Raw genomic sequence first — 57,671 nt, 5'->3', positions numbered from 1 at the left:
GGCTTTTTCGCCCGATAAGTTTTCCCTATCATTCCTTATCACGCCTTTACTATCAAGCATGACCATATTTTCACGTTTCGCTCCACAAGCTTGATATAAACGAGAACACGAAATGGCCGCAGCCCCAGCACCACTGATGACGATTTTTACATCTTCAATTTTCTTTTTTGTGATTTCCAAAGCATTTATTAAAGCGGCTGCCGATATAATAGCCGTACCATGTTGGTCATCGTGCATGACTGGAATATCCAATTCTTCTTTTAAACGCCTTTCTATCTCAAAGGCTTCAGGGGCTTTAATATCTTCTAAATTGATGCCTCCAAATGTAGGAGCAATCATTTTTACGGTTTGAATGAATTCTTCAACATTCTCTGTGTTTACTTCTATATCGAATACATCTATGTCTGCAAATATTTTAAAAAGCAACCCCTTTCCTTCCATAACAGGTTTTGATGCTTCTGGACCGATATTCCCTAAACCCAAAACGGCTGTTCCGTTTGAAATAACTGCAACCAAATTCCCTTTGGCTGTATATTTGTAAACATTTTTTACATTTTTTGCTATTTCCAAACAAGGTTCGGCAACACCTGGTGAATATGCCAAAGACAAATCTCTTTGAGTGGCGTATTTTTTTGTTGGTACAACTTGAATTTTTCCTGGAGTTGGTTTTGCGTGGTATATAAGCGCTTCTCTGCGTTTACTTTCTTTGCTCATAGGGCTTTATAGTTTAGTGGTTGTCAAAATTGAGAAACTAGGCTGTTAAACAATCCTTGAGTGTATATACTACAAGGATATCGTTTAAGTGACAAATATAATAATCCTATACTTTAAACCGCTATTCTTTTAAGAAATTGATATTTCTTTCTGAGTTTCTTTGTTAAGGTTTATTTAAATATTAAACAAAGCCTATAATTGTGTGGAAATCTCATATTTATTAAACACTTTAATTCTAAAAATGTAGCATCACTAACTAAATAATTATATTTGATTTTTTTTGAGACACCCTTAATTTATTTAATAAATGAATTTAAAAAAAATCTTTCTCACGGTTGCTTTATGCCTACTTAGCAATGCAATTATGGCTCAAAGACAAACATCTGGAAATGATTCAACGGAAGTATATAAAAAAATTGAGGATTATTCCAAACGGCGTAAATTTACAAAAGCCATTCATGGATTAATTTTTAGGTCGGCCAACGAAAACACACAAAACAAACGAAAAAAAATTACTACACAATCCTATAAGCCCTTTCATGGAAAACCTATTAGAAATATCGTTATAGAAACTATGGATCCTTTTGGCTATTCAGTAGACAATCCCAATAAAACGTCTCAAAGTTGGCTTGGTACAACGGGCAACCACCTCCACCTCAAATCTAAGGATTATGCTATTCGGAATTTATTACTTTTTAATCAAGGCGCATTGCTCGACACATTCAAAATTTCTGAATCAAAACGTTTATTGCGCTCTCAAAAGTTTATAAGAAGTGTAAAAATAGATATAGATAAAGTAGGAAATAAAACGGACTCGGTCGATGTTACCGTGCGCGTGCTGGACTCTTGGAGTTTGATTCCAAAAGGATCAATTTCACAGTCTAAAATGAATATAGGATTAGAGGAACGCAATTTTTTTGGCATTGGCCATGAATTTAATAATAGATTTGATAAGAAATTCGAAGATAAAAGTACAGCACACAGCATAGAATATGTCATTTCAAACATAAAAAACACCTACATTAATACCAGATTAATTTATATAGAATCTTTAGAGGGTGATTTAAGAAAAAGCTTGAGCATCGATAGAGGCTTCATTTCCCCATTAACACGATGGGCTGGTGGTATTTATTTAGACAAGCAAGTTAAATTAGATTCACTAGCAGATTCCCGAAATTATTTCCAAACTAAAACATTTAAGTTTCAAACACAAGATTTCTGGATAGGGCACGCTTTTAAAATTTTTTCAAATAATTCACTTGAAGAACGTACCACAAACCTCATCACCTCGGTTCGATTTGCCAATGTCGCTTACAAAGAATCGCCCGAAATGGCGTTTGATTCCATCAACTACTTTTCAAAAGAAAAGTTTTATTTAGGAGCTATTGGATTGGCATCAAGGCAATTTGTTGAAGATCATTTTATATTTAGAGATGGTATTATTGAAGATGTTCCCATTGGTTTTGCTATTTCATTTACCCCTGGGTATCAAATAAAAAATGATGTAAATCGCTATTATGTTGGAGGCAATATAGCATTTGCCGATTATTTAAAATGGGGCTACTTTAATGCTAATATAGGCTACGGAACTTTTATAAACGGTAATAAAAAGGAACAAACGGCTTTGTCTGTGGAGCTAAATTATTTTACAAACCTTATTTCATTAGGAAGTAAATGGAAAATGAGACAATTTATAAAGCCCCAAATACTTTTAGGTTATAATCGAAAAAATACAATTGCAGATCGCCTGAATTTAAATGAAAACTACTATGCCTATGGCTATGACCGAAATGAATTTAAAAACCATACAAGATCTGGCATTCCTGGCTTCAATGCCAATATTTATGGCACTCAAAAAGCCATTTTGTCATTTCAAGCTCAATTCTATTCTCCTTGGGATATTTTAGGTTTTAGATTAAATCCGTATGTAAATATTACTGGAGGAATTTTAGGGGACGCCGACGAATCTCTTTTTGATAGCAAGCTTTACTCTTCGTTTGGAGTTGGATTTATTATTAGAAATGATTATTTGGTTTTTAGTTCTTTTCAACTATCTCTATCCTATTACCCAGTAACCCCTAACAGCAGTGGCAGTGTATTCAAGACCAATGCTTTCGAAAGTAATGATTTTGGCTTTCAACAAATAGATGTGGGAAAACCAAGCACTCTCTGGTATAGATAAAATGATTTTTCAACAAAATTGATATTTCTTTTTAATACCTGAAGTTTTTGAATATTTAATGAAGATATTTAGTTTTTCTATAATACCAAAAAAAAAAACCATTATAAATTATTTTAATAACTCTATACTTTATATGGATTTATAAATGCATCGATATCTGACTTTATCAACACAGGGTTAGCTCCTTCATTTTGGGCTACCATAGCCCCAACGGCACAAGCAAAATCTATGGCCTCTTGGGGATTTATCTTGTTAAGAAGATGACTTATTAAAGCACCTAAAAAAGAATCGCCAGCACCAACAGTATCAATTACTTTTATTAAAAAACCACTATTGTAATAAAGTTTATCATTGTATAACAATACAGCTCCGTGGTGTCCTTTAGTGACACAAATATGCTTCGTATTTGTTTTGTTTGCAATGTACATTAAGTTTTGCTCCAATGAATTAAACTTAGACCCCATTGCCTTGCTCACTTCATAAAGTTCATCATCATTAAATTTTATAAAATCGGCTTTGTTCATTAAATGTATTAAAACCTCCTTGGTATAATACGGTGGCCTTAAATTAAGGTCAAAAATTTTATAATTGGCAAGTTCAATAAGTTTGAACAATGTGCTTCTAGAACTATCGTCCCTTGCTGCAAGGCTTCCAAAAACAAAAGCATCCGAATTTTTAACAACCCCTTTGTTTATTTCCGTTAACCTTATTTTGTCCCAGGCCCTTGGGTATTTAATATCATATGAGGCTGATCCTTTTTCGTTCAGCATCACTTTTACTTTTCCTGTTTTGTACTCATTATGCACTTGAATACAACTGGCATCAATGCCAACATCTTTAATATATTGTAGCAATTCAGCGCCACTTTTACCTTCACCTATAGCGCTAATCATCGTTACATCATGATTAAATGATCGTAACCTACTAGCAACATTTAAAGGGGCTCCTCCAATTTTCTTTTGGGTAGGGAATACATCCCATAAGACTTCTCCGAAACATGTTATTTTAGACATATTATTTCATCTGTTTTTATTTATTGTTTTTAATTGTCAGATGGAACACCCTTAACAATCATCCTCGTATATGTAAATACTATTCTCATGGGTGCTTCATTTAAAAGTTTAAGAGGGTGTTTAATTAAACACCCTCTTAATTTAAAAAAACTAACTTAAAAAACTAAACAATTTTATGATTAAAATTAATATCCAGGATTTTGATCATATAGACCTCCTGTAAAATCAATCTCTCTTTGTGGTATTGGATAATACTCATCGCGTCCCGCAGTAAACTGAGCATTAGCAAGAAAATCTTTCCTTGTTTTTTCAACCGCCAAATAAGCATTCAATACTGGTTCTGCCATGCCCCATCTTACTAAATCAAAGAATCTTGGTCCTTCCATACCAAACTCCAACCTTCTTTCAAACATTAACGCTTTAAACGCATCTGCCTTAGACATTCCCATTGGGTACATGCCAACATTATAAACGTTTGAAGCCCCAGCGTCAATTTGTCTTTGAGTACTTGCTGCTGCACGTGTTCTAATTTGATTAATAATTGTCACGCCTCCATCAACTTGATTTAATTGAATTAATGCTTCAGCTTTAAATAATAACACATCGGCGTAACGTATAAAATCAACATTTTTAGACGTTCCTACAAATGGCCCTTCTTTCACATAACATGAACAATCTGGTGCCTGTTGTTCTTTCATATTACCAAAATAACCATATACACCTGGGTCTCTTGCCCAACTAAAATTATATACCATATCACCAGTCGTATTAACTGTATTGCGATATTTAAATGGGCGACCAGGTATTCCAACCGTATGGTCAATTCTCGGATCTAAAGTGACGCCTGCTGCCAATGGTGTTTCTCCGTTGCCATCAACAACATTAAAAATATTACTGTTATTAAACGTATCTAATAAAGGCAACCCAGTAATAATATCGGTTTTAAATGCATTTACCATATTATGACTTGCCAAATGGAATCCGCAACACCCATACAACCCAGTTCCGTGAGGCGAATTCAATCCTGTAACAAAACTTACCCTACTTACTACTGTTCCGTCGTTTATTGAAAATTGAGCTGCCCAAATAGATTCTAAACCGTTATCAAATCCATCTAAAAAATTATTACCATAATCTGCTTCCAAAGCTCCCGTAACATCGTCCGCATAATCAATCACTTCTTGTAATCTGGTTGCATTGATATTGGTCACCTGATGGGTGTCGTTTTGCTCATAAGCTTGATACAAACGTAACTTAGCTAAATAAGCCGCCGCCGCATTTTTATCGGCTCTACCAACTTGGTCTTGAGTTTGTGGTAAATTGTTGTATGCAAATAAGAAATCATCAGCAATGGTATTCCATAAAGCATCATTCTCAACATCATTCGAAATTTGCAAAAGTTCTTCTTGAGACAAACCCTCTGTGATGTAAGGTATTTTTTTGAACAATAATTTAAGTATGAAATGAGAATGTGCTCTTAAAAAGCGTAGTTCAGCTTGTCTTAAAGTTTTGTCTGCATAATCTGTATCAGGAATGTCATTGATTACCGACAATGCAAAATTAGCTCTTGATATGGCTTTATAATAGTTTGTCCAAGTTCTTGGCCCCATCCAGTCTGATGGATCGTCTGCAGTAGTTAAGTTGTATTGTTCGTAGCGATCAATAATATCAACGTCTCCACGGCCACCACCACCTTTATAGGCATCATCAGATCGTACACTACCAAATACCCACATATGCGTTAATGGCCCAACCATTTCATCATTAGCGATACCTGCATAAGCAGCTACCACTAGAGCTTCAGCATTTTCTGCAGTTGCGACGTTTTCATTAGATAATACCCCTTCTGGTTCGTATTCTAAAAAATCTTTGGAACAACCTACAACAACTATTGTTGCTATAATTCCAAATAAAAATGTTTTTATATTTTTCATGTTTTTCAATTTTTAAAAGTTTATGTTTAACCCTAGTGAAAGTGTGGTTGGAACGGGAATGTTATCTACATTAGTTCGCTCTGGGTCTGCACCTATATAATCTTTTGGTGTAAACCAAAATAAGTTTTCACCTTGAAAGTAAAGTCTCAATCCTGTCATTCCGGCCCATTTGCTTATCATTTCTTCCGGGAACGAATAACCTAATTGTAAGTTTCTAACTTTGAAATAAGAATTTTTTCTGTATAAATAGTCGGAAGTTCTTAAATCATTAAACGCTAACGACAAAGATGGAATTGAAGACCCTGTATTATTAGGGGTCCATGCATCTAACACGCCAAGTCCAGCATTCTCTCTACCTTGTACAAAATTATTCCAGAATATGTAAGGGTCTTGTCCAATTCTTCCAGCTACACCTGACCCAAATACAGAAAGGTCAAAGTTCTTATAATTTAAATCGATACGAATACCATACTCTAAATCCGGCAAAGTTGTACCTAAGAAATCTCTATCTTCTACACCAATACTTCCATTGCCATCTAAATCTTGGAATTTTAACCCTCCAGGTCTAGCAGCAATTTGTGTGGGACTTGCATCAATATCTGCTTGACTTTGAAATAACCCTGCTGTTCTATAACCGAAAATTGAGAATTGAGAATGACCAATAATAGAATTATCTACAGTACCAGGATAAGAAGATACAACCTCTTCTGGTAATTGAGTAATCTCGTCTTTAAATGCACCGAAATTAGTAGATACCGTCATGGACAGACCGTTGTTAAAAGTTTTAGAATATCCTAAGGATAATTCCCAACCTTTGGTTTCTGTTGTAGCTCCATTTAATACTCTTTGTTGCCCTTCACCAACTACTGATGCAATTGGTGGCGTTGTTAAGATATCACTAGTTTCTCTTGTAAAATAATCAAAAGACCCTACCACATTATTGTTAAATAACGTAAAATCAACACCAAGATTCAATTCCTTTGTGGTTTCCCATTTTAATGCTGAATTTGCTGCCTGTATAGAAACAAACCCAGAAGGTAAGTTACCCGTATTGATACCAGACAAGTCATAAGCAGTTCCTACATTATAATAGATATTAAAAAAGTCTGGTACAAATTGATTTTGGTTTGGCCCATATCTAGATTCAAATAAACCAAAACGAGCCACATCTCCAATTGATTGGTTACCTACTTCTCCGTAACCCGCTCTTAATTTTAATGAGTTTACAATATCATTATCTTTCCAAAACTCTTCATTATCAATTCTCCAACCAACTGTAACCGCTGGAAAAACACCATATCTGTTATCCGCACCAAATCTTGATGACCCGTCTCTACGTAGTGTTAAAGATGCTAAATACCTGTCTTGAAATGCATAGTTTAATTTACCAAACTGTGACAACAATCTACTTCCTGTTGATGACCCACTATTTGTACGTGCCCCTGTTGCAGCATTTAACTGGAAAAAAGATTCTGTTTCAACTGCAAAAGTATTTGCCGAGGCATTGACACTTGCAAAATCATCTTTTATTGATTCTGCCCCTAATAAAACACCTATTTTATGGTCATCTCCAAGTTCTAATTGATAGTTCAATGTATTAGTAAATACAAAACTTGTAAATTTATTAGTGTTTTCTATAAGTCTATTATCTCCTCGTGTTATAAACCCATTGCTGACTCTTCGCTCAATATCTCTTTTTTTGTAATCACCGAAATCAAGACCTAAACTTGTTCTAAACGTTAAGTTTTTGATTATGTCAAATTCTGCATAAATATTACCGAAGATATTTGTTCTATCTGTATTATCCCATTGATTTAAATCCTGCATTAAAACTGGATTATTTCTATCAGAATAACCGGCTCCTAATGGCCCAGCATAATTTCCATTAGCGTCATATACTGGTAAAGTAGGCGCCAAAGTAATGCCTAGACCTGGGGTAAATGCACTACCAACATCTCGAGACGCTAAGGTTTCATCGGAAGTTGAAAATTGTGTATTAATACCTATACGCAATTTATTGTCAAACAAATTAAAATTAGAATTTAATTTTGCTGTAATCCTTTCATATCCTGTGAATTTTAAAATACCTGTATTTTTTAAATGCCCGATATTTAATAAGTGAAATGAATTATCGGTACCACCAGAAATTGAGATTTCATTATTAGAAACATAGCCTGTTTGATAAAGTTCATCTTGCCAATCGGTGTCTCCAGCAGGTACAGTTGAATCGCCACCCACAAAAGGTTGAACGGAAACACTATTTAAGACTGGATTATTAAAATCGCCATTCCAATCAAAATTATAAATCTCTCCATAACCCGCATTAGGATCTGCTCCATCGTTAACTGATGCTTGCCAAATGGCTTGTCCTCTTTGTTGTGCATTTAACATATCATAGCGCTGTTTTTTCTCTGATAGCATTGACACGTTGGAATTTATAGCGACATTAAATTTTTCTCCTCCTGCTGCTTTTGCACTATTTTTTGTAGTGACAATAATAACACCATTGCCTGCTCGTGCTCCATACAATGAGGAAGCAGAAGCATCTTTTAATACTTGAACAGATTCTATGGCACTAGGATTTATACTCGAAAAAACCTCTTGTCTTACAGTTGGTACGCCGTCTATTACATAAAGCGGATCGTTGTTACCCAAAGTTGTAGCTCCACGAATTAAAATTCGATTACTAGTTCCTGTTGGGTCTCCACTCTTCTCAATAAACAACCCTGGCACCCGACCCTGTAATCCTTGTATAGCACTACCTGAACTTAAAGTAGCACCTTCAGCTGGACCTAACTCTACAACCGTAATTGCCCCAGTTACGTCTACTTTTCTTTCTCTGGAATATCCAGTAACAATAATTTCGTCTAGTGCTGCAGCATCTACTAACATCACAACGTTTATTGCAGAACGTCCACTAATTTCTATTAGTTGCGTTTGGAAACCTACGTAGCTAAAAACCAATGTTGCATTTTCATCAACATTTTCCAGCATATAATTTCCATCAAAATCTGTAGCGGTACCTTGAGTTGTGCCCGATACAATTACCGACACACCAGGTAAAGGCATGCCATCTTCTTGGGAGGTAACAGTACCACTTACCTGTGCTTGTGCCCAAATGCTTGCAAAAGCAAATACGGGCAGAAATAAAAGTTTTTTTAATTTCATAATAAATTAATTTAGTTAAAATTTAGTTTGTGGATTTCAATATTGCCTAGAACGAATTCTTGGTCATTAGGTTCAATACTTAACTTATCGAATGGTGAGTTCGGGAAAAATATTTCTGTCATTACGGTTTCGCCATTATCAAAAAATAGCTCTATAGATGTTTTGTCCAGAATAATTGTAGCAGACAAATCTGGATTTAATGATGTTCTTTTGGCCTTAGAAACATGACTTGCAAACTTTTCTGAAAATGCTGTTTTACCAGATTTTCTTCTATCTACAAAAAAGTTTTTATCGCTACTATCATATCCAAACGCTAAGGTGTCACCTTGTTTATTGGTAAGTTTAAAAGTGAAGCTTTTATCTTTTAAATCTGGGATTATAAAATTGATTTCCGTACTAGATAAATCAACAACTTTGGAATCGGTAATTTTTGTATTACCTTTTATCTCTATTGATTCTTTTTTATACTTGGTGCTTCTATAGCTGGTTAGTTCTTTTACAGGCTTAAATAACAACCTGTAACTAGCATCCATTTTTTGAAGCTCAACTTCTCTTGCAACCGTCATGGCGCTTCTCCATGTTTCGGTAGGAACTTCTTGTCCATATTGCCAATTGGACATCCATCCCATGAATAATTTTCTACCATCAGTATCTGGTATATTTGCCCAGGTTACTCCCGCATAATTATCTCTTCCGTAATCAATCCATATCGATTTATGTTCAGAACTATTTAAATCCTTTTCAAATGATGGGTCAATTGTAAATTGTTTACCATCAAAATCGCCCACAAAATATTGTGTTGCAGAACCGCCATTTGGGCCACCTGGATTAATACTAACCAACAACACCCATTTTATTTCATCAGTTCCTTGAACTACCATTGGGAAAAAATCTGGACATTCCCAAACGCCACCATGTGCACCTATACCATCCCCAAAATCAGATTTCAATTTCCAATCTTTTAAGTTTGGTGAAGTGTAGAACATAATTTTTTGACCAGCCGCCAATACCATAAGCCATTCTTCGTGTATGGAATCCCAAACAATTTTTGGGTCTCTAAAATCTTTAATGTCTGGGTTTTTAATAACTGGATTACCCGAATATTTGGTAAAGGTTTGACCTTCATCTAACGAGTATGCTATGGCTTGCGATTGATAATTTGTTTTACCTGCTTTTTCTCCATCCATATCGTGGTACGTAAACATGGCAATTATAGGTTGTCCGCCACCTTTACCAAATCCTGAGGTATTGTTAACATCTACCACGGCACTTCCCGAAAAAATATAGCCTTTTTCATCTGGGAATATGGCTATGGGCATTTCTTTCCAAGTGACCATATCTGTGCTGATAGCATGCCCCCAATGCATGGGTCCCCAAACATTTCCATCAGGATAATGCTGAAAATATAAATGGTAATACCCATTATAGTAAAACATACCATTCGGATCGTTCATCCATGCCTCTTTAGGAGTAAAATGAAAATTTGGACGGTACAGTTCTTCTTCTGTATAGGATACATTTACAGGTTCATCAGTATTTTTACTGTTTTGGTCCTTATCTTTGCACCCAATAAGAAAGGACAAAGCCACAAGCATTAAAATCAGATTAGTTTTTCTTAAGGTTTTCATTTTATTTATCTTATTTAATTAGTTTTTTACTTAATTCTTCTAAGGATATTCCTTTGGTTTCTGGCATCATAAAAATCACAAATAACAATTGGAGCCCCATCATAAAGGCAAAGAATAGAAAAACCATGCCTGCACCTATTGTAGAAAATAGAACGGGGACTAAAGAAGGTACTATGGCGGCCAAGACCCAGTGGACCGAACTGCCAAATGATTGCCCAGAACCTCTTAAATGATTGGGGAATATTTCTGAAATAAACACCCAAATTACGGTACCTTGGCCAATGGCATGTGCCGCTATGAACATGAACAAGAATATGGGAACAGAATTACCTTCCCAATGAAAGAAAAATGCCATAGAGACTAACGATAAAGATATAATGTAACCAATAGAACAGATAAACATTAATTGTTTCCTTCCTAATCTATCTATTAAAAAAATACCTAAAAGTGTAAATATCAAGTTAGTAACCCCTACCCCTATACTGCTTAAAAGCGCTGAACTTTCTTCAAGACCCGCTTCCGTTAAAATCCTAGGGGCATAATATAGCAGTGCATTGATTCCGGACAACTGATTGAAAAAAGCCATTAAGAATGCCAGAATTAACGGAAACCTATACTTCTTTAAAAAAATGTTCTCATTTGGCACCGTATTTTCCATCTCATCCTTTATCTCTAACATGAGCTTTTCTGGATCTTGATCTGGATTGATGATTTGTAGTACGCTCTTTGCTTCACTATTTCTAAACTTAGTAAGCAACCATCTTGGGCTTTTCGGTATAGTTAATGCAAATATGGTATAAATAGCAGCAGGGAATGCTTCCACCCCTACCATCCAGCGCCAGGCGTTTTCCCCTATATTATTTAATAAGTAGTTAGAAAAAAATGCAACAAGAATACCAAATACAATATTGAACTGGTATAGACCTACTAGTTTACCTCGGTCCTTGGCGGGCGCTATTTCTGAGATGTATGCCGGTGCCGCAATGGTTGATGCACCTACGCCCAGTCCTCCAATAAACCTAAAGATCGCAAATGTTATGGGGTCATTGGCCAACGCAGATCCTATTGCGGATATGGTATATAATACGCCTATCCATATCAAGGTATTTTTACGCCCTATCCTATTGGTCGGGACCCCACCAAAAAAGGCCCCTACTACCGTGCCCCAAAGTGCCATGCCTATAACAACAATGCCATGGAACATATCGGATGAGCCCCATAATAACTGTAATTTTTTTTCGGCGCCCGATATAACTACAGTGTCAAAGCCAAATAAGAAACCTGCTAAGGCTGCAGTAATAGACCAGATTAGTATCTTTCTGTTCATTGCGTGGTGTATTTAGTTTAGTGTTCACAAGATACTTTTAAAGACTGATGTCATATTTCAGATATGTATCAAAACATTATGAAATTGTTAAAGAATCGTTAAAAATAACTCAAATATCTAATTACCAGCACATTATAAAAAATAATATTTTTATAAAAATTTTTGATGTTTAATATTGTTACATCATACTTTCAAAATTGTTTCACAGAATAAGCACTCTATTTATTGAATTGACAAAAAGAAAGCTATTTAATTACTTAACTAAGCAAAAATTAAGGATAAAATCAACTATTAAGTAAAAATTATAGCTAAAATTTACGAAAATGCTAATTAAAAAAGTGTTTTTAGGTTTAAATTTATTCCTCTCTAAAAGCTTTGGGCGATTTATTGAATTTCCCTTTAAAACTGGTAGAAAAGTAATTGGGGGATGAAAAGCCAGTAGCATAAGCTATTTCAGAAATTGTTAATTGCGAATCCTGCAACAAGATTTTAGCTTTTTCAAGTCGTATGTTTTGAATATAATCACTAACGTTTACATCCATAATGGCCTTCATTTTTCTATAAAGTTGAATTCTGGATATATTAAGCTTACTGGCTAAATTCTCAACAGAAAATTTAGAATTATCAAGATTATCATTAATTATTTTATTCACCTTCGAAATAAATTCTTGCTCCAAAGGCCCAAAATGGCTAGTATCTATATTATGTACATTGTTAACAAAATAATAGCGAAGCTTTTCTCTATTATAAATAAGCGTTTTAATGGATTGTGATAAAATGGCGAAACTAAATGGTTTGGTTAAATATAAATCGGCACCAGATTCTAGTCCTTTAATATAAGATTCTTTGTCATTTAAAGCCGTTAGTATAACGGTAGGGATGTGAGATGTTCTTAAATCTTTCTTTAAAATGTCACATATTTCAAAACCTGTTTTATCGGGAAGATTAACATCGCAAATTATAATATCTGGAATAAGCCCTAAAGCCATTTCTACACCGTTGCTGCCATCAGAAACATGCACACTGTACTCTTGTGTTAATTTGCCTTTTAAGTATTTAACCAAATCTGGATTGTCTTCAATAATTAAAATTGAATAGCGTTCATCATCATTTAAAACCGCATCTTGATTAAATATATCTTCCTCATAATCTACATTGAAACTCAACACAGCACTATCAACAACATCGGGCAGATAAATAATTTCGTCTGAATTTAAATGTGCATTTCCTTTATAAAGTGTTAAAACAAATTCTGCTCCATGTTTTGAAAATACCTCAATAGTACCTTTATGAAGGTCTATAAATTCTTTAGATAAATGCAATCCAATACCAGAACTAGATTTGTTGTTATTCGTGCCTTGGTAAAATGCTTTAAAAACATTATTTAGTTCTTGGTTTGGTATACCTATGCCAGAATCCTTAAAATGTATGGTTACATAATTACTTTCAAAATCATCTTTAATATCAATGGATATTGAACCATTATTAGGGGTAAACTTAAATGCATTTGACAATAGATTGAAATAAACTTTGTCCATTAAATTTCTATCTAAATAAACTTTTAAGCTTTTATTATTGCAATTAATAGAAAAACTAATGTTTCGTTTTTGTGCTTCTCTCTCAAAATCCTTAAAAACAGTGTTGGTAAAATCGAATAGATTGGTTTCAGAGGCTTTTAAAACAAACTTTCTGTCTTCTATTTTTCTAAAATCAAGTAACTGATTAATCAACCGTAATAACCGTTTCGAATTGTTATAGATTAAGCCTACTTCTTGAACTAATTTGTTGTCTCTAATTAATTTATTATCGGATAAAGATTCAACTGAGGAGAGAATTAGTGTAATAGGCGTTTTAAATTCGTGCGATAAGCCTGTGAAAAAATTTACCTTAGCTTCATTACTGATTTTAACTTTCTCGGCTATTTTTTTAATTTGATTTCTTTGGATCGTAATTTTTTTGTTTTGCAGTTCTAATGCGCGTTTTTGCTTTTTAATATTATACCCCGAATATATGCTGTAGGCTCCCAAAAGGATACTAGTAATTAATAGTCCTAAAAGCAACTTTAAGATGTTAGTTTGCGAACTATAAGTTTCCTCTTGTTTATCTATTGTGCTTTGTTGTTTTAAAATATCTTGCTGTTGTTGGTTTATTTTATTGAACTGATTCCACATAATATCAGCATTACGAAAATCTATAACTGTTGTTTCCAAAAGATTGTTTTTTGGAACACTTTCACCATTTAAAATTTTCATGGCTAATCTTATAGCTTCATCACCACCTGTAGGATATAATATGGTAGCCAACAACACATTATCTTGTACCAGCTTAATACCTCCATTTTCCCCGGGCAATCCATCAACTCCAACAAATCCTATTTTGTTGTGTAAGTTTTTTTCTTTAGCAACCTCCCATGCTCCAAGTACCATTCTATCATTGTGTGCAAATACATAATCTATATCTTTTATTTCATTTAACACTTTACTTAAACTATCTTTAATAGAATAACTTTCCCAGTTGCCTTCAATAGATTTAACAATTTCTAGATTATCATTTTTTTCTATGGTAGTCTTAAAGCCAATACTCCTTTCTAAAGCAGGTGAAGAACCAGATAAACCGCGAATTTCTACTACCTTTTTTCTTTCGTTTGATAGCGATGCCAAATAATTTGCAGCATCTACACCTACTTGGTAATTATCACCTCCTAAATATGCCGTATAATTTTGCCCCTCCGTTTTCCTGTCAACAATCAAAACAGGAATTCCCTTATTAAATGCCTTTTCAACAATTGGTGTTATTGGTTGTGATTTAACAGGAGAAACAATCAACACATCAACGTTTTTAGCTATTAATTCTTCAATGTCTTGTATTTGGTTTTCAATATTATCTTCGCCATCCAAAATAATAAGTTCAACATTTGAATACAGGGACGTTTGTATTTTCATAGATTGATTCATAGCTCTTCGCCACTCATCATTAACCCCTGTTTGAGCAAATCCGATAGTGTAATCTTTGGTTTCGGTCTTATTACACGAAAAAGAAAACAAAAGAATTGATATTGAAAAAAATCTGAAAAAAATATGGAAAGGTCTGGTCTTCATTAAAAAATACAATAGTCTTAATACTTTAAAAATAATTTTGAAGATAATGATTTCTCTAATAAAAATTTACTTAGTGCTTATTTAAATGTATTATCCTGTATTTATAATAAATTTACTATAAAAATATAGTAAAAAAAATATTTACAACTTTATAGTGTTATTTATTTCAAAAATTCAATATTCCTCTTTAAACCGGAAAATTTAGTTCTTTTTACTGCGGAATCTTTAAACACTTTATTAAAAACGTCTTCCGTGATATCCTCCCAATCCTTTTTGGTCATGGATAATAATTCTGGATGCGGATTAAATAATGGTTCGTTATGTGGTTTTGAAAATCGGTTCCATGGGCATACATCTTGGCACACATCGCAACCAAACATCCAATCATCCATTTTTCCTTTAAACTCGGTAGGGATATGCTCTTTTAATTCTATAGTAAAATAGGAAATACATTTACTACCATTAACTACATAAGGTTCTGTAATGGCTTGTGTGGGGCAAGCATCAATACAAGCAGTACACGTACCACAATGGTCGGTTGTTGGCAAATCGTATTCTAACTCCAAATCAACAATTAACTCGGCAATAAAATAAAATGAGCCAACTTGTTGGCTTAATAAATTACTGTGTTTTCCAATCCACCCTAAACCTGATTTAGCCGCCCAAGCTTTATCTAAAACAGGAGCGGAATCCACAAACGCGCGCCCATGAACATCGCCTATCTCTTCTTGAATAAAATTTAAAAGTGATTTTAATTTGTCTTTTATAACGAAGTGATAATCGGTTCCATAAGCGTATTTAGAAAGCTTGTAGCTATTGGCTGTTTGCTCTTGGCTAGGATAATAATTAAGTAATAATGAAATAACAGATTTTGAATCCTCAACCAGTTTCGTAGGGTCTAAGCGTTTATCAAAATGGTTTTCCATATACTGCATTTGCCCATGCATGTTTTTATTTAACCATTTTTCCAACCTTGGAGCTTCTTCTTCTAAAAAACCAGCTTTACTAATGCCACAAGACAAAAAACCGAGGCGTTTGGCTTCGGTTTTGATGAATTGGGTATGTTTTGTTTTAACGTTCAATTTTAATTGTTGAATGCTAAAATACGATTAAAAAGGGAATTTAAATTGCGATTCCTTTTTAGAAGATTTAGTGAGAAACTCAATAAAATTGAATTTTCATGTTAAGTTATCTTGGCTGATAATCCAAATCCAATCCCAATATACCTTTTGCAATGACTTCTCTCGTAATATAACTATTGGCAGGATGAATTTTACCCAGACGCGCATCGCGAAATAAGCGTTCAAAGCCAGAATTTCTTGAAAGGCCATAGCCACCCATAACATCCATTGCTTTATCCACAACACGCCATGAAGCTTCAACGGCGTGGCATTTTGCCGCAAATATTTTTATTCCCCAAGCTGTCCCGTACGCTTTGCCCTCGCTCCATTCTCTAGCTATTGTGTCGAGATGTGGCCCTATGGCCTCTAATTCCAAAATCATATCGGCTATATCGCTCTGAATTCCGGAATGATAAGCCATGGTAGGACGATCCAATGAAATGGATTTCTTCTTTTGCACAGTGGCTAGAACCATGTCTACAACCCGTTGCGCCAGAGCATAATAAACATTTCCGAAACCTATCAATGCCCATGCAAAAATCCCAAGGACAAAACCGTCAATGCCTTTAAAACCCGTTGGAACTTTTCTGACAATATATTTATCGGGGATAATTACACCACTCAAAATGGTGTCGTCTGAACGGGTGGCTCTCATTCCCAAAACATCATCCCAGGTTTTTTTGATCTCGTAATTTTTGGAATCCCTTGGCAAAAAGGCATGGATGATCATCGGATTGCTGGGATCGCTATTATCCTGTCCATGCAAACCCATGTAATCCCAGACTGGAGTTAGACTTCCAAACATTTTATGCCCTGTGAATTTGTAACCTCCCTCAACTTTCTCTGCTTTACAGGTTGAATACAAAACTGGGATATCATTACCCGATTCGCCGTGTCCTGCAGCAAATATTTTTCCCTTGCCTGCTTCTTGCAAGACCCATTCCATCGACTTGTCGCCGCTTCTCCATAAATCAGCAATCAAACCCGTCCAGTAAATGTGCATATTCAGTGCAAGTGCGGTAGGAGCTGCATGGTATGCCAATTTTCGGGTCATGGCCTCACATTCGTCCATTAACATTCCGTAACCTCCAAACTCAATGGGGACGGCAAGCAACAAATAGCCCGCTTCTTTCAACTCCTCAAAATCCTCTTGGAAAAATAGGTTGTTGGCATCGTAATGTGCCGCTCTTTTTTCACAATTTTCAAAAATCTGGTTCAGTTTTTCGGTCAATGCATTTGTTTTGTTTTCCATTACTGCTTCCATAGTTCTGTTGTTTTAGTTAATGATTTTTTAGCGTGCTTTTTGGTAAAAGGGATAAACATGGGTACGTTCTTTTGATATGCCTCGTATTCCTGCCCAATAAATTTCCGCAGATCCTTTTCTTCCAAATATTTAACTGCAACATAAATGTAAAGGGTTGTCATGATGGAGAACAGCATATGGCCTACCGTCATAACAGGTGTAGCCCAGAAGGCGATCAAAAACCCTAACATAATTGGGTGCCTCACCACGCCATAGAAAAAATTCACTTTAAAGATCATAGGCTTGGTAGTTTTGCTATTCAGATTATTGTATATCTGCTGTAAACCAAACAGTTCAAAATGATTAATCATAAAAGTTGAAAGTAGTACGATGAGCCATCCTATAACGAAAATACCCAATATAATAAGTACAAGGGTCGAATTTTCAACTTCCCAGACAATTGTATTTATGGGGCGCCATTGCCAATATAACAACAGCAAGGCAAAACTGGAAAAGAAAACGTAGGTGCTTCGTTCCATGGCTTTTGGTATAATACGTGTCCATTTTTCTTTAAATGCCGGTCGCGCCATAAGGCTATGTTGAATTGCAAATACACTCAATAAAATTGCATTTATAGCTAAAGCTTCCCAAAAAGGGTATTGAATCCCGGAATCTATTGTTTTCGGGACAAGAATGTTTCCCACAAAGCCTATGGCATATAAAAACGTAAAAAGAAATACGATATAGGCCATTGTTCCATAAATAAAGATTAACAACTTTTTCATATCAGAAAAATTTAAAAGGTTAGACCCTTCAAAATTATGCTGTTACCGTTCAAAATTGTAGCATTCCTAAACCCAATGTTTGTAAAATACAATCGCATTTAAACACCAATCTTAAGAAAAGCCAAAGGTTGGAGACCAAACCGGTTTTGAAAGCATTTCGTAAAATATGATGGACTGTTAAAACCGCATTCGAAAGAAGTTTCGGAAATATTCCTGGCTGTATTTAAGTACTCCAATGATTTGTTCAGCCTAAATTCCCGTAATAATTCATTTGGGGAAATGCCCGTTATGTCCAAACATTTTCTATAAAGCTGGGATTGGCTCATGCCCATAGCATTACAATAATCACTGACACCGAACTTTTGGTCCTGCCAATTGTCAAGCAATGTATTCATAAGGTGCTCCAATATATTTTCTTGGAAACTATCTATATTTACTATAAAAGAACTGCCTTCCATTCTGTTATGATCTTCTTTTGAAAGTTCATGGATTAATGAGGACATAATTATTTGTCCTCCTTTACCTATACCACATAAATAGTTTGCAAACTTCATGGTGTCGCCAAAGATCATATTATTGTTATCCACTGGAATTCCTGCATGAATCCCGATACGTAAATCAAGAAGTTCAGCCGCCAAATGTAGACTCTTTTGAACCGAAATAGCGTACTGAATGGCTTGTGACACCGATATAAAGGAAATCACACAACCAGGATCAGGTAATTCCACTTGTCGCCCTTCGTGTTTTTTTAATTGTTCCTGTATTGTCTGATTATAGAGGTTCACCAATTTTTGGGCTTTCTCCAATCCATACGTGTGCACCAAAAGTCTATGGTTGGATGTTTGGGTCTTCAATATGACGCGGAAAGCAGGGTCGTTAAAGACTTTTAAGTTTTCACCAGAAGACAGAGAATAGGATTCCGGATCGTGTATCCGACCCAGAAAAGCTTCCACTACATTGCTGTTTACCTGTATAATTTCGTAGGGCAATAGTCCATGGGCTTTTTCGTGCAGTTTAATAACAGCTTCTTCATTAGGGGCGTCAATTAAACAAAAGGCGCTTCCCCGAGCTTCATCCACCCAATAGGTCATACACCTGCAACCGTAAAGATCTTGGATCTTTAAATCTTCACGATGTGCTTCCGCAGCATGCTTTGCTTCAATTCCCGGAACAATATGGCGATCCATAAAAATAGGCATGTGAAAGAAATTTTGGTTAGTAAAAATCAGTCAGGAATAATCCGTAAATAATGTAAAATGGAAATTCCAATATCTAAAATACGAATTTTAAGTCAAAAAATAACACAAATCATTATTTATCACGAATTTGCAGATAAAATTGCGACCTGTCTTTAGAATCAAAACAACCCACCTTGGGTGCCGCTTTTAATTTTTCCCAAATGCTTATAGGCTAATTCGGTAACTTCCCGTCCTCGAGGAGTTCGCATGATGAAGCCTTGTTGAATTAAAAAAGGCTCATAAACTTCTTCAATGGTTTCGGTGCTTTCACTAACAGCTGTTGCAATGGTAGAAATACCAACTGGCCCGCCTTTAAACTTGTCAATGATAGTGGATAAAATTTTATTATCCATTTCATCCAAGCCAAAAGCATCCACGTTTAAAGCTTCCAAACCAAATCTAGCAATTTTAATATCGATGCTGCCGTTGCCTTTTATCTGTGCAAAATCACGAACTCGTCGCAACAGTGCATTGGCTATTCGGGGTGTTCCTCTACTTCTACCTGCAATTTCTATAGCAGCTTCCATAGAAATCGGCACATTTAAAATAGTGGCACTTCGTTGCACAATCGTGGTTAAAAGTTGTGTGTTGTAATATTGTAATCTACTTTGAATCCCAAACCGAGCACGCATGGGTGCTGTTAACAATCCGGAACGTGTTGTGGCACCAATCAACGTAAACGGATTCAGATTTATTTGAACCGATCTGGCATTTGGTCCAGATTCTATCATAATATCTATCTTGTAATCTTCCATCGCGGAATACAGGTATTCTTCAACTATGGGACTTAAGCGATGAATTTCATCAATAAATAATACATCGCGTTCTTCAAGATTGGTAAGTAATCCTGCTAAATCTCCTGGCTTATCTAAAACAGGGCCTGATGTTACTTTAATGCTAACATTCAATTCGTTTGCTAAAATATGTGCCAATGTGGTTTTTCCTAATCCTGGAGGTCCGTGAAACAACGTATGATCCAAAGCTTCACTACGTAAGTTTGCTGCTTGTACAAAAATTTGAAGATTTTCCAAGACTTGGTCTTGACCCGTAAAATCTTCAAAAGTTAGGGGTCTTAACTTTTTTTCTACATCAAGTTCTTCAGGAGAAAAATTATCGTTTGTTGGGTCTAGGTTTTCGTTCATAGCAACTTACTGCGGAGGCAGGAATCTATTTTATTGTGAAAATATTAAAATAGTGGATTCCTGCCTGCGCAGGAATGACATAAGCAAATATAAAGAAAAAAGACCTTTGCAAATGAAAATTTGATGCAAAGGTCTTTGATAATTCATCATGAGATTCCTTCCCGATAACTATCGGGATTCGCAGGAATTGGATTAATTTAAAATTTTGAACTCACAACGTCTGTTGACATCATATTCTTCGTCGGTACACATATTTGGTTCTGTACAATTATTTAGTGGCTGCATTTCGCCATAACCAATACTTTTCAATCGGGTTCTATCTATTCCTTTGTTTACTAAATATTCTAACGTAGAAGCAGCTCTTCGGTTAGATAATTCCAAATTATATTGATCATTCCCATGAGCATCTGTATGTGCAGACACTTCTATTTCCATGGAAGGATATTTTTTCATTAAATCTACCAATACGTTTAAGGTGGTTGCAGCATCAGTACGTATTTTAGAAGCATCAAAGTCGAAATAAATTTTATCCAACTCAACTTTCAACTCACCTTTTTCATCTTTTTTAACTCGTGCTTCAACATCAGAAAACGATTCTAATGATAAATAAATATTATGCTGAACCTTGCCTTCGCTATCAGTTGAAAACTCAACATCTTGAGGAATGTACGCCTTAAGTGTTCCTCTTACTTTGTACTTTTTGTTAGGTTCTATTTTGAATAAGTAGCCAGCTTTTTCACCAATTAGAGAATCTTGAATAACGTTTCCAGCTTCATCAAACAAGGTTACCAAAGCACCTGCCAATAATTCTTTACTGTTTTTATCTTGAACAACACCTTCTACTTGGTATTTGGTTAGAATGTTTTCTTCTCTTGTGAAAGCAAGCATTCTATCGAAACCTGATCTATTGGATGACACAAATCCCTTATTATCTTTTTCCTTTATAACATACGCAAAATCGTCTAAACCACTGTTTATGGTGCTTCCTAAATTAACAGGAGCATCAAAAGTCGCGTTTACCGTATTGCTTCTAAAAACATCCAAACCTCCAAAACCCTCATGACCAATGGATGAAAAATACAACACATCATAATCACTTATAAAAGGAAATTGTTCTCTTTGTTTGGTATTTATAGTTGCTCCTAAATTTTCAGGTTCGCCATAAGTACCATCCTCATTAATGGCGACTTTGTAGATATCAAAACTTCCATAAGTACTTGGCATATCACTAGCAAAATAAAGCGTTTTTTCATCTTTACTCAATGCTGGATGCTCTGTACTGTATGAATTAGACGTGAAAGGTAATGCTGTAACGTTTGTCCAATTCCCATCTACCAATTCGGCTTTGTAAATTTTAACATGCGCTATTTTATCTTCATCACCCTTTTTTCGGTTTGAATTTGTTCTATTAAAATACATGGTTTTACCATCTTTAGTAATAACCGCATTACTTTCATGGGAATCTGTATTAATCGCATCAGAAAAAGGCACCACATTTTCTAAATTACCATTATTTGATATTGTTGCTAAGTATAAATCTAAATAAGGCAAATCGTTCCATACATAGTTGGGACTTTCAGTATTTCTTGTTGAAGCAAAAGCCACTTTATCATCACCATAAAAAGACAATCCAAAATCGCTATAAGAGTTTTCAGTTTCAACTTGTTTAAGACTGAAATTATGCGGTGTTGTTTTGGTGTTTTTTTCAATAAAAGCCGCAGTGTTCAAATCTTTGTTATAGTAAGTCTTTAAATATTTATCTGCTTCATCATAATTTTGAATACCTTTTAAAGCCTGACCATATCTAAAATAATAGTCTAAATCCAAAGAATCTCCATAAGCAACAAATAGTTCTCTATACGTTTTCACGGCCTTTTGTAAATTGGCATTATAGTAATAACTATCGGCTAAATTTTGAAGTACTTGTTGCGTCCGTTCTTTTGTTTCATAAATTTCGGCTGCTTGGTTATAAGCTCTCATTTCAAAAAGCTTATCCACTCGTTTTAAATCACCTTTTTGTGCTAATGTAACTCCACTAACTAATAAAAGGCTTGCTAGTATGTATGTATTTGTTTTCATCTGTGGTGTCTTTAATTTTAGAAGAATCTAGGTGAACGATCATAACCGCCTTTAAGTCCGAATAAATCAATATCAAATAAAATAAATATTTCGTGTGACCCCGAATTATAGTTACTTAAGTTACTTGTTGTATAATCGTAAGCATAACCAATTCTAAGCTGTGGGGTTACTTTAAAATTAACCAATGCACTTACGGCATCGCCCAATCTATAACCTAAACCAGCTTCTAGCCGTTCTTGAATTAACACATTGGCTGTTAAATCCAGTGCAATCGGTGCACCGCTTACTCCTTTTGCCATGAAAGCAGGTTTAAATTTCAAGTTTTCATTAATATCAAACACATAACCTCCCGTTAAGAAATAATGAACACTTTCAACTCCGGTAGCTTTAATCCCATTTTCGTTTTCTAAATGTTTTGTTGACAACATATTTGGAGCGGACAAACCCAGATAATAATTATCGGTAAAGAAAAAAGCACCTATTCCTAAATTGGGGAATGTTCTGCTGATATTTTCGTTAAAGGCAATATCCGTTCCCGGACCACCCGATTGTAAATTAAATCCATTGAAATCAGTATCGAAAATGGTAAATCCAGCTTTTAAACCTAAGGACAATTTACTTTTTAAACCAACTGGCAATACATAAGCAAAATCTGCATAGATATTGTTTTCATTTACAATATCACCTATATTATCGTTTGTGAAAGATACCCCCAACTCAATTTTATTGTTTATTGGTGTATGGGCAAAAAAGGTTCCTGTTTTTGGAGCACCTTCAAAGCCTACCCATTGTGTTCTATATAATCCACCTAAGTTTAAAATACCTTCATCGGCCGTTGCATACGCTGGGTTAATGACACTCATATTGTACATATATTGAGTGAATTGTGGGTCTTGCTGTGCAAAGCTTTGTAGTGACAAGAATGCCAAACTTATTAGAGCAGCTATTTTATGATATATATTTAAATTTTTCATCGTTTCTAAATTTTTGATTTATCTAAAAATTATCTGCTTAAGTATAAGCGTCCTTGTTTTGGTTTATTTGTACCATCGTTGAAGTTGAATATGTAAAAATAAACACCTACCGGTAGTTGCTTCTTTCCTATACCACCCTGATTGGACGTCCCATCAAAACGCGGTGTACTCGTATTTCCTTTATAAACAACCGTTCCGTATCTATTGAAAATCTGGATTTCAAAATTGGGATGTAAAATATCGAGGTTGTTATAATCGAACGTGTCGTTAACACCATCTCCATTTGGTGAAAAACCATCCGGTAACACCAATTCGCCACACGAAGTTAAGTCTGTAGTATATGCTAAACGCACACTACTTTCGCAACCTGTTGATGCATCATATAATGTCGCATAATATGTTACGTCATTACTTAATGACACACCGCTAGAAAGTGGCGTCCCGCCTATTGCCGTATCATACCAATTCACATTATTTAGATTTGAATCGTACTCTGAAATATTTACTGTTAACTCCATAATAGTTGGGTCATCATTGATACATAATTCTAAATCAGAATCGATTAAAGTTGGGGTAGCAACATTATTAACTGTTGCCGTTATTTCAACACTTTGTGATGATTCACAACCGGAACCTGTGGTTTGTCTGGCAAAATAATTTTCACCATTCACCAAAGCATCTGTTGCATTTAAAGGCGTTGTTAAGGTGGCGTCTGCATACCAACTAATGGTTCCTGTTACCCTAATGGCAGCATCTAAATCTGAAACCGTTGGGTTATCAACCAAACAAAATTCTGGATTAGCATCTAAAACGATGGGGGCAGGACTATCACTAATCGTAACTGTTATTTGCGCACTGGAATCTGGAGAACACGGTGCAATTGCAGTAACCGTATATGTATAAACCCCTGCTGTATCTACTAATGGATCAAACGCTCCTGTGCCGCTTATTAAAGCTGGTGACCAAGTCCCTCCGGATTGTGCTGAACTTCCTAAGAATGTGAATAAATCTGTAACACCATCTATGACGCAAATATTAGCTGGGTTATCTGTTCCTGCATTTGGGGCTTGTGTTACGGTAACAACCACATCGCTCGAAACCGTTCCACAAGCATTAGTTAATGAATATGTATAGGTTCCAAGCGCATCAACTAATGGGTCGAATACACCTGTACTGCTAGCTAAAGCTGGCGACCAAGTACCTCCGACATCTGCACTACCTAAAAGTGTAAATAAATCTGTTGTTCCATTGTTGCTGCAAACATCTAAGACATTATCTGTTCCAGCACTTAACGGCGCTTCAATAGTTATTGTTATTGTAGTAAAATCATCCACACACGGAGCATTAGCTGTTACATAATAAGTGAATTGATAATTTCCAACAGAAAATCCTGTAACATCATAAGTAGTAGGACTAGCAACCACAGTTCCAGTATTATCTAAACCTTCATACCAAGTTCCACCAATATCTTGAGTACCATCTAAACCTGCATTTAAATCTATAGTTGTGTTATTACAACCAACAATTGGTGTAGCAGGGTTTCCAGCATTTGGAGATTGATATATGGTTGCAATTACTTGAGTTCTTACTGAAGATTCGCAACCTGTTGTTGCATCTGTTTGTGTAACAAAGTAATCTTCCCCATCTACTAAAGCATCTGTGCCTGCTAAAGGTGTTCCTCCTGTTGCATCAGCATACCATTGAATGGCTGTACCTGTAGCAACCAAATCGGCGACTGTTGCTGTATCGCAAAACTCTTGTGTTGCTGCTGCGGTTGGCGCTACTGTATCATTTATAATTATTGAAACAGTCACGTTTACATCGTCGCAAGTTCCAATAGCGGCTACATCATAAGTAAAGTCAAAAGTTCCTTGAGTTAAATCATCAAGCGCTACACTATTTCCAGTTAAGGCTCCTGTTGCATCATCGTCACTCCAAGTTCCTGTTTGGTCTTCATCTGTTAATAAATCAAATAAATTATAGGTTTGTCCTGTTGTTATATCAGCTAAACAAAATTCAACTGGCGTATTTGCTGTTCCAGATTCTGGTGCATCCTCAACAGTAACTGTTACCGTAGAACTATTGACGCAAGTATTCGCATTAGTAATAGTATATGTGAAATTGTAAGAACCTATAGTTAGCAAAGTTAAATCGACATCGCTTCCATTTATTATAGCTCCTGTTGTATCATCATCGATCCAAGTTCCTCCTGAGTCTTCACCTGTTAATTGTCCGAATAAATCCAAAGGCGAATTAGCAACTAAATCATTTTCACAAAATACGGCTGCAATTGGAGTGCCTGTGTTTGGTAATGGATTGATTGTGACTGAAACAGTGACCAAAGCATCATCACAAGTTCCAATGGCATCAACATCAAAAGTAAAATTATAGGTATTAGCCGTGTAAGTCGATAAGTCAACTGGATTAGAAATTGTGGCTCCTAAATTATCAGTTCCAACATACCAAGTACCTGTTTGATCTTCATTATCCAATAACGTAAACAAATCAAAACTTGCTGGTGCGCTTCCTTCACAATAGTCGGGGAAAGTTGCTACTGGTGTTCCAGAATCTGGAGCAGGTTGTATGGTTATTGTTATGGTTTCTGTATCTGAACACGTGCCATTATCAATCGTATAATTAAATGAATAGGGACTTCCAGCCACCGTAAGCGTTGTTAAATCTAAAGAATTAGAAATGGTTGCATTACTTGCATCTGTCCATGTACCACTGTTATTATCTTGAGAGCCATCTAAAGCATCAAATAAATCAAACGGCGAATTTGTAGCTAAATCATTTTCACAAAATGTTTGGTTTACTGCATTACCAGCATTTGGGTCAGGTAAAATAACTATTTGAACCGTTGTTGATTCTTCTGGACATGGTGTAGATAGATTCTGTGTATATGTGAAATTATATGTTGCAGGTGTTAATCCAGTAAAATTAGTAGTTGATGGATCTGGAACTATAGGATCTGAACTTAAAGTTCCTTGAGTCCATTGACCTCCAACATCTTCATTATCAAGAAGTGAAAATAAATCAAATGAAGCTGATGCAGTAGATTCACAAAACGTAGCTGGACTTGTTGGTGAAACCGTTCCCGAAGTGAGCGTTTCATATATTGTAATGGTTATATTGGCTGAGTCTTGTGGACAAGCACCATTACTCGGAACCGTATATATAAATGTGTGAATTCCAGCTGTAAGTGTTGAAATATCAACTGTACCTAGATTTCCGTTTGAGGTTGGCAAAGGACCTGACCAAGTTCCGTTTGTATCTGGTGTTCCGCCAAGCTCATCAAATAAATCAAAGGGAGCAGCTGGAATACTATCATCACAATATTCTAAAGTTGCTGAAGTTCCCGCATCAACAGGTTGATTAATATTGACTAATACAGAAACGGCATTACTCCTACAAAAGTCATCAACTATTACATAATAGGTATTTCCATTTACTAATGCGGTAGATGGTGACAAAGCTGGAAGAATTGGATTTCCAAACCCATCTAAACTTTGATACCACCTAAAAGATGATGTAGTTCCGGGATCTAAATTAGCTATGGTAGGATTTGTATCAGAGCAGAAAATTTGAGATCCAGAAGGCGTTGGATCGGCTGGGGAATCAACAACGATTGTATCTCCGAATTCAATTTGGCTTTTATTTCCCAAACTATCAACAAAAATTATGTAGTAAGTATAAAAGTCAGACAGGGGATCTGTAGAATTTGCTAAATCTGTTAATTCGTAATCATAATAGACCTCTATTGAACCACCAGATGGTATGTTTGGTTGCAAGACATCATCAATATAAGTTTGAACTGTTGGGTTTTCATTACTACAATAAATCCCATCTAATGGCTGACCCGATCTATTGACCTGAATATCAACAACAATAGCAGTTCTTGGACCACATGCTCCTGAATTATCATCAGCATAATATGTTCCTTCTGAAACTAGTTGTGTAGAACTAAAAAGAGTCCCTCCCGTTGAATTACTGTACCATGATATACCTCCACCATTATCAGTTACAAAGTCGGCACTTAAATCTGCAAAAGTGTATCCTGATGCATCTAGAATTGTTGGGGCTGGATCGTTAACAGTTGGACACTGGGCATTAACTTTTAAGGCAGCCCAAAGGAATACCATACTATAGATTGCAAAAAACTTTACATATCTAAATGAGTAGTTTTTTTTCATAACATTGGTCAGTTATAGATTTGAGTTAATAGACATTTACACTAAAAAGACTATAATTAATTTCTTTAAGAAATTCATATAAAATTCTTAATAGTAGTGCAATTTAACGCATTTTTTTGTATTTCAACGATATTAATTAAATTATTTTACGTTTCATCGAAAAAAAATGTAATTAAACAAAAAAACTCATCCTTTTGGGATGAGTTTTTTTGTTTAATTAAAATAAATTCTTAATGCTGAAGTTCTTCTTCGCCTTCTTTTAATGGAATATTTTGAGGTACAAAGTCGACATCATGTCCTGGCTTACTATAATCATATGCCCAACGATATACGTGAGGAATGTCACCTGGCCAGTTACCATGCATGTGTTCAACAGGTGTAGTCCACTCTAATGTAGTAGATTTCCATGGATTTTGAACGGTTTTCTTTCCAAAGAAAATACTACTAAAGAAATTATATAAATATAATATTTGTACTACGCCGCCAACTAAGGCGAATATGGTTATTATCACATTTACATTGGCCAAATCATCAAATAACGGAAAGTTACTATTGGTATAATATCTTCTTGGTAATCCTGCCATACCTATAAAATGCATGGGGAAGAAAACACCATAGGCACACACGGCTGTAATCCAGAAATGTATATAACCTAAATTTTTATTAAGCATCCTACCAAACATCTTCGGATACCAATGATAAATACCCGCAAACATGCCATACAGTGCAGAAATACCCATTACTAAATGGAAATGTGCTACTACAAAGTACGTATCATGTACATTAATATCTAAGGCACTATCTCCCAAAATTATTCCCGTTAAACCTCCAGTAATGAATGTAGACACAAAACCGATTGAGAATAACATCGCAGGGTTCATTTGTAAATTACCTTTCCAAAGTGTGGTAATCCAGTTGAAGGCTTTTACAGCTGATGGAATCGCAATTAATAAGGTTGTAAATGTAAAAACGGAACCAAGGAATGGATTCATACCAGAAATAAACATATGGTGACCCCATACAATGGTTGACAAAAACGCAATGGCCAGTATAGAGGCAATCATGGCGCGATAGCCAAAAATAGGTTTACGTGAGTTCGATGCCATAATTTCAGAAACGAGACCCATAGCAGGTAAAATAACGATATACACTTCTGGGTGGCCTAAGAACCAAAATAAATGTTCGAATAAAACGGGCGAACCACCTTGGTAATGTAATACTTCACCTTGAATAAAAATATCAGATAAAAAGAATGATGTTCCAAAACTCCTATCCATTATTAATAGTAACGCTGCAGATAACAATACTGGGAAAGAAATAACACCAATTACTGCAGTAATAAAAAATGCCCATATAGTTAAGGGAAGTCTTGTCATAGACATTCCTTTAGTGCGTAAGTTAATAACGGTTACTATATAGTTTAGGGATCCCATTAATGAAGAAGCAATAAAAATAGCCATAGATACCAACCATAAAGTCATGCCCATCCCTGAACCGCCTTGAGCCATTGGTAATGCGCTTAATGGTGGATAAATTGTCCAACCAGCCGCTGCAGGTCCCGCTTCAACGAATAAGGAAATAACCATAATAACACTTGACAAAAAGAATAGCCAATAAGAAATCATATTAAGGAATCCTGATGCCATATCCCTCGCACCAATTTGCAACGGAATAAGTAAATTACTGAATGTACCACTTAACCCGGCAGTTAATACGAAAAATACCATAATAGTACCATGAATTGTTACTAACGCTAAATAGATGTCTGCATCCATAACGCCTTCTGGCGCCCATTTACCCAATAATGCCTCAAACAAAACATTAGGTTCTTCTGGCCATGCAATTTGCATACGGAACATCATAGACATTAAAACGCCAATAACTCCCATTATTGTACCTGTAATTAGGTACTGTTTAGCAATCATTTTATGGTCTTGACTAAATATATATTTAGTTACAAATGTTTCTTTATGATGATGTCCGTGGTCGTCATGAGCTTCGTGGGCGTGATTATCTTCGTGTGCTGACATAATCTTATATCGTGTTTATCTTTTTAATTAGTTAATTTAGAGAATTTTTGAATGTAGTTTGTTCTTTAATCCAAGCATCATATTCTTCTTGGGTTTCGACAACTATTTTCATTTGCATGTTATAATGGGATTTACCACAAATCTTATTACATAATAATAAGTAATCAAACTCATAAGGTGATAAAGCTTCTTCTCCTTTAGCAACTAAATCTTTACTATTCTCCACCCTAATTTTATTAATGTTAGCAACTTTATCTACCATATCAGGAGTTTGTCTCATCTCAGCAGTTGTAACTGTTGGTGTAAAACCAAATTGAGTGATCATACCAGGCACACAGTTCATTTGTGCTCTAAAATGAGGCATGTAAGCAGAATGCAATACATCTTGAGAACGCATTTTAAACAATACAGGTTTCCCAACTGGTAAATGTAATTCCGTTGTAATAATATCATCTTGTGCATTAGGATCTCCTTCATCTATACCTAAGATATTGGCGCGATCTATATCTATCAATCTCACATTGGCTTTACCTAATGTATTATCTTCTCCACCATATCTAGCCTTCCAGTTAAATTGTTGCGCATACAATTCTACAATCAATGGATCTTCACTTTCATCTACTCCCATAATATTTATCCACGTATTCAAACCATATATAATCAATCCCGCCAAAACAATTACTGGGATGATGGTCCAAATAAATTCCAACTTGTTATTATCAGCAAAAAACAATGCTTTTTTACCTTTTTCACCTTTGTATTTATAAGCGAAATAGTGTAGTAAAAATTGGGTAACCGTTTGCACAAAAAAGATAAGTACCATAGAGATAATCATCAAATTATCTATTTGGGGCCCATGTTCTGAAGCTGAATTTGACATTAATGGCAAATCTCCCCATTTAACAAAACACACTATGGTAATTATGTAGATGAAAGCCAAAAAGCCCATCATTAAATATGCATTAATTGTATTATCCTTATCGGTTGCTACTTGAGAATTTTCATTTTTAGCTTGAGCCAAATCGAATATCTTCACCATTTGCCAGATAGCAACTAAAATGAATATTAAAACTATAATTGTTAAAAAAGTAGTCATCGTTCTCTCTCTTCTTTATTTATATCTTATTAATAATGGAAATCTTTGCTTTCTTTTATAAGTGGGTTCCCTTTTGGAAGCAAGGGTGCTTTTGTTAAAGCTGTGAACACTATAAATATAAACAGTCCGGCAAATAACAAAATGGAACTTATTTCTGGAATACCTATAAACCATCTATCACCTACAGTTGCTGGCATAATCATGACAAAAATATCTATGTAATGTCCTGCAAGGATTACCAATCCAGCCATAACAACAAACCATGGAATACGTTTATAATCAGCATTCATCAACATTAAAATTGGGAATACAAAATTCATAACTACCATACCTAAAAATGGCAATTGATAATCTTCAAAACGTGTTACAAAATAAGTTACCTCTTCTGGTATATTTGAATACCAAATAAGCATAAATTGTGAAAACCATAAATAGGTCCAAAAAATACTAAATGCAAACATAAATTTAGCAACATCATGTAAATGGTTTTCATTAACAAACTCTAGATAATTTCTTGACTTTAAATAAATAATCATTAAAGCAAGTACTGTAATACCGCTTACAAACATAGATGCAAAAACATACCAACCAAAAAGCGTACTAAACCAATGTGGGTCTACACTCATGATCCAATCCCAAGACATCATCGATTCCGTATAAATAAAGAACACTAAGAATGCCGCAGAAATACGAAATGTTTTCTTAAAATTACTAATGTCGTCCGCACTATCTTGAGCGATAGAAAATTTACGAGCAAAATGCCTATATAAACTCCATCCAGCTATAAATATAATCCCTCTAACAGCAAACCAGCCTATATTTAAAAATCCTGATTTTCCTTGAATTAATTTATCATGTGCAACCACTTCAGGATCCATCCACACGAATAAATTGTAATGCCCAATAGTTCCCGATGCTAACGCAATCCCTAAAACAATTAACGCTCCAGGCAGTAAATATGCGGTAATTCCTTCCATAACCCTAAACAAAACTGGAGACCAGCCTGCTTGAGACGCAAATTGTATCGCATAAAATGCTAAAATACCTAAGGCAATCATCATAAAGAAAAATGCGGCTACATAAAGTGCAGACCAAGGCCTGTTACTAATTTGGTGCATAACATGCTCTGCATGTTCGTCATCATGATGTGCATCGGCAGGAGACGCATGATTTCCTTCTTCAGAAGTACCATGACTTTCTACCACAGCATGAGAAGCTTCTTCTGTATCTCCATGATGGGCTGATGCCTCTTCTGCAAGCATGATTTTTACTTCTTCCAAAGATTTATGAGACGTCATAAAACCATACCCAACGCCTAATACTCCTAGAATTATTAGAATGAAAGAAAATGTCTTTAATTTATTTGAAAATGTGTACATATCTTATATAATCTTACTTTTCTAAATCTGCTTTTAACTGTAACACATAGGCTACTACTTGCCAACGTTCTTCATTACTAAGTTGATTCGCATAAGAACCCATAGTATTTTTGCCATAGTAAATCGTATGATAAATACTTCCTTCTGTAATGGCTCTACCAGCATCATTGTATGCTGGAATTCCTAATATTTTTTCTCTTTTTACCAGATTACCTTGTCCGTCTCCTTGATTTCCATGACAAATGCCACAGTAAATATCATACAATACTTTTCCTCTTGCCAAATCTACTTGAGTTGAATCAAGCTGGGTTTTCAAAGTGGCTTTTGCCAAATCATATCCTTCTAAGGTATTGTCTATATCAAATGGTACAAATCCTCTAGGAACTGAACCATCTGCTGGTGTTCGTGAGGCCATCCCGTTTTCAAACATGGGATTTTCATTATAAGTCTCATAGCCAACAGGTTCATACATATTGGGCATAAACTGGTAATTAGGCCTGGTATCTTTTTTACAAGATACAATAGCTACTAAAACTATTGCTATTGTTATTATTTTAATTAAGCTTTTCATCTGTATTATTAATGTGCTTTATCAACTATATTAATTTCTACTGCGCCCGTTTCCTTAAGCAAGCTTTCAAGTTGTTCTTCGTTTCCGTCAACAGCGATTTCCATTAAAAAATGATCATCGGTTGTTCTAGGATCTGGATTTTCTGCTTTTTTAAATGGCCACATTCTACTACGTAAATAGAACGTAATTACCATTAAATGCGCTGCAAAAAATACCGTTAGCTCAAACATAATTGGCACAAAGGCAGGCATATTTTCAATATAACTAAAACTTGGTTTTCCACCAATATTTTGTGGCCAATCTTGAATCATTATATAGTTCATCATAACAATGGACACGATTAAACCAACAACGCCATACATAAATGATGCAATGGCAATTCGTGTCGGCTCTAAGCCCATAGCCTTATCTAGCCCGTGAACCGGAAACGGTGTATAAATTTCTTCAATGTGATATCTCTCTGCCTTAACTTTTTTAACAGCAGACATTAATACATCATCATCCGTATAAATAGCGTGAATTACTTTTGAAGCTTCCATATGCTACTTGTTATTTTTTGTTTCATTAATTGAATCTCCAGATGTCCTTGCATCAGCACCAGTTCCTACTAAACTACCGCCTGCTTCTCTAATCCTTTTATAGCGTTCTCCTGAAGATTTTAAAATGGTTTTAACCTCTGCTTGAGCAATTACTGGGAATGTTCTTGAGTAAAGTAAAAACAATACAAAGAAGAAGCCAATAGTTCCAATGAATATGCCTATATCAACAAAAGTTGGTGAAAACATCGTCCAAGAAGATGGTAAATAATCCCTGTGTAATGATGTTACGATAATTACAAAACGCTCAAACCACATCCCAATGTTTACAACTATAGATATAAAGAATGAAAACATAATACTTGTTCTTAGTTTTTTAAACCACATAAATTGTGGAGAGAACACGTTACAAATCATCATAGACCAATATGCCCACCAATAAGGCCCAGTTGCTCTATTTAAAAAGGCATATTGCTCGTACTCAACACCAGAATACCAAGCAATAAATAACTCCGTAATATATGCCACACCAACAATAGAACCCGTAATCATGATAACGATGTTCATTAATTCGATGTGTTGTACTGTAATATAATCTTCTAGATTACACACTTTTCTCATAATAATAAGCAGTGTGTTTACCATGGCAAATCCTGAAAATACCGCTCCAGCAACAAAGTAAGGAGGAAAAATAGTGGTATGCCAACCAGGAATCACCGATGTAGCAAAGTCAAAGGATACAATTGTATGTACAGAAAGCACTAAAGGTGTTGCTAAACCAGCAAGTACCAAAGATACTTCTTCAAAGCGTTGCCAATCTTTTGCTCTTCCAGACCATCCAAAACTTAATAATGAATATATTTTCTTTTGAAAAGGTTTTACGGCTCTATCACGTATCATAGCGAAATCAGGTAATAAACCAGTCCACCAAAATACTAAAGACACAGATAAATATGTTGATATTGCAAACACGTCCCAAAGTAACGGCGAGTTAAAGTTTACCCAAAGTGAACCAAATTGATTTGGAATTGGTAATACCCAATAACCTAACCAAGGACGCCCCATGTGAATGATTGGAAACAGACCTGCTTGTACTACAGAGAAAATGGTCATTGCTTCTGCAGAACGGTTAATCGCCATTCTCCATTTTTGACGAAATAATAGTAGTACCGCTGAAATAAGTGTTCCTGCGTGACCAATACCAACCCACCAAACGAAGTTAGTAATATCCCAAGCCCAACCTACGGTTTTGTTTAAACCCCAGGTTCCTATACCTGTAGATATTGTATAAATAATACATCCAATTCCCCAAAGAAAAGCGGCAAGTGCGATAGAAAAAACTATCCACCACTGTTTATTGGCTTGTCCTTCTACAGGTCTAGCCACATCCACAGATACATCGTGGTATGATTTTTCGCCTGTAACTAAAGGTCTTCTAATAGGTGCTTCGTAATGAGACGCCATAATCCTTTTATAAGTGTTTCTTAATTAATTTATACTTCTGTTGTATTTCTCACTTTAGTTTGATATATCACGTTTGGTTTTGTTCCAACGCTTTCTAACAAGTGATACATACGATGATCTTCTTTCAATTTTGCCACTTTACTGGTCTTATCATTGATGTCGCCAAATACCATAGCCCCATTATTACAAGCCGCAGAACACGCGGTATGGAATTCACCATCTTTTATTAGACGGCCGTCACGTTTCGCATCAAGAATGGTTTTTTGTGTTTTTTGAATACACATAGAACATTTCTCCATAACACCACGAGAACGTACTACCACATCTGGATTTAAAACCATACGTCCTAAATCATCATTCATATGATAATCGAACTCATCATTACCCACATATAAAAACCAGTTAAAACGACGCACTTTATATGGACAGTTGTTTGCGCAATATCTAGTACCAACGCAACGGTTGTAAGCCATATGGTTTTGACCTTGACGACCATGAGACGTTGCTGCCACTGGACAAACAGTTTCGCATGGCGCATGATTACAATGTTGACACATGATTGGTTGGAATGCTACTTGAGGGTTTTCAGAAGCATGTTCCATTTCAGCAAACTCGCTTAATGAACTTCCTAAACCAGAAATATCTTCTTTTTTGGTATTATCACCTTCAAAAGATGTTTCAGAAGAATAATATCTATCAATACGTAACCAATGCATATCACGGCTACGACGCACTTCTGTTTTACCAACTACAGGCACATTATTTTCTGCGTGACACGCTATTACACAAGCCCCACAACCAGTACAAGCATTTAAATCGATTGACAAATTGAAATGATGCCCAATGGTGCGGTCAAATTCTTCCCATAAATCTACATCTGGCGACGTTACCGGTGTTTCCTGATGATTTAAAGATACCTTAGGAATTTTATTCCATCCATATTCTTCATCTTCTTTATCATAAGTACTGAAAATCATTAAAGAAGTTTCTCTAATAATATCGCCACGACCCATTAATGTATTGTGCAACTGAACTGAAGCAAACTCATGTTCTCCAACTGCTTTTTCAATAGTTACATTTTGTACACTATTAAAATTATGATATAATGCATAGGCGTTAACACCTGTTTGCATCTCTTCTTTTAATCCTTTTGTTTTTCCATAACCAAGTGCCAAACCAACAGAGCCTTTTGCTTGACCTGGTTGAATCATTACTGGAGCGGTTATAGAAGTTCCATTAACGGTAACTTTGGCATAACTGCCATTTAAACCGCCATTGGCCACATGCCAATTTTCTAGACCTAATTCCTCTGCGTCGGCTCTGGATACAGTTAAATAGTTATCCCAACTAACTCGTGTAATAGGATCTGGAAACTCTTGCAACCATGGGTTATTGGCTTGTTGCCCATCACCCATACCTACTTTGGTATACAATGATAATTCAAAGCCAGTACTTTTAGCTGACGAAGCCAGCAAATTTGCTGCATTTGTTGATGGTGTTTCAACGGTTTCTTCTACTGTACTACTGGAAGACGCCGTATCTACTGTTTCTGTAGCAATGGTTCCCACATAAATACCATCGTGTAACGCTTGATTAAAAGAACTTTCTCCTAAAATAGTTGAACCCCAAGCTTCTTTAATATATTCATGGTAAGACATGTCATTACCATTCCATTTTAATAGAGCCTCTTGAAATTGTCTTGTATTGAATAACGGACGAATAGTTGGTTGCATCAACGCATAATGTCCTTTTTTAATTACCACATCACCCCAAGATTCTAAATAGTGAGGTGCTGCTGCAATATATTGTGTTTCTGATGCGGTCTCATCTGCTTTAAGGGAAAACGCAATAGATAATTCTGTTTTTTTCAATCCTTCAGCAAAATCTGAAGCATTTGGTAATGTATATAATGGATTCACACCACTCATAATGATAGCTCCAACGTTGCCTGCTTTCATATCAGCAATTAAAGTCATTACTTCTTTATCATTACCCTGTCTGGTTTTTATTGGAGCGGAAGCATCAAATGCTTTACTATTTAAAAACGCATTGATTTCTAAAGCTACAGTTTGTGCATTGACGTCCTGAATTCCTGTAACCACAACAGCATCACTGCCTGCTTTTTTAAGTTCTGAAGCTGCATTTTTCACAGCTTTATCAATAGCTTCTGGTAAATTTCCAGAGACAGAGCCACCAACTACATAACTATATAACTTAGCTAAAGCCAATTTTTGTTGACTAGGCGTTAAAGGCACACGTTTATCGGCATTAGCCCCAGTTAAAGACATATTAGATTCAAACTGAATATGACGGGACATTTTGCCGTTTTGAGGAATTCTGTTTTTTGAATAACCAGAATCAAAACCACCTCCTTGCCAATCTCCTAAGAAATCTGCACCAACAGACACAATGGTCATGACTTTAGAGAAATCGTAATTAGCTAATCCGCGTTCTCCATATTTAGCTTGGTAAGCATCAAGTGCAGAAGATTCTGAAACAGCATCGTACACAACATGACTAACATTACCATATTTTTCTTTGAATTCAGAAATTAACTTACTTGTAGATGGACTAGCAAACGTTTGTGTTAACAATACAATCGCTTTTCCAGCACCTTTTAAATCAGTTAATTTTTGATTGATTTCTGCATCAAAAGCACTCCAAGAAATGGATTTTCCATCTTTTGTTGGTCCTTGAACTCTTAAACTGTCATACAATCCTAAAACCGAAGCATTTACTCTGGCATTCGCACCACCATTGGTAGTTGCCATAGTATTATTTTCTATTTTAATTGGACGACCCTCACGAGTTTTTACCAAAACACTTGCAAAATCAAATCCATCAGCAATAGTAGTTGCATAATAATTAGCTACCCCTGGGATAATTTCTTCCGGCTGAACTACATAAGGAATGGATTTAACCACAGGCCCTTCACAAGCAGCAAGCGATGCTGCAGCAGTACTAAAACCTACAAATTTTAAGAAATCGCGACGTGTTGTAGATGTTGCATCCAATAAATCTTTATCGCCTAAAAATTCATCAGTAGGTATTTGCTCTACAAACTCGTTTTGTTTTAGCGTCTCAACAATTGAGCTTTTTTCGTTTAGCTCTTCAACACTTTTCCAGTATTTCTTGTTTGATGACATATTATATAATTGAATTACTTCTTTAATAAATTAATAATGACACTTACCACATTCCAAGCCACCCATTTGAGCAACTGTCAGTTCTTCTACACCATATTTTTTGGACAATTCCTCATGTATTTTAGTGTAATAAGCATTGTCCTTTACATTCACATTGGTTGTTCTATGGCAATCAATACACCAACCCATAGTTAATGGAGAAAATTGTTCAACAACTTCCATTTCTTGAATGGGCCCATGGCAAGTTTGGCATTCTACACCTGCAACACTAACGTGTTGTGAGTGATTAAAATATACGAAATCTGGTAAGTTATGAATTCGCACCCATTTTACTGGCTGTGTTTCACCAGTGTATTTTTGCGCAGCATCATCCCATCCTGCAGCTGCATAAAGCTTTTTAATTTCACCATCATAAAACTCTTTAGAATATTCGGGAGAGGTTTCTCCTTTGTACTCATAAATGGATTTATGACAATTCATACACACGTTCAATGAGGGAATACCTGATGTTTTACTTACCCTAGCTGAAGAGTGACAATATTTACAATCGATACCATTATCACCAGCATGGATTTTATGTGAAAAATGAATAGGCTGTACCGGTTGATACCCCTGATCTACTCCAATTTGCATAAAATAACCATATACAAAAAAGGCACTTGTTAATAAAAAGAATATGGCAACTACCAACATTAAGAACTGATTCTTAACAAAGGCTTTCCATAAAGGAGTTCTTTTTGTTTCTTCGGGTAATTCTATATTTTGAGCAGCAGCAAAACGACGTAATGTTTTGTTTACCACGTATAGCCCAGCAGCCAATAATATAAATAGGATAGCTAAAGCACCTAAAATTATCTCGTTTGAAATACCATTCCCTGAATTTGTATTGGCTTGAGCACCAACGCCAGCATCAGGAACAGGAGGGGCAGCTTTTTCTTCTGCCGTATATGCTAAAATATCACTAATATCTTGATCTGATAACTGCGGAAATGCAGTCATAGCTACTTTATTGTACTCGTTATAAATTTTATTGGCATAGGCATCCCCAGACTTAATCATGCCTGAACTGTTGTGAATCCAATCTGTAATCCATTTTCTGTCCAATCCTTGCTCATCAGCCAAACGCGTTTCAAAATTGCGAAGCGCTGGTCCAGTCATTTTCTTATCTAATTGATGACAAGCGGCACAGTTGGCATTAAACAATGACTTTCCTTTTGCTGGATCACCATCTTGAGCAGAAAGGGATGTTGTAAACGCTAATAAAAAAATTAAGCCTAAACGAAGAATACTTTTACTTAACTTACGGTGAATCACCTGTTCCATATTGTTGGTTAAATTAATTCTAAACTTTGGTATGATTTTTTCTTTCAATAACAAAAAAAACGCAGTTATAAAATCTCAGGCAAAAGTAATATTAAAAGTCGATTTTAGAAACGCTCGAGAGGCGTTATTGATAATTTAGAGGGATTCTAAATAATAAAATGAGCCATATTTAAGTTTGTAACGTATACATTTGTATTAATATATTTGAAAATGAAAACATTGAATTTAAAAGTACCCGTATTTGCCATTATTTGTTTTGTTTATGCATCAAACAGTTGTGGTGCACAACAGGGATCCGTTTCTGTAAATCAGGATAAAAAAATAGCTACATTACTAGATTTAAGGAAAGATATGAATAAGAATGATAGTGATTCCGATCGTTATAGAATTCAAATTTATTCTGGAAATAGGGCTGCTGCAGAAAATTTCAGAACTGATTTTAGTTCAAAGTTTGATAAATGGGATTCGACCATTGAATTTGAAACACCTAACTACAAAATTTGGGTTGGAAACTTTAGAACCAAGATAGAGGCCGATAGGGCTTTAAAAGAAATAAAACAAAAGTTTTCAAGTGCTTTTATTTTTAAACCCAAAAAGTAAAAATATAATCATAAAAAAAGGGACTCCATGGAATCCCTTTTTTTTATGATATAAGTTTAGAAAGATACTTTTATTTAAGTTTCTTTTTAACTTCAACTTCATGGAATGCTTCAATAATATCACCTTCATTAATATCATTGTAGTTTTTAATTTGCATACCACAATCAAATCCTTTAGTGACTTCTTTAGCATCATCTTTAAATCGCTTTAATGATGATAACTCCCCAGTATGAACAACAACACCGTCCCTGATTAAACGAATGCTTGAGTTTCTATATATTTTACCATTGGTAACCATGCAACCTGCAATACTACCAATTTTAGTCACTTTAAATATTTCTCTAATTTCAGCAGTACCGGTAATTTCCTCTTTAAGCTCTGGAGATAACATACCTTCCATAGCATCTTTAAGGTCATTTATGGCATCATAAATAATAGAGTAGGTTCTGATATCTATTTCTTCTTTATCGGCAATCGATCTTGCATTTCCAACAGGACGTACATTAAATCCCACAATAATAGCATCGGATGCAGATGCTAATAACACATCACTTTCTGTAATAGCTCCAACACCTTTGTGTAAAATATTAATTTGAATTTCTTCAGTAGATAATTTTTGGAACGAATCTGTTAATGCTTCAACAGAACCATCCACATCACCTTTAAGGATAATATTCAATTCTTGGAAATCTCCCAAAGCAATACGGCGACCAATTTCATCAAGGGTAATATGACGCTGTGTTCTAACCGATTGTTCACGTTGCAATTGAGCTCGTTTAGAAGCGATTTGTTTTGCCTCACGTTCATCATCAAATACATTAAACTTATCTCCAGCTTGTGGTGCTCCGTCCAATCCTAAAATAGATACAGGTGTTGATGGCCCGGCAGCGGTAACATCATTTCCACGCTCATCATGCATGGCTTTTACCTTACCACTATTTTTTCCCGCTAACACATAATCGCCCACTCGTAAAGTACCAGCTTGCACCAATATAGTTGATACATACCCACGCCCTTTATCAAGGAAAGCTTCCACAACGGTTCCAGTGGCATTTTTATTCGGATTTGCTCTAAGCTCTAATAACTCGGCTTCAAGCAATACTTTTTCTAATAATTCTTTAACTCCGGTTCCTTTTTTAGCTGAAATATCATGCGATTGGATTTTTCCACCCCAGTCTTCAACCAATAAATTCATTTGAGCCAATCCCTCTTTAATTTTTTCAGGATTTGCATCAGGTTTATCTATTTTATTGATAGCAAAAACAATGGGCACACTGGCAGCTTGTGCATGGGCAATAGCTTCTTTGGTTTGTGGCATAATATCATCATCCGCCGCTACAACAATAATAGCTAAATCTGTTACTTGTGCTCCACGTGCACGCATCGCGGTAAACGCTTCGTGACCTGGTGTATCTAAGAATGCTATTTTTTGACCACCCTCCAATACAACGCCATAAGCACCAATATGTTGAGTAATACCTCCAGATTCTCCAGCAATCACATTTTCTTTACGGATATAATCCAATAATGATGTTTTACCATGATCTACGTGACCCATGACGGTTACAATAGGCGCTCTAGGCAATAAATCTTCTTCTGAATCTTCTATGACTTCAATGGATTCTTCAATATCGGCAGTAACAAACTCTACTTTATAACCAAATTCATCAGCTACAATAGATAGGGTTTCCGCATCTAACCGCTGATTCATTGTTACCATCATTCCAAGCGACATACATGCAGAAATAATTTGAGTTACTGGCACATCCATCATGGTAGCGACTTCACTAGCCGTAACAAACTCGGTAACTTTAAGTACTTTACTTTCCGCAGCTTCTAGCTCAAGATTTCTTTCCGTTTGGTCTCTATGATAGTCTCTTTTCTCTCTTCTATATTTAGCTCCTTTACCTTTAGAACCTTTTCCTTGTAACTTTTCAAGTGTCTCTCTTACTTGTTTTTTTACATCTTCGTCACTAGGCTCTTCTTTTAAAATAGGTCGTCTTGCTTGACCAGGCTTATTGCCTTTAAATCTATCATTTCTGTCATTTGGACCTGAACTTGGCCTTGGTGAAGCATCTGTTCTTGCTTGAGTATTATTATTACCCGCTTGAGGCCCTCCCACTTTACTAATTCTACGACGCTTTTTCTTATTGGCAGCATTCGCATCATTTGGTTTCGTTTCAGGTTTTTTGTCTTCCTTTTTCTTCTTCGGTTTATTAAATTGACTTAAATCAATTTTATCACCAGATATTTTTGGACCTGTAAGCTTTTGGTATTTTGTTATTAATGTCTCTTCTTCTGGAACACCATCTTCGTCTTTTACCGTTTCTTTAACCACAACAGGCTTAACAACCTCATTTTTTGGAGTAACAGCTTCCGGTTTCTTCACCACAGGCTCAACAGCTTCAGCTTTCACCTCTTTAGCCTCTTTCACCTCTTCTTTTAAAGGTTCTGGTTGCTTAACAAGGTCTTCTTGAATGGCTTTCTCCTTCTCCTTCTCAGGCTCTGGTTTTGCTTCCTTCTTTTGTGGCTCTAAATCTATTTTACCAACTTGTTTAGGTCCAGAAAGTGTTCTAGTAGCTTTATAAATTTCTTCTCTTTTGGCGGCTTCTTTTTGTCTTTCTTCAATTTCACGCTCACGTTGTTCACGCAATACTTCTTTTTCTTTAAGTTTTGCTTCACTAACCTCTATAGATGCTACCTTTTTGTTTGCATCTATTTGAAATTCATTAGAAAGAAGCGTGTGAATCTCCTCTGATATTTTTGTATTCGGGCTCTTTTCTATCTCTACGCCTTTGTCTTTTAAAAACTCCGTTGCGCGATCAATAGAAATATTGAGTTCCCTTAATACTTTATTTAATCTTACTGTTTCAGCCATAAATTGCCTTTAAAATACTCAAATATATGTTATTCTTCAAATTCTTCTCTAAGAATTCTAATAACGTCATTAATTGTTTCTTCTTCTAAGTCTGTTCTTTTTACTAAATCTTGAACATCTTGCTCAAGGATACTTTTAGCAGTATCAAGTCCAGCTTTACTGAATTCTTTAATAATCCATGGTTCAATTTCATCGGAGAACTCAGATAATTCCACATCCTCTTCGGCACCTTCTCTAAACACATCTATCTCATAACCTGTTAATTGACCCGCCAAACGGATGTTATGTCCGCCTCTACCAATAGCTTTACTTACTTCTTCTGGTTTTAATATAACCTCAGCACGTTTTGTTTCTTCATTTATTTTAATGGAAGTAACCCTAGCTGGGCTTAAAGCTCTGGTAATATAAAGCTGTAAATTGTTTGTATAATTGATAACGTCTATATTCTCATTTCCTAATTCGCGAACAATTCCATGAATTCTAGAACCTTTCATGCCTACACATGCTCCAACAGGATCAATTCTGTCATCATAAGAATCTACAGCTACTTTAGCCTTTTCCCCTGGAATCCTTACCACATTTTTAATGGTTATAAGTCCGTCAAAAACCTCTGGTATTTCTTGTTCAAACAATTTCTCTAAAAATGCGGGGGAGCTTCTAGACATAATAATAGTTGGTTTAGCACCTTTAAGCTCAACACTATCTATAACACCTCTTACATTGTCTCCTTTTCTAAAAAAGTCTGAAGGGATTTGTTTTTCTTTTGGTAATACAATTTCATTACCTTCATCATCCAATAAAATAACAGCTCTGTGACGAATATGATGCACCTCAGCCGTATAAATTTCACCAATTAAATCTTTAAATTGTTTGTAGATAATGGTATTATCGTGTTCGTGAATTTTAGAAATTAAATTTTGGCGTAATGCTAAAATAGCCCTTCTGCCTAAATCCACCAACTTTACTTCTTCAGATACATCTTCACCTACTTCAAAATCGGGTTCGATTTTACGTGCTTCTGATAACGAAATTTCTTGGTTTGGTTCTTCAACCTCACCATCTGCAACCACAACTCTATTTCTCCAAATTTCTAAATCTCCTTTATCTGGGTTAACAATAATATCAAAATTGTCATCATCTCCAAATTTCTTCTTTAGTGCGTTTCTAAAAACATCCTCTAAAATAGCCATTAACGTTACACGATCAATTAACTTGTCGTCTTTAAATTCTGAAAAAGATTCAATTAACGCAATATTTTCCATACTCCTTTTGAATTAAAATTTAATCAACACTTTTGCTTCTATAATATCATGGTAAGCGATATTAGCTTGTTTCTTCACTACTATTTTTCCTTTCCCTACAGGTTTAGGCTCTTTAGCTTTCCACTCTAGGGTTATCTCGTTTTCGGTTGCATTTACCAAAACTCCTTCTATAACTTCAGAAGTTGTCTTTACCATAAGCTCCCTAGACGTATTTTTTATATACTGTCTTCTATTGACTAAAGGAGATGTGGCTCCAGCAGACATGACTTCTAATGAAAAATCTTCTTCTTCTCTATCTAAATTGTGTTCGATAGCGCGACTGATAAACATACAGTCTTCAACAGAAACACCTTGATCGCCATCAAGAACAACTTTAATCTGATTATCTCCCTGAATAGAAAAATCGATAAGAAACAAATCACTTCGTTCTAACAGGGCATTTTCTAATAAATTTTCAACCTTAGTCTTAAACATTTTTATTATAAAAAGAGGGGACTTCTCGTCCCCTCATATTTCTGTTTTGCCTAACAATGGCGCAAATATATAATATTATAATTGATTTATAAAGTAATAATTTATAAATTTATACGAATCTTACTGCCGTTAATCATGAAAAAAATACTTGTTCCTACTGATTTTTCCACTCAAGCTGAAAACGCATTAAAAGTCGCCGCTCAGCTAGCAAAAAAACATCATTGCGCCATTCATTTACTTCATATTATTGAATTGCCTCTTCAAAAAGTAGATCCTGTAATTGCTAACAACGATTTACCAGAAGCTATTTTTTTTATGAAATTGGCTAGGAAGCATTTTGAAACATTACTTAAAAACGACTATTTAAAAGACATAACCATTCACGAACATGTGGAGTTTAATGATATATTTAAAAGTGTTTTTCATGTATGCGAAAAACATAAAATTGATTTAATCATTATGGGTTCTAAAGGAACTAGCGGTCTAACAGAAATGCTTATCGGCTCAAATACAGAGAAAGTGGTTCGCACCTCTGAAGTCCCTGTTTTAGTAATTAAAAAAGAACATGAAACGTTTAATATAAATGACTTTGTATTTGCGTCAGATTTTAATGACGAGAGCATAATACCGTATACAAAAGCCACTGATTTTGCTAAACTTTTAAAGGCGAAAATCCACTTATTAATGGTAAATACACCAAATAAATTCATGACAACCCTTGAAGCTGAAGAACGTATGCTAAACTTCACCAAAAATATTAATTTTAAAAATTTCATCATTAACATATATAATGACGAAACCGTTGAAAGCGGTATTATGAATTATGCAAAATCTATTAATGCAGATTTAATAGGAATGAGTACTCACGGCAGGCAAGGCATCTCACATTTCTTTAATGGTAGTATTAGTGAAGATCTGGTAAACCATGCCAAAAGACCTGTTATGACATTTAAAATTTAAACATTTTATATAAAAACAAAAAAAATCCTGACTCAGAATAGAATCAGGATTTACAATTATGTTGGCTTACTAGGGCTCGAACCTAGACTCTTCTGGACCAAAACCAGACGTGTTGCCAGTTACACCATAAGCCAATGCTGGCGAATTTATTAAAGTAAAATTCTAAAACTTTTGTTCAATTATTTTACATTTGTTTCTGTTGCCATCCCGATAGCTATCGGGAACACCATAAGCCAATGTGTAATTGAGGGTGCAAATTTAGCACAAAGTTTTATTTGAACAAGCATTTTTTAAAAAATAATCTTGAATACTTAACGTTTACTTAAAACCATTATGCGATTGCATAATTATTACTAAATTCGCCGTAGTAAAAAACAAACATCTTCATGACACATTTTAACTTTAAAAAATGGAACACCATAACAGGCTGGTTCGCTTTTTTAATAGCTTTAATAACGTACAGCTTAACTGTTGAACCTACCGTAAGCTTTTGGGACGCCGGGGAGTATATTTTAACTGCGTCAAAATTACAAGTTGGCCATCCACCTGGAGCGCCTTTGTTTCAAATGCTGGGAGCCTTTTTCTCTATTTTTGCTATAGAACCGTCGCAAATTGGCTGGATAATGAATATGATGAGTGCCGTATCTAGTGCTTTCACTATTCTGTTCATGTTTTGGACCATTACCATACTACTCAAAAAATTGGTTGTTTATTCAAGTCACAATAAAGAAGAAAACAACAACAATTACACTGAAGTTTCTTTAACCAAACAACAATATATCGCTATTTTAGGAAGTGGTTTGGTAGGCAGTTTGGCTTTTACATTCACGGATTCTTTTTGGTTTAATGCTGTTGAAACCGAAGTGTACGCTATGGCAACTTTAATCATGGCTATTCTATTTTGGCTCGGACTTCGTTGGGAACAAGATATGGATAAACCTAGAAGCAGCAAATGGCTCATTTTAATTTCATTTGTTATAGGCCTATCTTTTGGTGTGCATTTCATGGGATTACTGACCATTCCAGCCATTGGTCTTGTGTATTATTTCAAAAATTATAAAGCGATTACCATAAAAAATTTCATTATTGCCAATGTAGTTTCCGTGGCAATCCTGCTATTTATATTCAAATTATTAGCGCCTAACATTCTTAAAATCTTTAGTGCTTTTGAAATCTTTTTTGTAAACAGCCTAGGGCTTCCTTTTAATTCAGGCTCTATAATAGCGGGCATCTTATTAGTTGCTATTATTTATTACGGGTTAAAATACACCAAACAGAAAAATTACAAACATTTAAATACTGGTATTTTATGCTTGACCTTTATTACTATTGGGTTTTCAACATGGTTAATGCTTCCTATTCGGGCCAATGCTAATGTTGTTGTTAATGAAAATGATCCCTCAAGCGCAAGGGAATTACTAGCATATTACAATTTAGAACAATACCCAGAAACACATTTGTTTTATGGGCCATTGTTTACAGATCAATATGCTTATTTAGACGATAGTAATCCGTATTCAGACGACAAACCAAAATATGAAAAGGATGAAGCCACCGGTAAATATGTGATTGTAAACGATTACAAAAATGCTAAACAAAATTACAATTCCAAACACGCTGCCATACTCCCCAGAATGTGGAGTCCAGAACATGCCGAAAATTACATGATGTTTTCAGGGTTTTTAGATTTCAAATTAAAGCCCGAATACCAAATGGAAAACGAACTGCGAACTTTGGTTAATGATTTTAAAAATAATGTTGCCAAAGGTAATGTAGACTATGAAGATTATAATAACTTCTTAAAACGTTATAAAAACTATATTGATGTTGAAAAACCTTCCTTATTTTCAAACATCACCTACATGTTTCAATATCAGCTAGGCTATATGTACTGGCGTTACTTTATGTGGAATTTTTCAGGAAGACAAGACGACATACAAGGCAGATATGACAACCATGGTAATTGGATAACTGGTATAAAACCATTGGACGAAAAACTTTTAGGCATGTCTCAAGACAATCTGCCTAGTGATATTAAAGATAATAAAGGGAGAAACACCTATTACCTATTGCCTTTTATTTTAGGCTTATTAGGCTTTTTCTTTTTATTCAATAAAGACAAAAAATTGTTTTGGGTGATGCTAGTGTTTTTTCTTTTTACAGGAATAGCTATTCAGTTTTATACCAATGTACGCCCTTTTGAACCTAGGGAACGTGATTACTCGGTAGTTGGTTCATTTTATGTTTTTGCTCTTTGGATTGGTTTTGGCGTGTATGCCTTATATGAAGCCCTGAAAAAATATTTGCCTTCAAACATAACTGCACCATTAATTACAGTGGTTTGCTTGGTTTTAGTGCCTGGTATTTTAGCTTCCGAAAATTGGGATGACCATGATAGATCTGATAAATACACAGCCAATTCTATGGCAAAAATGTATCTGGATTCGTGTGCGGAAAATGCCATATTATTCACTATTGGCGATAACGATACCTTTGCGCTTTGGTACGCCCAAGAAATTGAAGGTTATAGAACAGATGTACGTATTATAAACACCAGTTTATTCCAAACGGATTGGTATATAGACCAAATGAAACGTAAAGCTTATGAAAGTGATCCTATTCCCTCCCAACTTACTCATAACGATTATAAATTTGGCACTAATGAATATCTTGCTGTTGAAAATTTAATTAGTGACACGTTACAAGTGAAACAACTCTTGGATATTGTACAAAGTAACAACCCTAAAACAAAATATAAGTTTGTCCTTGAACAGCGGGGTTACGATGCTTCAGACTTACAGCAAATAAGAAGTCAGGACTTAAACTCCAATTATGTGCCAACACAAAATTTAAGGATTCCCGTAAACAAAGAAAATGCTTTAAAATATGGGATAGTAAAACCTGAAGATGCCGATAAAATAGTGCCCTACATTGATATCAAAATCACAGGCAGTGCTTTATTAAAAAACAGATTACTTATGTTGGATATTGTTGCCAATAATGAATGGAAACGCCCAATTTATTTTACGGGTGGAAGTTTTGGCGATGATGATTATATCTGGATGAAAGATTATTTACAGTTAGATGGCATGTGCTATAAACTAGTCCCTATTAAAACGCCTGTTAGTGAAGCAAACCCTTTTGATATGGGGCGTGTAGATAGCGACCTGATGTACGAAAAAGTAAAAAAATGGGATTGGGGAAATAGCGGCGGTGATATTTACCACGATCCAGAAACCCGTAAAAACTCTATAACTTATAGAGGTAATTTGGCTAGACTCATTGAACAGCTCATAAATGAGAATAAACTAGAAAAAGCTGAAGAAATAGCCGATATAGCCATGACCAACATGCCTGTTGATTATTTTGGGTATTACACACTTTTAGAACCTTATATTAGTGCTTATTATGAAATAGGGAACAAAGAAAAAGCTCAAAAATTATTCAAACAAGTCGCTAAAAAATATCAGGAAAACTTAAGATACTACAGCAGTTTAACAATAAGTAATCAAGAAACTTTATTTGAGGATATTTATACTGACATTCAACGGTATAAGGGTTTAATTGATGTTTTAATTAAATATGATCCTGAATTTGCTGAAAACGAAAGTGATATTTTTAATAATAATTTAAAATTATTCACGCATTTTTATGGTGATGAAGATTCAGACACTAACGAGCAACCACAAGATACAGATATCTTAATTGACAGTTCTGAAGGCTTAGAGCCAATTAACGAATAGTTTTTATAAGGCCTATGACCTTAACACCCATCAAAACACCATTAGTTGCGAAAAAGATGTTCCCAAACTATGTTTGGGACATCCCAACTGATGATAAAATAGTCTATCTTACCTTTGATGATGGCCCGACACCCGAAATTACTAATTGGGTACTAAACACTTTAAAATCCTTCCATGCAAAAGCTACTTTTTTTTGTATTGGAAAAAACATTGAAAACTATCCTGACATCTTTCAAGATATTTTAAATGAAGGCCACACTGTTGGAAATCATACCTATAATCATGTAAAGGGTTGGAAAACTAAAGCCAAAGATTATTTACTTGATATTGAAAAAACGCAGGGGATACTAAATTCTCAAATGATGGATTTGTCGTCTTCAAACGTTAATCTCTTTCGTCCACCGTATGGTCAAATAACGCCTAAACAAGGAAAAGAATTAATGAAGCTAGGATACAAAATAATTATGTGGGATGTCATATCTTTTGATTGGGATAAGACGATAAGTATGGAAACCTGTTTAAATAATGTTACAACAAAATCTACTAACGGCAGTATTATTGTTTTTCATGATAGTGTAAAAGCCTCAAAAAATATGCAATACACATTACCAAAAGTATTAAAATACTTTAGTGAAAAAGGCTATAGTTTTAAACCTTTAATTTTTTAAATATATTGCTGAATGATGCCTATAAGTGTATTGGCATCTTGTTCTCCACTTTGACGCCATTTCATTTCGCCATTTTTATAGATAATCAATGTTGGCAATCCTTTCACACGAAGGGCTTCTGCTAATTCTTCATTCTTTTCAACATCAATTTTAATGACCTTAGCTTTATCCCCTAAAGCTGCAGCAACATCTCTTAGCACAGCGTGCATAGCAGTAGATTGCTCATTCCATTCTGTAAAAAAATCTAACAAAACAGGAATATCTACATCAATAAGTTCCCCAAATTTTGACATACTTTATTGTTTATTAGTCAAATACACTTATACAAACCTACATATTTTTTTCATATGTAGATAATATTTGTTTTTTAAAAGTCATACGAAATCGCTTATCTTCATTCGTGTTTGTAAGCAAACATCTTGTTTAGGGCGATTTCATATTACAAATAATTGCATTAATCAAAAATACATTTCTCAATGGATTAATATAAAAATACGTAATTTCTTTATATGAATGGTGATTTACAAAGCAATTAAGATACGATAGTCCCCTTTTTAAGTTCTATAACCGTAATTTCTGGCCAAATGCCCACACGCCCTGGAAAAGCCAAATATCCAAAACCTCTATTTACATTAATATACTGACCCATTTCTTTATAAATACCAGCCCAATATTTATAGCGCCATTTAGAAGGGCTCCATTTAATCCATCCAGGAATTTCAATACCAAATTGCATGCCGTGGGTATGGCCACTTAATGTTAAATGATAATGATAAGCGTCTTGAATGACTTCGTTTTCCCAATGTGATGGGTCGTGGCTCATCAATATCTTAAAATCGTTTTCACCAATATGTTTTGAGGCCTTTTTTAAATCTCCTGCTTTTTTAAATCCTCCAACACCCCAATTTTCAACCCCAACTAACGCGATTCTATCACCATCTTTTTCAAGATACCTACTTTCATTAAGCAGTAAATCAAACCCTAATTGCTTTTGAATTGCTTTTAAATCTTCTAAGTTTTTGTGTTTGGCTTCATTTGATTCCCAAGACACATAATCGCCATAATCATGGTTTCCCAAAATTGAAAACAAACCATCTTTAGCCCTAAGGTTACCAAAGATGCCCATATATGGCTGCATTTCTTCGGCTTTATTATTTACCATATCTCCAGTAAATAAGATCACATCACTTTCTTGCTCATTTATTAAGTTTACAGCATAGTGTACCTTTTCTACATTATCGAAACTCCCAGAATGTATATCGCTAATTTGAGTAATTTTATAACCATCAAAGGCTTTAGGTAAATCTTCAAAGTGCAACGTATATTTTAAAACTTTAAAATTATAACGACCCTTATAAATCCCATATATGATGGAGGCAAATGGGATTGCTGCCAAGCCCAAAGCAATTTTACTAATAAACTCCCTTCTTGGGGGAAAATAATGGCCTTGTGCTGAATTGCCTTCAGTAAAATATCTGTAAACGGCCTGTGGTACCCTGAAAATATCTTCACCAAACATAACCAAAAGCAAAACCATTTTGGGAATTAAAATGGCTATAAAAAATCCAACAGCATAAGCATTAGCATGCGAAAACCCATCGCTTCTATTAAAGCCATAATAACTATAAACAAAATTGCCTACTACCAACAAGGTAATTATCCAATATATAGCTAGAAGCCAATTATTTTTACTAAGAGTTCTAAATGCCTGAAAAGCATAAAAATCTAAAATTCCAAAAATAATTAGAAAGATAGTCCAACGAAGCATAGATTTTTTATTCAAAGATAATGGTATTCTAAATTAATAGCCAACAAGTGAATTTTATTTAACTATTAGTTAAGATTCAACCCTTATACTAGTTATTAAAATCACTAAACAAATAGCTTACCCATTAATTTCCATTTTAAAGATAACTTTTTGTAGCTTTGGTTTTCTATCAAAAAAACCAAAATGTCAAATCAAAAACGTCTTTTCCTTGTTGATGCCTATGCCCTCATTTTTCGTGGTTATTATGCCTTTATTAAAAATCCGAGAATCAATTCTAAGGGCACAGATACCTCAGCTATTATGGGGTTTATGAACTCCCTTTTAGATGTTATAAAAAGAGAACGACCAGACCACTTAGCTGTTTGTTTTGATAAAGGCGGCAGTGTTGATCGCGTGGAAATGTTTGAAGCCTACAAAGCCAATCGAGATGTAACACCAGAAGCTATTAAAATTGCCATTCCCTATATAGAAGATATTTTAAAAGCCATGCATATTCCTATTATGGTAAAGGAAGGCTATGAGGCCGATGATGTTATTGGAACCCTTTCCAAACAAGCTGAAAAAGAAGGTTATAAAACCTTTATGGTAACACCCGATAAAGATTTTGCACAATTGGTTTCTGAAAATATTTTTATGTATCGCCCTGTTTTTGGTGGTGGTTACGAAACTTGGGGTATTGAAGAAGTGAAGAAAAAATTTGAGGTAACAGACCCATTACAGGTCATTGACTTTTTGGGCATGATGGGCGACTCTAGCGATAATATCCCTGGATTACCGGGTGTTGGCGAAAAAACGGCGAAAAAACTGTTGGCAGAATATGGTAGTATGGAAAACCTGTTGGCAAATACCCATGAGTTAAAAGGAAAAATGAGGGAAAACATAGAGAATGCTAAAGAATTAGGATTGCTTTCAAAAAAACTTGCTACCATTATGTTGGATGTTCCTGTTGATTTTAACTCAAAGGATTTTGAGCTAGACCATCCCGATATTCAAAAAGTAACTGAGATTTTTGAAGAATTAGAATTCAGACAACTATTGGCAAATTTTGTAAAAACATTTTCTGTTGAAGCTGAAACAAGTTTAACAGAAAAAACTACTGAAAACGTGAAAAATTCCCCTTTGGGGAAAACGTCCGAAGGACAAAAGGGGCATGCCGGTGCTGGTCAATTTTCATTATTTGGAAATGATGGTGAAGAAAAAGTAATAACAAATTATAGCTCAAGAGATACCGCAGCCAGCAAATCACATTTTTACCAGAGTGTCGCTCCCGGAATGGCAACGAAACTATTTATCAAAAATTTATTGAATCAGAAAAGTATTTGTTTTGATACCGAAACCACAAACATTGACCCTATTATAGCCGAATTGGTCGGCATTGCATTTTCTTGGGAAATAGGCAAAGGATTTTACCTGCCATTTCCAGAAAACCAAGCCGAAGCTCAAGAACTTATTGAACAACTGCGTCCGTTTTTTGAAAATGACACTATTGAAAAAATCGGTCAGAATTTAAAGTACGACATCAAGGTACTTCATAAATACAACATCAAAGTACAAGGTAAATTGTTTGATACCATGTTGGCGCATTATCTTATCAATCCCGATATGCGACACAATATGGATGTTTTGGCAGAAACCTATTTGAACTATACGCCTATTTCCATTACCGAACTCATTGGTAAAACTGGTAAGAATCAAATAACCATGAGAGATGTTCCATTAGAAAAACAAACGGAATACGCTGTTGAAGATGCCGATGTAACACTTCAGCTTAAGGAACATTTTGAAAAAGAATTGGGTGAAGCCAATATTCAGAAACTATTTGATGACATAGAAATTCCATTGTTGCGCGTTTTGGCCTCAATGGAATTGGAAGGCATCAATTTGGATGAAAACTTTTTAAAATCATTGTCGGTTGTATTAGATAACGACATCAAGACATTAGAAGAAAACATCTATAAAGTGGCGGGAGAAACCTTTAACATCGCTTCGCCAAAACAATTGGGTGAGATTCTTTTTGATAAAATGAAACTTGTTGATAAACCAAAAAAAACCAAAACAGGGCAATATGCTACGTCCGAGGACATATTGAGCTATTTAGCAAAAGACCACGAAATCATTCAGCATATTTTAGATTATAGAGGCTTATCAAAACTAAAAAGCACCTATGTGGATGCCTTGCCAAATCAAGTGTTAAATATCACTGGTAGAGTACACACAGATTATATGCAAACCGTTGCCGCCACTGGACGTTTAAGCAGTAATAATCCAAACCTTCAAAACATTCCCATTCGTACAGAACGTGGCAGGGAAGTGCGTAAAGCATTTATCCCCCGAAATGATGATTATGTTTTATTATCTGCCGATTACAGTCAAATAGAACTCCGTATCATCGCCGCTTTAAGCAAAGAAGAAACCATGATAAATGCTTTTAAAAACGGTGAAGATATTCATGCGTCAACAGCATCAAAAGTATTTAACGTCCCTTTAAACGACGTAACTCGAGAACAACGAAGCAATGCCAAAACCGTTAATTTTGGTATTATATATGGTGTTTCCGCTTTCGGATTAAGCAATCAAACAAATCTCTCCAGAAGCGAAGCCAAAGAACTTATTGATACATATTACACAACCTATCCTAAATTACGAAGTTATATCAGCGAACAAATTGATTTTGCTAGAGATCATGGTTATGTGCAAACAGTTTTAGGAAGACGCCGGTATTTAAAAGATATTAATTCTAGAAACGCTGTTGTTAGAGGAGCGGCAGAACGTAATGCGGTAAACGCACCCATCCAAGGTAGTGCGGCCGATATTATTAAAATAGCCATGATAAATATATATGATAAGCTAGAAGCTGGCAATTACAAAACAAAAATGCTTTTGCAAGTACATGACGAGTTGGTTTTTGATGTTTTTAAACCTGAATTGGAAACCATCAAAACCCTTGTAAAAACTGAAATGGAAAATGCCTATAAACTTGAAGTCCCGCTTGATGTAGATTTGGGCGTTGGAAATGACTGGTTGGAAGCACACTAAACACTAAAAATTATTAAAATGAAATCAAAAAAAATTATTTTACTTGTTATAGCAACTATTTTTATGTTATTTGAAAGTCATGCTATAAACCCAAAACCTTCAGAGGTAGCTAAATTTAATATAGAAAAAGATTTGCTATTAGTTCAATTTGACTGTAAAACTGATGTAGACGACCTTCATACAGTAGCTGCTTTAATGACGATTTTGTCTCACCCCAATTTTTCAAAAATAAATTATCATGCAGTTGCCGGCACTTACGGTATTCAAGAGGGGCTTTATGTTCCACCCAATGCTTTATTTAAACTGGCATTTGGAGATAATTGGACAGATGCACATGAAAATTTAAAATCAGCTGTTCAACAAGTGAAAGCTAAAATAAAAGCAACCCTCGACAACCAAGGTGATATTTGGATTGCAGAAGCAGGACAATCAGATTTCACTGCTGAACTTATAAAAGCCATACAAACGGATTTACCTGAAATAAAAATTTCTGAACGCATTCATGTCGTTCAACATAGTGAATGGAATGAAAATTCTACTTCTCCATCGAGTTTGCAATTTGTAAAGGAAACTGCAAATTATATAAAAATTCCTGATGGTAATTCTGTTGGTAACGGAACTCCAGGGTTTCGTTCCTCTGAGTATACTCAATGGAAAGATAAAATGAAGAACCCTAAGTTAATCGAAATTTGGCAGCTCGCTATAGATTTATCAAACGAATATAACGGAAAAGATGGGCGTTACCTTAATGAAGCCGTAGCAGCGGGTGGTTTGGATTTCTCTGATCTATCGGAAGTTTGTTGGATTTTGGAAGTACAGGATATTGAGGATGCTGAACAATTTTTTAATCTTTATTCCAATTAAAAACTTTTAATTTACCCCATAGATTTATTTAATTGAAAACTACTGCCTTCACAATTTATTATCATGGAAAATTCCAATAAAAACAAATTGAAACCCTCTCCTGACTTTTTGCCACAGTTAACAGCCTGTTTTGCGCAGCCTGCCGCTGAAAATCCTACTGTAGTGATGGTAGAAGCAGCCTATCAACATCATGGATTACATTTTCGTTATATCACCTGTGAAGTTAGTCCACAAAACCTAGAAGCCGCAGTAAATGGTGCCAAGGCTATGGGTTGGGCCGGCTTTAATTGTTCTTTACCTCATAAAGTAGCAATCATCCAACATTTGGACAAACTCGGAGAATCGGCACAATTAATAGGTGCCGTAAATACGGTTGTAAAACAGGGTGATACATGGATTGGTGAAAATACAGATGGCAAAGGTTTTTTGCAAGCCCTTAAAAAACATATCAATCCCGAAAATAAACATGTTACCTTATTTGGTGCTGGCGGTGCTGCAAGAGCAATAGCTGTAGAATTGGCATTAGCTGGAGTCTCATCAATAACCATTGTTAACCGCAGTAAAGAGCGTGCTCAAGCTGTTGTTGCATTATTAAATAATAGCACAAGCGCAAAGGCCATTTATCAGCCTTGGACGAAAAAATATGCTATTGCCACGAGTTCAGATATCGTAATTAACGCCACGAGTATTGGATTATATCCCAATATAAATGAACAATTGAACATTGATTTTACTTCCATGACTATTAATATGTTAGTTGCTGATTGTATCCCCAATCCGCCACAAACACATTTATTACAAACAGCAACAGCAAAGGGTTGTAAAACAATTGATGGATTGCAAATGTTGGTTAACCAAGGTGTTATTGGCATTAAACATTGGACAGGAGTAGATGTAGATGCTACTGTAATGCACGATGCCTTAAAAAAAGCATTGTATATTGATACTAACAAATAATTTTAAGTGCAAGGTAAACAATAACTTAACTAAATCACCTCAGTTAAATAACGTGAGTTCGATGTAATTATAAAGTTAAATACAGTTGCTTTGTATCGACGAAGTTGTTTTTTAAAGAAGGTTTTCTATCTTTAAAATTATAGGCAATAAGTGAGGCAAAAATATTATTGAAGTAGTTGGTTACGCTTCTATGTCTAGAATGTTCAACTTGGCAAATGTTCTTGAGTTGGTCAAAAATAGTTTCGATAATGGCCCTTTTTCTTAAATGATAAGCATCTTGCACAGGGGTCAATAGTTTTGTTTTCATGTTCTTTTTAAGCTTGGTTACCAGATGCACTCCATTATAGAACAACTCAGTAAATAGATCTTTGGAGATGTAGCCTTTGTCACCAAAGAGCTTCCCAAACAGCTTTTTAACAAAGGCTTTGAAGCGTAAAGGTTTTCTATCATCCACATTGCCTTTAGTTATCATAAAATCAATGATACCGCCTTGGTCATTGGTGATTATGTGCAATTTGAAACCATAGAACCAACCCAGGGAACATTGTCCCCTTTGTGCCAAATCCTTGAATACCCTATGTTGGTTAATTCTTCGCTTGTCACAAACCCTTAGGGGCGTAGAATCTATAAAACTAATCCCCGTACAATTTGCCAATCCACAAACTTTGAGGTAAATAGCCAGGGGCATAAAGCTTTGCCCTTTGAGTTCCACCATACGATTATAGGATACCAGGTTTGGAAAATAACTGGTTAGATGTTTTGAGACATAGCCTATATAAAAATCCTTGAAGGTTTTATACCCGGATAAATGGAAAAGCACTTGAATGGTCATTACTTCAGAGAGGCCCATTTTTGAAGCTCTGGTGCGCTTTTTTCCATTGGCCAGTAGGCTTTTTTGCCAAAAAGGGACAAATTCAAGACAAAAATCATCAATAGAACAGAAAATTTCAGTAATTTTAGAATCGGAAATCATAGCGAAATATTTAGTTATATAATTGAAATTCAGAACTTTAATTTACTAAATTTTTCGCTTTTTTATTATAAATAAATCAACTTTTTTACGTCGAACTCACGTTA

Annotated in this window: 37 protein-coding genes and 1 tRNA gene (1 of these 38 running past the window's edge); 8 read left to right on the top strand and 30 right to left on the bottom strand. The window is 35.2% G+C overall.

Annotated elements, in window-relative coordinates:
- Positions 1-714, bottom strand: partial view of an NADP-dependent malic enzyme gene (locus tag CSW08_RS13235; RefSeq protein ID WP_106660347.1) — the 5' portion only. 1,584 nt of this gene lie to the left of the window's left edge; 714 of the gene's 2,298 nt are visible here — the first part of the coding sequence; it begins with the start codon at positions 712-714; its stop codon lies beyond the left edge, outside the window.
- A gap of 307 nt (positions 715-1,021) precedes the next feature.
- On the opposite strand from CSW08_RS13235, the gene CSW08_RS13230 reads away from it, so the two are divergent.
- Positions 1,022-2,896 (top strand): BamA/TamA family outer membrane protein, encoded by a 1,875-nt coding sequence (locus tag CSW08_RS13230; RefSeq protein WP_106660346.1) that lies wholly within the window; start codon positions 1,022-1,024, stop codon positions 2,894-2,896.
- Positions 2,897-3,018: 122 nt separating this feature from the next.
- On the opposite strand, the gene CSW08_RS13225 is transcribed toward CSW08_RS13230, so the two are convergent.
- From CSW08_RS13225 to CSW08_RS13120, 22 genes are all read right to left on the bottom strand, one after another.
- Positions 3,019-3,909, bottom strand: a complete 891-nt coding sequence (locus CSW08_RS13225) for a carbohydrate kinase family protein (protein WP_106660345.1) — start codon at positions 3,907-3,909, stop codon at positions 3,019-3,021.
- A gap of 185 nt (positions 3,910-4,094) precedes the next feature.
- Entirely contained in the window at positions 4,095-5,843 is a 1,749-nt protein-coding gene (locus tag CSW08_RS13220; RefSeq protein WP_106660344.1) for a RagB/SusD family nutrient uptake outer membrane protein, read from the bottom strand.
- Positions 5,844-5,855: 12 nt separating this feature from the next.
- Positions 5,856-9,011, bottom strand: coding sequence for a SusC/RagA family TonB-linked outer membrane protein (locus CSW08_RS13215; RefSeq protein WP_106660343.1), 3,156 nt, complete (start codon positions 9,009-9,011; stop codon positions 5,856-5,858).
- Positions 9,012-9,022: 11 nt separating this feature from the next.
- Positions 9,023-10,639, bottom strand: a complete 1,617-nt coding sequence (locus CSW08_RS13210; protein ID WP_106660342.1) for a glycoside hydrolase family 32 protein — start codon at positions 10,637-10,639, stop codon at positions 9,023-9,025.
- Positions 10,640-10,649: 10 nt separating this feature from the next.
- Positions 10,650-11,966, bottom strand: coding sequence for a sugar porter family MFS transporter (locus CSW08_RS13205; RefSeq protein WP_106660341.1), 1,317 nt, complete (start codon positions 11,964-11,966; stop codon positions 10,650-10,652).
- 356 nt (positions 11,967-12,322) lie between these two features.
- Complete coding sequence (locus tag CSW08_RS13200; RefSeq protein ID WP_238987266.1) at positions 12,323-15,010, bottom strand: hybrid sensor histidine kinase/response regulator transcription factor; 2,688 nt, start codon at positions 15,008-15,010, stop codon at positions 12,323-12,325.
- 215 nt (positions 15,011-15,225) lie between these two features.
- Entirely contained in the window at positions 15,226-16,146 is a 921-nt protein-coding gene (gene queG / locus CSW08_RS13195; protein ID WP_106660339.1) for a tRNA epoxyqueuosine(34) reductase QueG, read from the bottom strand.
- Positions 16,147-16,252: 106 nt separating this feature from the next.
- Positions 16,253-17,449: an acyl-CoA dehydrogenase family protein gene (locus CSW08_RS13190; protein ID WP_106660338.1), complete on the bottom strand. Its 1,197-nt coding sequence runs from the start codon at positions 17,447-17,449 to the stop codon at positions 16,253-16,255.
- Positions 17,437-18,213, bottom strand: coding sequence for a methanethiol S-methyltransferase (gene mddA, locus CSW08_RS13185; RefSeq protein WP_106660337.1), 777 nt, complete (start codon positions 18,211-18,213; stop codon positions 17,437-17,439). The genes CSW08_RS13190 and mddA overlap by 13 nt, the downstream gene beginning before the upstream one ends.
- A gap of 98 nt (positions 18,214-18,311) precedes the next feature.
- Complete coding sequence (locus CSW08_RS13180) at positions 18,312-19,400, bottom strand: nickel-binding protein (RefSeq protein WP_238987270.1); 1,089 nt, start codon at positions 19,398-19,400, stop codon at positions 18,312-18,314.
- Between the two features lie 170 nt (positions 19,401-19,570).
- Positions 19,571-20,593 (bottom strand): Holliday junction branch migration DNA helicase RuvB, encoded by a 1,023-nt coding sequence (gene ruvB, locus CSW08_RS13175; protein ID WP_106660335.1) that lies wholly within the window; start codon positions 20,591-20,593, stop codon positions 19,571-19,573.
- A gap of 192 nt (positions 20,594-20,785) precedes the next feature.
- Positions 20,786-22,672, bottom strand: a complete 1,887-nt coding sequence (locus tag CSW08_RS13170; RefSeq protein WP_106660334.1) for an OmpA family protein — start codon at positions 22,670-22,672, stop codon at positions 20,786-20,788.
- A gap of 17 nt (positions 22,673-22,689) precedes the next feature.
- Positions 22,690-23,646 (bottom strand): PorP/SprF family type IX secretion system membrane protein, encoded by a 957-nt coding sequence (locus tag CSW08_RS13165; protein WP_106660333.1) that lies wholly within the window; start codon positions 23,644-23,646, stop codon positions 22,690-22,692.
- 29 nt (positions 23,647-23,675) lie between these two features.
- Positions 23,676-27,839 (bottom strand): gliding motility-associated C-terminal domain-containing protein, encoded by a 4,164-nt coding sequence (locus CSW08_RS13160; protein WP_106660332.1) that lies wholly within the window; start codon positions 27,837-27,839, stop codon positions 23,676-23,678.
- Positions 27,840-28,069: 230 nt separating this feature from the next.
- Entirely contained in the window at positions 28,070-29,869 is a 1,800-nt protein-coding gene (locus CSW08_RS13155; protein WP_106660331.1) for a cytochrome c oxidase subunit I, read from the bottom strand.
- 31 nt (positions 29,870-29,900) lie between these two features.
- Positions 29,901-30,965, bottom strand: coding sequence for a cytochrome c oxidase subunit II (locus CSW08_RS13150; protein WP_106660330.1), 1,065 nt, complete (start codon positions 30,963-30,965; stop codon positions 29,901-29,903).
- A 29-nt stretch (positions 30,966-30,994) separates the two neighbouring features.
- Positions 30,995-32,344 (bottom strand): quinol:cytochrome C oxidoreductase, encoded by a 1,350-nt coding sequence (locus CSW08_RS13145; protein WP_106660329.1) that lies wholly within the window; start codon positions 32,342-32,344, stop codon positions 30,995-30,997.
- 13 nt (positions 32,345-32,357) lie between these two features.
- The gene (locus CSW08_RS13140; RefSeq protein ID WP_238987265.1) at positions 32,358-32,915 is read right to left on the bottom strand and encodes a c-type cytochrome; all 558 of its coding nucleotides are present in this window, start codon (positions 32,913-32,915) and stop codon (positions 32,358-32,360) included.
- Positions 32,916-32,923: 8 nt separating this feature from the next.
- Positions 32,924-33,454 (bottom strand): DUF3341 domain-containing protein, encoded by a 531-nt coding sequence (locus CSW08_RS13135; RefSeq protein ID WP_106660328.1) that lies wholly within the window; start codon positions 33,452-33,454, stop codon positions 32,924-32,926.
- Between the two features lie 3 nt (positions 33,455-33,457).
- Entirely contained in the window at positions 33,458-34,915 is a 1,458-nt protein-coding gene (gene nrfD / locus CSW08_RS13130; RefSeq protein ID WP_106660327.1) for an NrfD/PsrC family molybdoenzyme membrane anchor subunit, read from the bottom strand.
- A 29-nt stretch (positions 34,916-34,944) separates the two neighbouring features.
- Complete coding sequence (locus CSW08_RS13125) at positions 34,945-38,061, bottom strand: TAT-variant-translocated molybdopterin oxidoreductase (protein WP_106660326.1); 3,117 nt, start codon at positions 38,059-38,061, stop codon at positions 34,945-34,947.
- A 30-nt stretch (positions 38,062-38,091) separates the two neighbouring features.
- On the bottom strand, positions 38,092-39,384 hold the full coding sequence (locus CSW08_RS13120; RefSeq protein WP_106660444.1) for a cytochrome c3 family protein: 1,293 nt from the start codon (positions 39,382-39,384) through the stop codon (positions 38,092-38,094).
- A gap of 210 nt (positions 39,385-39,594) precedes the next feature.
- Here CSW08_RS13120 and CSW08_RS13115 point away from each other — a divergent pair, with 210 nt between their 5' ends.
- Positions 39,595-39,984, top strand: a complete 390-nt coding sequence (locus CSW08_RS13115; RefSeq protein ID WP_106660325.1) for an SPOR domain-containing protein — start codon at positions 39,595-39,597, stop codon at positions 39,982-39,984.
- A 70-nt stretch (positions 39,985-40,054) separates the two neighbouring features.
- On the opposite strand, the gene infB is transcribed toward CSW08_RS13115, so the two are convergent.
- The 3 genes from infB to rimP are packed head-to-tail and all read right to left on the bottom strand — an operon-like array spanning position 40,055 to position 44,598.
- Complete coding sequence (gene infB / locus CSW08_RS13110; protein WP_106660324.1) at positions 40,055-42,862, bottom strand: translation initiation factor IF-2; 2,808 nt, start codon at positions 42,860-42,862, stop codon at positions 40,055-40,057.
- Positions 42,863-42,891: 29 nt separating this feature from the next.
- Positions 42,892-44,124: a transcription termination factor NusA gene (gene nusA, locus CSW08_RS13105; protein WP_106660323.1), complete on the bottom strand. Its 1,233-nt coding sequence runs from the start codon at positions 44,122-44,124 to the stop codon at positions 42,892-42,894.
- A 12-nt stretch (positions 44,125-44,136) separates the two neighbouring features.
- Entirely contained in the window at positions 44,137-44,598 is a 462-nt protein-coding gene (gene rimP, locus CSW08_RS13100) for a ribosome assembly cofactor RimP (RefSeq protein WP_106660322.1), read from the bottom strand.
- Between the two features lie 135 nt (positions 44,599-44,733).
- On the opposite strand from rimP, the gene CSW08_RS13095 reads away from it, so the two are divergent.
- The gene (locus CSW08_RS13095; protein WP_106660321.1) at positions 44,734-45,558 is read left to right on the top strand and encodes a universal stress protein; all 825 of its coding nucleotides are present in this window, start codon (positions 44,734-44,736) and stop codon (positions 45,556-45,558) included.
- 61 nt (positions 45,559-45,619) lie between these two features.
- On the opposite strand, the gene CSW08_RS13090 is transcribed toward CSW08_RS13095, so the two are convergent.
- Positions 45,620-45,692, bottom strand: a tRNA-Gln gene (locus tag CSW08_RS13090).
- Between the two features lie 252 nt (positions 45,693-45,944).
- On the opposite strand from CSW08_RS13090, the gene CSW08_RS13085 reads away from it, so the two are divergent.
- Positions 45,945-49,301: a glycosyltransferase family 117 protein gene (locus CSW08_RS13085; RefSeq protein ID WP_106660320.1), complete on the top strand. Its 3,357-nt coding sequence runs from the start codon at positions 45,945-45,947 to the stop codon at positions 49,299-49,301.
- A gap of 14 nt (positions 49,302-49,315) precedes the next feature.
- Entirely contained in the window at positions 49,316-49,969 is a 654-nt protein-coding gene (locus CSW08_RS13080) for a polysaccharide deacetylase family protein (protein ID WP_106660319.1), read from the top strand.
- On the opposite strand, the gene CSW08_RS13075 is transcribed toward CSW08_RS13080, so the two are convergent.
- Both CSW08_RS13075 and CSW08_RS13070 read right to left on the bottom strand, forming a co-directional pair.
- A complete protein-coding gene (locus CSW08_RS13075) occupies positions 49,966-50,262 on the bottom strand; it encodes a thioredoxin family protein (protein WP_100610177.1) in 297 nt (98 codons plus the stop codon). The two genes, CSW08_RS13080 and CSW08_RS13075, sit on opposite strands and share 4 nt — an antisense overlap.
- A 239-nt stretch (positions 50,263-50,501) precedes the next feature.
- Positions 50,502-51,737: a metallophosphoesterase gene (locus CSW08_RS13070; RefSeq protein WP_106660318.1), complete on the bottom strand. Its 1,236-nt coding sequence runs from the start codon at positions 51,735-51,737 to the stop codon at positions 50,502-50,504.
- 183 nt (positions 51,738-51,920) lie between these two features.
- Here CSW08_RS13070 and polA point away from each other — a divergent pair, with 183 nt between their 5' ends.
- From polA to aroE, 3 genes are all read left to right on the top strand, one after another.
- Positions 51,921-54,773: a DNA polymerase I gene (polA, locus tag CSW08_RS13065; RefSeq protein ID WP_106660317.1), complete on the top strand. Its 2,853-nt coding sequence runs from the start codon at positions 51,921-51,923 to the stop codon at positions 54,771-54,773.
- A gap of 18 nt (positions 54,774-54,791) precedes the next feature.
- On the top strand, positions 54,792-55,637 hold the full coding sequence (locus tag CSW08_RS13060; RefSeq protein WP_106660316.1) for a hypothetical protein: 846 nt from the start codon (positions 54,792-54,794) through the stop codon (positions 55,635-55,637).
- A 63-nt stretch (positions 55,638-55,700) separates the two neighbouring features.
- Positions 55,701-56,594 carry a shikimate dehydrogenase gene (gene aroE / locus CSW08_RS13055; protein ID WP_106660315.1) on the top strand — a complete coding sequence of 298 codons (894 nt, stop codon included), beginning with the start codon at positions 55,701-55,703 and terminating at the stop codon, positions 56,592-56,594.
- A gap of 67 nt (positions 56,595-56,661) precedes the next feature.
- On the opposite strand, the gene CSW08_RS13050 is transcribed toward aroE, so the two are convergent.
- Complete coding sequence (locus CSW08_RS13050; RefSeq protein ID WP_106657880.1) at positions 56,662-57,567, bottom strand: IS982 family transposase; 906 nt, start codon at positions 57,565-57,567, stop codon at positions 56,662-56,664.
- Positions 57,568-57,671 lie beyond the last annotated feature (104 nt).

The sequence above is a fragment of the Confluentibacter flavum genome (genome assembly GCF_002843175.1).
Classification (GTDB): Bacteria; Bacteroidota; Bacteroidia; order Flavobacteriales; family Flavobacteriaceae; genus Confluentibacter; species Confluentibacter flavum.
Note: the sequence above shows the minus strand (reverse complement) of the source record. Positions and strands in the feature narration are given on the sequence as shown.

What these genes read in the sequence shown, in the direction of transcription:
- CSW08_RS13230 (WP_106660346.1), top strand. Translation starts at nt 1,022, where the DNA reads ATGAATTTAAAAAAAATCTTTCTCACGGTTGCTTTATGCCTACTTAGC.
- CSW08_RS13095 (WP_106660321.1), top strand. Translation starts at nt 44,734, where the DNA reads ATGAAAAAAATACTTGTTCCTACTGATTTTTCCACTCAAGCTGAAAAC.
- aroE (WP_106660315.1), top strand. Translation starts at nt 55,701, where the DNA reads ATGGAAAATTCCAATAAAAACAAATTGAAACCCTCTCCTGACTTTTTG.
- CSW08_RS13050 (WP_106657880.1), bottom strand. Translation starts at nt 57,567, where the DNA reads ATGATTTCCGATTCTAAAATTACTGAAATTTTCTGTTCTATTGATGAT.
- polA (WP_106660317.1), top strand. Translation starts at nt 51,921, where the DNA reads ATGTCAAATCAAAAACGTCTTTTCCTTGTTGATGCCTATGCCCTCATT.
- CSW08_RS13080 (WP_106660319.1), top strand. Translation starts at nt 49,316, where the DNA reads ATGACCTTAACACCCATCAAAACACCATTAGTTGCGAAAAAGATGTTC.
- CSW08_RS13180 (WP_238987270.1), bottom strand. Translation starts at nt 19,400, where the DNA reads ATGGATCGCCATATTGTTCCGGGAATTGAAGCAAAGCATGCTGCGGAA.
- CSW08_RS13160 (WP_106660332.1), bottom strand. Translation starts at nt 27,839, where the DNA reads ATGAAAAAAAACTACTCATTTAGATATGTAAAGTTTTTTGCAATCTAT.
- nrfD (WP_106660327.1), bottom strand. Translation starts at nt 34,915, where the DNA reads ATGGCGTCTCATTACGAAGCACCTATTAGAAGACCTTTAGTTACAGGC.
- nusA (WP_106660323.1), bottom strand. Translation starts at nt 44,124, where the DNA reads ATGGAAAATATTGCGTTAATTGAATCTTTTTCAGAATTTAAAGACGAC.
- CSW08_RS13220 (WP_106660344.1), bottom strand. Translation starts at nt 5,843, where the DNA reads ATGAAAAATATAAAAACATTTTTATTTGGAATTATAGCAACAATAGTT.
- CSW08_RS13115 (WP_106660325.1), top strand. Translation starts at nt 39,595, where the DNA reads ATGAAAACATTGAATTTAAAAGTACCCGTATTTGCCATTATTTGTTTT.
- CSW08_RS13085 (WP_106660320.1), top strand. Translation starts at nt 45,945, where the DNA reads ATGACACATTTTAACTTTAAAAAATGGAACACCATAACAGGCTGGTTC.
- CSW08_RS13060 (WP_106660316.1), top strand. Translation starts at nt 54,792, where the DNA reads ATGAAATCAAAAAAAATTATTTTACTTGTTATAGCAACTATTTTTATG.
- CSW08_RS13125 (WP_106660326.1), bottom strand. Translation starts at nt 38,061, where the DNA reads ATGTCATCAAACAAGAAATACTGGAAAAGTGTTGAAGAGCTAAACGAA.
- CSW08_RS13190 (WP_106660338.1), bottom strand. Translation starts at nt 17,449, where the DNA reads ATGGAAGCAGTAATGGAAAACAAAACAAATGCATTGACCGAAAAACTG.
- CSW08_RS13070 (WP_106660318.1), bottom strand. Translation starts at nt 51,737, where the DNA reads ATGCTTCGTTGGACTATCTTTCTAATTATTTTTGGAATTTTAGATTTT.
- infB (WP_106660324.1), bottom strand. Translation starts at nt 42,862, where the DNA reads ATGGCTGAAACAGTAAGATTAAATAAAGTATTAAGGGAACTCAATATT.
- CSW08_RS13150 (WP_106660330.1), bottom strand. Translation starts at nt 30,965, where the DNA reads ATGACTACTTTTTTAACAATTATAGTTTTAATATTCATTTTAGTTGCT.
- CSW08_RS13210 (WP_106660342.1), bottom strand. Translation starts at nt 10,639, where the DNA reads ATGAAAACCTTAAGAAAAACTAATCTGATTTTAATGCTTGTGGCTTTG.
- rimP (WP_106660322.1), bottom strand. Translation starts at nt 44,598, where the DNA reads ATGTTTAAGACTAAGGTTGAAAATTTATTAGAAAATGCCCTGTTAGAA.
- CSW08_RS13140 (WP_238987265.1), bottom strand. Translation starts at nt 32,915, where the DNA reads ATGAAAAGCTTAATTAAAATAATAACAATAGCAATAGTTTTAGTAGCT.
- CSW08_RS13135 (WP_106660328.1), bottom strand. Translation starts at nt 33,454, where the DNA reads ATGGAAGCTTCAAAAGTAATTCACGCTATTTATACGGATGATGATGTA.
- CSW08_RS13120 (WP_106660444.1), bottom strand. Translation starts at nt 39,384, where the DNA reads ATGGAACAGGTGATTCACCGTAAGTTAAGTAAAAGTATTCTTCGTTTA.
- CSW08_RS13170 (WP_106660334.1), bottom strand. Translation starts at nt 22,672, where the DNA reads ATGAAAACAAATACATACATACTAGCAAGCCTTTTATTAGTTAGTGGA.
- CSW08_RS13145 (WP_106660329.1), bottom strand. Translation starts at nt 32,344, where the DNA reads ATGTACACATTTTCAAATAAATTAAAGACATTTTCTTTCATTCTAATA.
- CSW08_RS13155 (WP_106660331.1), bottom strand. Translation starts at nt 29,869, where the DNA reads ATGTCAGCACACGAAGATAATCACGCCCACGAAGCTCATGACGACCAC.
- CSW08_RS13205 (WP_106660341.1), bottom strand. Translation starts at nt 11,966, where the DNA reads ATGAACAGAAAGATACTAATCTGGTCTATTACTGCAGCCTTAGCAGGT.
- mddA (WP_106660337.1), bottom strand. Translation starts at nt 18,213, where the DNA reads ATGAAAAAGTTGTTAATCTTTATTTATGGAACAATGGCCTATATCGTA.
- CSW08_RS13165 (WP_106660333.1), bottom strand. Translation starts at nt 23,646, where the DNA reads ATGAAAAATTTAAATATATATCATAAAATAGCTGCTCTAATAAGTTTG.
- CSW08_RS13215 (WP_106660343.1), bottom strand. Translation starts at nt 9,011, where the DNA reads ATGAAATTAAAAAAACTTTTATTTCTGCCCGTATTTGCTTTTGCAAGC.
- CSW08_RS13225 (WP_106660345.1), bottom strand. Translation starts at nt 3,909, where the DNA reads ATGTCTAAAATAACATGTTTCGGAGAAGTCTTATGGGATGTATTCCCT.
- CSW08_RS13075 (WP_100610177.1), bottom strand. Translation starts at nt 50,262, where the DNA reads ATGTCAAAATTTGGGGAACTTATTGATGTAGATATTCCTGTTTTGTTA.
- ruvB (WP_106660335.1), bottom strand. Translation starts at nt 20,593, where the DNA reads ATGAACGAAAACCTAGACCCAACAAACGATAATTTTTCTCCTGAAGAA.